The organism is Gilliamella sp. B3801 (assembly GCF_026536645.1).
Lineage (GTDB): Bacteria > Pseudomonadota > Gammaproteobacteria > Enterobacterales > Orbaceae > Gilliamella > Gilliamella apicola_I.
Map to the genome: position 1 here is coordinate 1 of NZ_JAFNNR010000010.1, position 57,671 is coordinate 57,671.

Sequence of the window (57,671 nt, forward strand, 5' to 3'; positions counted from 1 at the left end):
ATGCTGGGCTTTTTTGCTATCTATGGTTTAAGAAATTAAAATCAACGTAATTGAAGAGCAGAGAGGGATATAGTCTGGAAATGAGTTCATTGATCGCTTTTAATAAACCATTTAAGCGGTATCTCATGAATAATATCAAACAGCAGATTGGATCTACCTAATACTTATTACAAATATTAATAAGTTTGTTTGATGTTAATAACATGTCTATTATCTACATTAAGTCGTCGATTACAAAATTCTATTAAATATCTATTGTTATATCAGTGTAATGTCGTAGTTCAATTTTCATAGCATGAAAAATATTAATCTGTAGATTTAACCTGCCCAATGAGTGATAAATTTGTTTGATGCTAATAACATATCTGTTATTTAGACTAGATTGTTGATTATAAAATTCCATTAAAGATTAAATGGTTAACACTTAACTGGCGAATAGCCAAGCCAAGTGCTCTCAATAATAACAATGAGTCAAATTTATGCTCTTTATTGGAAAGATATTGAATCGAAGTTAATGTCTGTAGATTAAATATTTAAAAAAAGCGTTAGCTAAGGTACTTTATTATTGGTCATCCATTAATATGAAAAAGTGATCTTTGATTAACTTATGCTTTGATAACATTATGTGAGCAATTGAAAGAGCTTAAAGTTTGGAGAGTTTGATTGGACAGACAAAAAGAGAAAGCAATACTCCTATTAAGGAATATTGCTTGTTTGTAAATATTAGCCTAAAAGTAAGGCATCGTCAGTAACTTTTTCACCGCGTGTTTTTTCAAACATAGCTAATAAGTCATTTACCGTCATCTTATCACGTTGTTCACCAGAAACATCAAGTACGACTTGTCCCTGATGAAGCATTACGGTCCTGTTTCCGTATTCTAGAGCTTGTTTCATTGAATGTGTTACCATCATGGTCGTTAAGTGGTTTTTGCCCACTATTTCATTAGTCAGATCTAGAACGAATTGAGCTGTTTTAGGATCAAGTGCAGCGGTGTGTTCATCGAGTAACAAAATTTTAGATGGCTGTAAGGTCGACATCAATAAACTTATTGCTTGTCTTTGTCCTCCTGAAAGTAACCCCATCATATCGGATAAACGATTTTCGAGACCTAAATTTAAAGTCGCAAGCTTTTCCTTAAATATGGACTGAATTTTGCGATTAAGTGCAGGGCGTAATGTAAAACAACGTCCACGATTATAAGCAATAGCAAGATTTTCTTCGATGGTTAAATTTTCACAGGTTCCCACCATCGGATCTTGAAACACTCTGGCAACCATTCCTGCTCTTTTCCAGGCAGGAACTCGTGTTACGTCTTTGCCATTGATGATGACATGCCCTGAGTCACTAAGTAAATCTCCGCTAATAATATTAAGTAACGAACTTTTACCCGCACCATTACTACCAATAATCGTAACAAACTCACCTTCTTTTATATTTAAATTTAAGCCACGTAATACGTGATTTTCAATAGGTGTACCTTGGTTAAAAGTTAATTGCAATTGTTCAACGTTAAGCATGTTTATTTCCTCTTTTTTTCGAGTATTTTTTTAATTGCTTAGGTAGTACAAGAGCAAGTACAACCAATATTGCGGTAATAAGATTTAAGTCTTCTGTGCCTACGCCTATTTTGTGCAAAAACTCATTACTAAGTGCAACGGCTATGAATAAACGATAAAGAATAGCACCTAGAATAACTGCCAGCATAATTGCCCATATACGTTTTGTTGGGAAGATACTTTCACCAATAATAATAGAAGCAAGACCAATAACGATTGTCCCCACACCGATGGTAATATCAGCACTGCCTTGGGTTTGCACAAATAATGAACCTCCTAATGCGATTAAGCCATTGGAAATAGCCATGCCTAAAATGGTGATGCTGCCCGTTGGGACACCTTGAGATCTAGCCATTCTTTGATTTGTACCGGTAGCTCTCAATGCCAATCCCATTTGGGTGTTTAAAAATAAATGTAGCAATAACCAAACCACAACAACAAAGCCAAAAACCATAACGGATTGAACAATATATTGGTTACTGTAGTCTTCTGAAATAAAGGGTGAAAAAATAGTTTTCGCATCCAATAACGCAAGATTCGGTGATCCTGAATATTCAGTTGTTTCGTGAGTAATATAACGTCCAAGCCCTAATATCCTTAAATTGATTGAATACAAACCTATCATGACAATAATACTGGATAATAATTGCAAAATATTGAGCTTAACATAAAGCAATCCAGTCAAACTACCGGCGATACACCCCGCTAACATACCTAAAAGTGTGGCAATCCAAGGGTCAATACCAATATAAATACATAAACCACATACTGCGCCACCTAACGGGAAGCTAGCATCGGCTGTAAGATCTGGAAAATCGAGTAAACGGAAAGATATAAAAACACCTAAGCTCACAATGGCATAAATAAGTCCAATTCCCAGCGAGCCTATTAAAAATTCAAAAGACATGAAAAAAACCTATTAAAATTAACCGCTAAAATTAGCGGTATCGTGATAAAATTAAAAAACTATTCAACAATCTTCGTTGCTGATTTCAATACATCTTCAGATAATACGACGCCTTGTCGCTCAGCTGCTTTTTTATTGATTGTTAACTGTGTAATGCTACCTATTTGTGGCGGAATATCGCCAGGTTTTTCACCATTAAGAATGCGGATAACGATTTTACCAGCTTGGCGTCCTAAATCGTAATAACTCATTCCCAAGGCCGCGATGGCTCCACGTTCGGCTGAGTCAGGATCGGAGGCTAACAAAGGTATTTTACTTTCATTAGCGACTTTTGCTAAAGATTCGTAAGCCGAAACGACATTGTTATCGGTAGTGGTATAAATCAGATCAACTTTACCTTTTAAACTTCTTGCCGCTGTAGAAATATCTGAAGTACGTTGAGCAGGAGCTGCGATAATTTGCATACCACGTTTTTCTAGTGCTGATTGTAATTGTTTAAGTACAATAGTTGAATTGACTTCGCTAGGACTATAGACATAACCAATGTTTTTCGCATCTGGTTTGATTTTTAACATCATATCTATTTGCGCATCTAACGGTAGTGCATCAGAAACACCGGTTACATTGGTTTTTGACGCTTCCCAACTAGGGGTTAATCTTGCGGCAACGGGATCTGTTACAGCCGTGAAAATGATTGGAATACGTTTAGTTGTCGCTAATAAAGCTTGTGAGCTAGGTGTTGCAATTCCGACAATCACATCGGGTTTATTAGCAGCAAATTGTTTAGCGATTTGAACAGCATTAGCACTACTGCCTTGAGCGCTGGCATACTGTAATTTTAAGTTTTCACCGTTGATATAACCATTATCTTTTAATTCATCTTCCACCCCTCTTCGAACATTATCTAATGCAGGATGTTCAACAATGGCTGTAATAGCAACATACTTTTGTTCCTTTGCTGTATCAGCAAACGATGAAAAAGTAAGGGTTGATAAACAGAGTAGCATAATAAGTTTACAAATACGATTACGCATATAGGTACCTTTGTAATAATTTTTTTACAACTTAGATAAATATGTGTTTACTATAAATCATATTTAAATAATTTTCTAGGAATATCACTTTATTTAGCTGTAAATTTTTAATTACAATCTGTTATAACTAGTGATTGTAAAGCACTTTTAATCGACAAAAATTGGGTGTATTTTGCTTCTTTTATAGATAAAAAAACGAAAATAACCATTCGTTCGAGAGTAAGCGAGTTCTGTTGATAATAGGGGTATGCTCTGCTGATTGATTCAGCAAAGCATAAATGGGATTATGTTATTCACCAATGACTTTATAAGCGGACTGAATAACTTCAGGCGATAATGTTGCGCCTTGTTTTTTCGCGGCTTCAATATTGATAACCAGTCGTAATGCTTGTCCAATTTCTGGCGCAATACTGCCGGGTTTTTCTCCATTCAAAATGCGAACAACAAGTTTGCCTGATTGACGACCAACATCATAATAACTCATGCCATAAGCCGCAACGGCGCCTCTTTCAATTGCATCAGGAAAAGATGCTAATAAAGGAATTTTGTTTTCATTAGCAAATTTCACTAATGATTCATAAGCAGATACAACATTGTTATCGGTTGTCGTATAAATCAAGTCAACTTTGCCTTTTAACGAATTTGCCGCAGTGGAAATATCCGCAGTTCGTTGTGCGGGCACTGCAACCAATGAAATATTTTGTTCTGCAAGTTGTGCTTTCAAATTTTTCATTACCACAGTGGAATTGATTTCACTTGGACTGTAGATGTATCCTACCGATTTTACATTCGGGACAATTTTTTTCATAAAGTCGATTTGAGGCCCAATCTCTTGAAAATCAGATACACCCGTAATATTGGTATTGGTTGGTTCCCAATTTTTAACTAGCTTTGCGGCAATGGGATCGGTAATTCCTGCAAATACGAGTGGGATTTGTTTAGTTACTGCGGCTGTTGCTTGTGCACTTGGAGTTGCAATAGCGACGATAACATCGGGTTTATCGGCAATAAATTGTCTGGCAATTTGTGCTGCAGTCGCGCTACTGCCTTGGGCGCTTTTGTACTTAACCGTTAAATTTTCATTTAATAGATAACCACTGCTTGTTAATTCATCTTTTACACCATCTCGGATTTGATCTAGTGATGGATGTTCAACAATTGCAGTTATGGCAACACTTTTTACCGTATTGGCTATACACATAAAAGGGGTAATTAACATCAAACAACTGAATAAAAAAAAGCGTTTCATAAAAATAAACTCGCAAACTAGTACAATAGTATTATTCTAAACTGATTCAACCAAAATGTTAAGGTGTAATTGGACTTTTTTGTCATTCTTATTTTTTAAAAGGATGAGGCATTATCTGATTAATATAAAAATACGCTAAAATTTCAAACAAATTAAGAATATAATAATCAGATTATTGGTTTTTTAATCCTCCTTTTCATGAAAGAAAGCTAAAAATAGCTGCTAATATTGTTCAGTTACCTATTCAAGGTTAATTCTAAATTTATTCGAAGCTAAATTCTTATTGTGCAAATACAAAGGGATTGATACCACTTTTTGCAAAACCTTCTTCTTCGGTTTTGATATCAAGTATTAAAGAGGCAATATCATCAGCAACAACTTCAATATGCGGATCTTTATCCTGATCAAAGATTTTTAAATAGCTGTGGCAAGCATCACAACATTCTGTTTTAGTCGCTGATAATTCACTATCTAGCGAAAAATATTCAATATTTTTCATATTATCACAGCTGGTACATTTTACTCTTGGCACATACCATTCACTCTCACATAAACTACAATGTAAATAACGCAATCCATTATGACCACCCAATTGAATGACGCTGGCAACCGGCATGCTATTACATACGGGACATAGCCAATTTTTATCACTATTTTCGGATACTGCTTTACCTTTTATTTGGCTAGCTAGCTGGCTATAGTAAACAGAGAGTGCAGACCAAATAAATACGGCTTCATTGCCATCAACTGCGTGGAATTCGCCTTTAAGTAAATGCAAAGCTTTATTTTGTAATTGTTCAATACTGTTTTTATCCAGTTGTTCAATCACGATTGAAATTTCATCGGTTAAATTTGATGATGATTGTAATAACGCCTTTAAATAATCCTGCCAAGAGTAGGGTAATGAAAAGTTTTCTATACTCAGTGGCGGTAAATCATTATTTAATGGCTCGATAAGCTCTTTATTTAGTGGTTTTTGGCTAACTAAGTCTGCTTGCGTTTGCGCTAATTGAGCACAAAAACAGAGATAATCACTAAATGGACTATTTTTTGCTAATTCTTTTAGCCTATTAGCTCGATGCAAATAGAGCGTTGTTGGTGAAGGATAAAAAAGTAAGGGAATTTGTCTGATAACGGAATTGATATTTTGTTCTTCAAGCTGGACTTGTGGGATGATTTTTATACTCATTATTGGTTACCATTCATGATTATTTTATCCATAATCGATTTCGTGATTGAGATAATTCCGCTGAAAAGTATCAGCGGATAAGATAGATATATTTTAGAAACAACTATAAAGCTGTTTTTTGTTCGACTTTTGTTGTTTGCTTCATGTCTACAGGTTTATCTGCTTCCAGTTCCTTTTGATAGATTTTTTGCATTTCTTCTTCATACCATGAAGAGTGGTTTTTTCGAGCCCAAGCTCGAGATACATACCCTGTAATCATCCCTTTAATTGAACCTTTAACCCAGATAGCCATATAAGCATGACCAATGGCGAGTAAGATTAAGCAAATAGCTGCAAACGAGTGGAAAAAGATTGCAATACGAACAATTTCAATTGAAAAATAATCTGAAACATATCTTCGCCACATAATCATACCGGTTACGAATAACACAGTGATTAAACTCATGATACACCAAAATAAAAATTTCTGACCAACATTATATTTGCCAATAGGTATACCTTCTTCTTTGCCCATGATGACGTGTTTAAAATTCTTGATCCATAACAGATCATTTTTATTAGGGATATTATGATGAGCAAGCTTTACAAACATGAACATCAGCAGTATAAAGACGATGCATCCAATTAGGGGATGTAACGCTCTAACCAGTTGAGGGGTTCCAAGAAAAAGCCCAAATAGTTTAATGGACGGAAAAAATAACGATAAACCAGATAATGCCGTTAAGATGAAAAGACACACCATACACCAATGGCAAAAACGTACAATAAGTGGTGTTCTAAGAATCATTCCTTTTTTATTCATGATGTTCCTCCTTTTGTGGTATGTCGGCACTATTTTTACGACCAAAAATAGGTAATCCTAATCGTTTTCTTGCTTGTTTATCCGCTTGTTTTTCCTGTTCGATATCTTCTTCGTCTACTTCAATTGCACCGACGCCCATGTAATGGAAAAGTAATCCACCAAAAGTAGCAATAAAGGCGGCAGCTGAAAGTGGTTTCCAAGGGCCTTTCCAGAATCTAACCAGTTCACTGATATGGGGTTCATCTGGCAAACCGTGATACAGATCGGGTTGATCAGCGTGATGTAATACATACATAACATGTGTTCCATTGACCGCTTGAGGATTATAAAGCCCTGCATGTTCAAACCCCCGTTTTTTTAAATCGGCTATTCGGTGCTCAGCATGTCGAATCATATCTTGTTTAGTCCCGAAATGAATAGCACCAGTCGGGCAGGTTTTAACGCAAGCCGGCTCTTGTCCAACCGAAACACGATCAACACATAAGGTACATTTATAGGCTCGATTATCTTCGTTACTGATACGAGGAATGTTAAACGGACAACCTGCTACACAATAGCCACAACCAATACAATGTTCCGACTGAAAATCGACTATTCCGTTAGCATATTGAATGATAGCACCTTCAGAAGGGCAAGATTTTAAACAGCCAGGCTCAGAACAGTGCATACACCCATCTTTGCGAATTAGCCATTCAAATTTTCCGTTAATTTCAACTTCAGAATAGCGCATTACCGTCCATGCTTTAGGCTCCAAATCAGCAGGATTATCGTAAACACCGACCGTATTGCCTACTTCTGCTCGCAGGTCATTCCATTCGCTACAGGCGACTTGGCATGCTTTACAACCAATACAGGTGGTGACATCAATTAATTTGGCCACTTCCTGTTGATAATCACGTGCTCGCGGCGCAGGCGTTAAATCATTAGTTGCAGAACGACGAATAATATCTTGAGTTTGTAATGACATAATTAATCCTCCTGCCTATGCCACGGTGGTAACTTTTTCGATGTTAACTAAGAATGATTTATATTCTGGCGTTTGTGAATTTGCATCACCTAAATGAGGAGTTAATTCATTGACCAAAAATCCTTTCTTAGTTTGTCCAGTGAATCCCCAAACAATTGGGATTCCAATGGTTTCGATCTCTTTACCGTCTACCGTTAACGTAGGCAAGCGTTTAGTTACTACCGCTTTCGCTTTTATATAGCCTCGATACGAAGTCACTTTAACGGTGTCGCCTAATTTGATTCCTTTTTTATTGGCAAGATTTTCGCTTAGTTCGATAAATTGTTCTGGTTGCGTAATTGAGGCCAATCTTGCGTGTTGTGTCCAAAAGTGGAAATGCTCTGTAATACTGTATGTTGTTCCCACATAAGGAAATTCATCTGCTGAACCTAAACGCGCTAAATCTTCTTTAAATGCTCGAGCAACCGGATTATTGATTTGTTCTGGATGCAACGGATTATTGGTAATTGGCGTTTCAAATGGTTCGTAGTGCTCAGGGAAAGGCCCATCAACCAGACGATTTAAACAGAATAATCCACCTAAACCATCGTTATTCATAATAAAGGCACCAGCACCAGAACTTGGAGACAAGGTAGCGGTAAAGTCAGCAACATCATTGCCATCCCAATGAGAACCATTCCATTTTATTAATACTCGGTTTGGATCCCATGGATTGCCGTGTTCATCTGCCGATGCCCGATTATAGAGTACACGTCGATTCATTGGCCATGACCATGCCCAACCAGCATGGATACCTTTACCAGATGGATCTGTTGGATCACGTCTTGCCATTAAATTACCTTGTTCAGTCCACGAACCACAGAATATCCAGATACCTGAAGAGGTGGTACCATCATCTTTAAGCTGAGAAAAACCACTTAATAATTGACCTTTTTTCAGAATCACATTACCGTTGGTATCCGTAAGGTCAGCAAGAGCACGACCATTACACTCTTGGGCTAATTCTTCCGCTGCTGGCCCTTCTGGATCTTGGTAATCCCAAGAAAGATTATTAATTGGTTCATGATAAGCACCGCCTTCTTCAGCATAAAGTTCTTTGATTCTTAGAAAGATACGTGAAATGATTTCGGGGTCATATAGCGATTCATAAGGAGGCTTTGCTGCTGCCCAATGCCATTGCAATAAACGAGATGAATTGACAATCGTACCGTTTTCTTCAGCGAAACAGTTAGTCGGTAATCGAAAGACTTCGGTTTGAATTTTGCTTGAATCGACATCGTTTGACTCACCATGATTTTTCCAAAATTCGGCTGTTTCAGTGGGTAATGGGTCAATGCTCACCAAGAATTTGAGTTTAGATAAACCTTCACGAATACTATTTTTATCAGGTAAGGCAGCAAGAGGGTTGAATCCTTGACAAATAAAACCATTGGCTTGACCGTCACGCATCATTTTACTAAAGCGTAAGATATCGTAAGTTTTATCCCATTTAGGTAACCAATCAAATCCCCATTGATTGTCTTTAGTCGCTTTATCACCATACATCGCTTTCATAAAACTGATAAAGAATTTGGGATAGTTACCCCAGAAATTCACCTCATTGGCACCTAACGGTTTAGGGGTTTTTTCATCCAAATACTGTTCAAGCGAAACTTGCGAGTCTTTAGGTAAATCCAAATATGCAGGTAAACGATTGGATAAGAGTCCGACATCGGTTAAACCTTGAATATTTGAGTGTCCACGTAAGGCATTAATTCCCCCACCCATGACACCCACATTACCTAAAATAAGTTGAATCATGGCAGCAGTACGAATAATTTGGGTACCATAAGTATGTTGTGTCCAACCTAAGGCATATAAAAATGTTGCTGCTCGGTCATTGGTTTTCGTGCTGGCAAGAGATCGACAAACATGTAAAAATCCGTCTATCGGGCTTCCGGTAACTTTGTTTACCATTTCTGGTGTATATCGACTTACATGTTGTTTTAACAGATTCCAAACACAGCGTGGATGCGTGAGTGTTTTATCTCGAAGCGCATAACCTTTTTCATCTTTTTGATATGTCCAACTGGCTTGATCATATTGGCGATTATCAGCATTATAGCCACTAAATAGACCACTATTTTCATCAAAATTAAAGTCATCACTCACAATTAAGCTAGCGTTACTGTGTGTGACTAAATATTCAAAATTAACTTCGTTATGGGTAATGAGATAATTAATAATACCTAGTAAGAAGGCAATATCCGAACCTGCACGAATCGGAACATATTTATCGGCAACCGAAGCCGTGCGGTGAAAACGAGGATCAATAGCGATAAGTTCAGCGCCATTTGTGATTTTAGCTTCAATCGCCCACTTAAAACCAACCGGATGAGCTTCAGCGGCATTTCCACCCATAACGATGACGACATTGGCATTTTTAATGTCATTCCAGTTATTTGTCATCGCACCACGCCCATACGTTGCTGCAAGACTAGATACCGACGGGCCATGACAAACCCTTGCTTGAGTTTCAAGACTTAGCATACCTAATGAGCGAGCTATTTTGAACGCTAACCAACCCGTTTCATTACTCGCAGCTGAAGTGACCAACCAACCGGTTGATGTCCAGCGATTCACGGTTGTACCTTGTTCATTTTTCTCGATAAAGTTTTTATCTCGGTCTTCTTTCATCAATCGAGCAATACGATCAATCGCTTCATCCCAACTGATACGTTGCCATTGATCAGAGCCTGGAGCACGATATTCGGGATATTTAACACGTTGTTCACTTTTGATATAGTCTAGCACCCCAGCACCTTTTGGGCAGAGTGAGCCACGACTAACTGGATGATCAGGATCGCCTTCTACATGAAAAATAGAAGATTCGGCATTTTTAGCCCCATCTCCTCGACTATAAAGTAACATTCCACAGCCAACCGAACAGTAGGTACAGTTATTGCGGGTTTCTTTCGATTTTAATAATTTGAATTGGCGAGTTTGTGCGAGCGCCACATTGGGAGCAAGTCCAAGCGTGGCAACTGTTGTTCCTGCCATGCCACCAGCGCAGATCTTAAAGAACTGTCTACGGTTAAATAGCATATGAACTCCTTAAAAGCTGACATTACATTTTAATTTATAATATTGGTAGGTACTAATATCCCTATTGGATAATAATTCATAATAATCGTTTATTAATTGGAAATAAAGGAAAAAACAGATATCAATGGTTAAAATTTGACTTTGATCAAAAAATCAGAAGAAAAGATCCGATAATTTTTATTAAATTTTATCTAAAATTGTTAACAGCACTTTGCAATAATTGCGTAAAGCTCATCCTAACAAAACTTAAAATTATTATCAATATATGAGCTATCAGGTGAATCGATTGGCATTGTGGATTTTGCTATATCCAACAATATTGATAGAGCTTGCCACTGATAAAAGGGCAAACTCTATCGATACCAACTCGTGATTAAGGATTAATTTCCTCAATTGTTTGCAAGACTCGATGAGTAATGAGAGGTTTTAAGATATTATTCATGTTTTCAATTTTTTGAAAACTGGCACTATCTTGATCATCCAGATAACCTTGTTCTCGTAGTGATGCAACCAGTGTTGAAAAAACCCCTTTATCAAAAAATTCTGGCGCATTGATTCCATGTAATACCGATAATCTTTCCGCAATTAATCGACCTTCTTTTTCTAAATTAGCTCGACTAATTGAAGGGTCTTTTTGCAAAAGCGAAAAAGCAATCGCATAACGTTGTAAGGTATCTTTTGATGACGAAGCAATTAATTGTAACCCCGACATTTTTGCATAATTGAGCACTAATTTATCTGACGTACAACTAATTAAATTTAAGTCACAATAGGTGGCAATAATTTGGTTTACATATTCAACTAACTGCGCTTCATTATGATATAAAAACAGTTCAGATTTAATTAATGGGAAAAGCAATTTTACCTGCTCTAAAACCGCTTCTGAGGAGATGCGATTATTCTTCACAAGAATTCTGGCAACGATTGCAGGAATGATCAGCAAATGTTGAATATTATTACGATAATAAGTCATTAAAACCGCTTGTTCAGTGGTTAAACCGACAATTTCGCCAGCCTCATCGGTTGTGATAACAAATTTACCCATTTGTTTAGCATGTTCAAATAGTTCATCTGCGCTTTGAGCGGGAATCGTTATCAAATCAGAATAAGGAATATTTTTTAATAATGTAAGAAGATAATTAATATGTTCTATAAGTTTAACTTTAGTTAATGCCCGTTGATCCGCAGCTAATAAGATAGAGCAACATAAATTCATGGCGTTAATAGCTGCTGAGGCATTGATACGCTCCATGATCTGTTTTGCCAGCACATTGGTAGTGGGTGTCAACCAATTTGGGCGAGCGGTGCCAGTTGGTTCAATTGCATCACGCCATTCTGGTATTTGTTGATTTAAAAATTGGTTCAGTGGGATAGGTTGACCAAAATTAACATAGCCAAAACCTAATTTTTTTAATTTTAAAAAGGCTTTTAGCGTACGCCATAAACTCTCTTTTTCTTTTTTTGCTCCGCGTAATTCATTGGCATAAGTCGCCACTTCTAAAACGTGTTCATAACCAATATAAACCGGTACAACGGTGATAGGTCTTGCATCGCCACGCAATAACGTTTGGATGGTCATCATGAGCATGCCTGTTTTCGGATCGAGCAATCTACCGGTACGTGAACGCCCACCTTCGATAAAATATTCAACAGCATAGCCTCGAATAAATAACTCAGCTAAATATTCACGAAAAACGGAAGTATAAAGTTTATTTCCTCTAAACGAACGACGAATAAAGAAGGCACCTAGTCGTCTAAAAATCGGACCAGCAGGCCAGAAGTTCAAGTTGATACCAGCAGCAATATGAGGTGGTACTAATCCTTGTCGATAAAGAACATAAGATAATAAAAGATAATCCATGTGACTGCGATGACACGGTGCATAAACAATTTCATGTCCATTTTGCGCCAGTTCTCGAACTGGATCGGCATTGGTTACTTTTAAACCTTGGTAAAGTCTATTCCATGCCCAAGTTAAAACAATATCGGTAATTCTTAGCATTCGATAAGAAAAATTAGCGGCAATTTCGTTTAACATTGCCAGTGCATTTTTTTTCGCTTTATCAAGACTAATATTTTTGCTTTTGGCTTCTTCTTGAATTGCATCAGAAAGGCTAGGATTAGTTAATAATTTATTCAGCATTTGTTGCCGTACAGGCAGTTTAGGACCCACTGATGCCATTCTTTGTTTGGTAAAATGAATACGTGCAACACGAGCAAGCTTATGGGCTAAGACCGAAATATTTTGTTGATTATTGATTTCAATATCTTTTAATGACACGGTTCTTGAAAAACGGGTATAGCAATCTCGACCTGAAACAATGATTTTATATAATTTATAAGTTGCTCCCAGCACTTGTAGAGAAGGGCTTTTTTTGCCTTCTTTATCTGGACTGCGTCCGAACATCACCGAAACCGGTAACATTTGAATATCCAACTCGGGATTTTCTTGATGAGCAGAAATATATTCTCTTAAAATGTCAATTGCTTTTGTTTTTTGTTGATTAGAGGCAAAAATACCCGGGCCTTTATCAATAAAAATATATGAAGGAACCATATTACCATTAATATCGATGCCTTCTAGCGGATCAGGTAAGCCGAACTTGGAACATAAAGAACGAACAACCATAAGATCAATCTTAGAATTATAGGGCAAAACATATAATATGGGTTTATTAGTATCAAGACCTAATTCAGAAACCGGATCTGCTGGTATAGGTTTACTTTTAACAAATAATTTAATTGGGATTTGGATTAGTGAAAAAGAAACTTTAGTCCACCACGAAAACATAAAAATAAACCTCATCGTATTTCGCTAATTATAGGCTTAAATAATGAAATATACTTAATCAAGCTAATACAGAAATTAGTATTTAAATCATAATAGTGAATCTCTCTTATTGTTTAAATAAGAGAGAAAACACTAAGTATATACTTGTTATCATTTAAACGTTAGCTAATTTGCACAATCTTTCGTCGATATAGTTTGAGTTAAATAACTCTATTTATAACGATAGTTGAAAGCATTATAAAGGTTTATTGATATCAACTCCACGAATCTCTTTGTTTTTTATCCTCTCCAATCGTTGGATCAGGGTAATAACATCTCGTCCTTCACGCATGCCATCGATAAGTTTACGAGCTTGTTTACAATCACCAATTTTATGATAAACATAGTTATTTTTAGTTGCATGTTCAGAAAAAGCTTGGCTAAAGGTGTTTTCACTTAGCATTCCTAAACAGACAAAACCATAATCGAATTCTAATTTAAATTGGTGACCATCTTTATCTTTAACTAAAAAGTGATTTTCAGCGACTTCCAGTAAAGTTGTAGAAAGATGAACATCAACCTGATTATGTTTGAGCATGGTCATCATAGAAATACGACCAATATAATCCAAATCTTCAGCCATAGCAGGCTTCATTTCAACAATGGAAACCGCCTTGGCGTTGTTTTCAGAAAAATATTCAACGACATCCAGCCCGACAGCTCCCCCACCGATGACAACCACTTTTTTATTGGCAATATCGGTAAATTGATTGAAGTCTTCCATGATGTCAAAAATCGAAAATACTTGTCTGTTTGGCGCACTAAGCTGATCGTGTAATCCTTTAATAGGGGGTAATAAAGGTTTTGAACCGGTTGCACTAATCACTAAGTCGGGTTGTAATTTTTCGATTATTTCAGGCGTTGCTCGTGTATTAAGATTGATTGTGAGATTTTTTAAACTTTTGGCACGGTTGATAAGAAATTTAGGCAAATCGGCAATACGTTGTTTATATGGAAATCGAGAAATCATCATTGACAGACCACCCAAAAAAGGCTTTTCTTCATATAATGTAACATTACATCCGACTTCTGCTGCTGTGCATGCGGCTTCAAGTCCAGCCGTTCCACCTCCCACTACAACAACATTAAGCGGGGTTGAGATCTGATAGCGTTTATAGTCTTCATAACTGATAATATCCGGATTAACTGTACAGCGAATTGGTTTAGATCTCGCAATGCGATGATCTGCACAACCAATATTACATGAAATACATTTTCTTAATGTGTCGATTTCGTTATTTTGTACTTTTTCAACCCAATAAGGTTCGGCAATTAGCCCCCGCCCTAAAACGACAAAATCAGCAATCCCTTCTTCAATTGTTTTGGCGATGATTGATGGGTCTCGAAAGTTACCAGACGCAATGGTCGGTTTATTAAATTTATCTCGCACAGCTTTTGCCATGTAAGAACGCCAACCGTCTGGGAGATTCATCTGATCAATCTGAAATTGGATAGTATCATTTTGGGCGGCAGATACATCAAAAACATCCACACCCTCACTCAGGTGTTCTAAAATAGCTAAGGTATCGTCTAAAGTATTTCCTCCATCTACAAAATCGACCGCACTAATCCGTAAAAGGATTGGAAAGAAAGGGCCGACTTTGCTACGCATTTCATCAATAACCAGACGAATTAATCTTGCTCGGTTTTCGATACTGCCTCCAAATTCATCTGTACGGTTGTTATACAGCGGTGATAAAAATTGACTCAGCAAATAAGAGTGTCCGGCATGAATTTCAACAGCATCAAAACCGGCTCTTTGGGCTCTGTGAGCTGCTAGTCCATATTGTTTAACAATATCATGAAGCTCTTCAATCGTTGCTGGTCTGGGAATATTGCCACCTGTTTTAGACGGTATATTGGATGAAGAAATAGGTTGCAAGCCATTTAAGCGACCGGGGTAAGCGGATGCACCTGCATGATTAATTTGTACTGCGACCGATGCCCCATGCTTGTGCATACGTTCAGTAAATTTATACAATCCGGGAATGTATTGATCGTTGTCGATTCTCAGTTGTGTGGTACCGTTAGTACCATAAGGAAAATCAACGCATACGTTTTCAAGGATAATAAGCCCAGTTCCGCCTTTTGCTCGTTGTTCATAGTATTGAATATGGTCATCCACCATTTCGCCATGTAATGTGGCAAAGTTAGTCCCTATCGGTGGCATGACAATTCTGTTGCGTATAGTTGTTTTATTAATTACAAACGGTTCAAATATAGCTGAAAAATCGGGCATATTTGTCTCCTTTTTATTTAAATAATTTCTCTATCAAACATTGCAAAATAGTCTTCAAAACGTGTTAAAGTTAATAATAAATCCATTGCTAACTCATGCTGATATTTTATAGATTAAGTTTAATTTATTCATTTTATCTATAAATAGATAAAAACTAGAATGGCTCGCGTTATACTAAGCGCGAGCCATTACGAGAATTCGTTATCTATTTAATTAGAATTTTTTCGTTTTATACCATTTTCTATCGACTAATTTATTCTCTAAGAATTGTTTAAATTCCATAAAATGAGCAGTCGTATTATGAAACTCAATGGCAGCTTGGTTTGCCCATATTTCTGAGAAAATAAAAATATGTTGGTTATTGGTATCCAGACTGAGTTCATAACGAATGCAACCAGCTTCTTTTCTGCTTTCATTCCGCACTTTTAGGGCAGCTTGTTGATATTCCTTTACCCACTCTGGTTTTACCTCATGTATTGCAATAATATTTAGCTCACACATCGATATTCCTTATGGTTATTCTCTATTTTGATTGTGGTTTTCAAATCCTAAAAAGCCAATTAACCACCATGATCACGGTCGTGAGCTATAAGCCTAATTGACTGATATTTTTTATTTGTTCGATGCTTTCGAAGCCGCATGTTGTTGTTCTGCAAATTGGCGACGACCACCCGGACGAGGGACTAAATCTCCAAGCATTACTTCGTAACCACCATCAACCACAAGCTCAGTACCATTTGAATAATCAGAACGTTTACTTGCCAAATATAAAACAGCATTAGCAATATCAATGGTTTCACCAATACGACGGCTGGCAATCATACGGGTACGACCTTGTTCAACTTCTTTATCTTCATAGAATTTTTTTGATAAAGGTGTTTTGACAAAACATGGACAGACTGCATTACTGCGAATACCAAATTGTCCCCATTCAGCAGCAAATTGTTTAGACATCATCGAAACCCCAGCTTTGGTTGAACTGTAAGCACCACTGTAAGTTTCAGGCGTGTGCGACGCCACCGTTGAGATATGCACCATACGACCTGATTTTTGCTCAATCATTAAACGCCCAAAACGTTGAGACATAAGGAAATATCCTGTTAGGTTAATATTAACGGTAGTATTCCATTCATCAAGAGGAAGGTCTTCAATCGGACAAAAACGTAAAATTGCTGCAGTATTAACCAGTACATCACAACGTCCAAATTCTTGTTTTACTTTTGCGACCGCTGCATCTACTTGTGCTTCGTTAGTGGTATTACAGGCAAGACCGATTGCTTTTATACCGTATTCATTACTTAACGATTTAGCAAGTTGTTGACATTTTGTTTCATCTAAATCGATAAGTACAAGATTCGCTTTTTGTTTAGCAAATTCACGGCAAATTTCGGAGCCCATGCCACCAATTGCACCTGTGATGACACAAACATCATTTTCTAATCCTAACCAACTTTGGCTCATAAAAACTCCTATTGTTCAACTTGATAACTTTTATTTATACTTTCTTCGTATATCTTTCTGTTTGATTAAATCTTAATGTCAAAGTAAGTACCAAATTATTTAACCTACTGTTTACTTTGATACAACACATCTAAAATATAACGTAACTGTTTGACATCTAATTGCCCCGGTGCTGAGGCATTTTTAGCTGCTCCAAATGTCATTGCTGAACCAAATGTTGTTCCTGCCACTCGGCTAATTGCCCCCAGCCCTGCCATTGACATGGTAATGATGGGTCTGGTTGCATATTTTTCATTCATTTCTGTGGTTGCCGCTAATAAGGTAAGGACGTCATCTGTGGTCTGTGGCATAACCGCAATTTTGGGAATATCAGCACCTAAATCTTGCATTTTACGTAATCGAGAAATGATATCGTTTTTCGCAGGAGTTTTTTCAAAGTCATGGTTGGATGTGACAACCAATACATTATGTTGATGCGCTACATTAATAATTTCTTTTACGTATTGATCGCCGATAAAGACTTCAACATCGATCAGGTCGACCAGTCCACTCTTAGCTATTTCTTTTTTTAATTCAAGATAATCGGTTAGTGGCCACGGTTTTACTCCACCTTCATTAGCGGTACGAAAGGTAAATAAAATAGGTTTGCTCGGTAATAAGGTTGCAAATTTTTTAGCAACAGTTTTCACAGCATCAATATTATCAACTTGGGTGAAGTGATCTACTCGCCACTCCAAAACGTCAAAATCTATCGATTGTAAAAATGTGACTTCATCAAGTAGTTCGGTTTCAGTTTTCCCAACAATTGGGACAATAATTTTCGGCGCACCCGATCCTATAACTAGATTTTTGGTTGTAACTGTTTTCATTTTATATCCTGTTGGTAAAAGATTATGTTTATAATGTTTAATCTTATATTGTGTGATTCAAATCAGACAATAACATAAAATAATCTGCTAACTTATTTTTAATTGAATTATTAGGTAAAAAGATTACTTATCGACTAATCATTAAATCCCATTTTTTCTTTTACATACTCAATAGGTGCATCTTCACCCGTCCAAATTTTGATTTGCGCTGCACCTTGCCAAAGCATCATGCCAATCCCATTTAAGGTTTTACAACCTTGCTGTTCTGCGATTTCAAGCAATTTGGTCTTACGTGGGCTATAAATACAGTCTGTTACGACAAGATCCGGTCTTAACATCGTTGGATCGGTAATTAAACTTTGCCCTTCTAATGGTTTCATTCCAACACCTGTAGCGTTACAAAGTACTTCACTGGTGGCAATGGCTTGACGGAGTTGCTCTTTATCAGCAAGGTCGGTCACACTGACTTTACATGGTGTGTTTTCATTTAATTTTTTTGCAATTGCTTCAATTTTTGCATAGCAGTCATCTTTCTGATTGAAGATGGCGATCTCTTTCACACCATCAAGCGCAGCTTGTACTACAATGGCTGTTGCTGCACCGCCTGCACCAAGAATCGTCATTTTTTTACCTATGACATCAATGCCTGCTTCTTTCAACATGCGCATATAGCCAATGCCGTCGGTGTTATAACCGGTTAATATGCCGTTATCATTCGAAATTGTATTGCAAGCTCCACTCATTTCAACCGCTGGTGTTAACTTATCAAGATATTGGCAAACCAATTGTTTATTGGGCATCGATACCGCACTACCTCGCAAACCTAAGGCACGAAGACCTTTTATTGCATCGGGTAATTTTTCTTGATCAACTTCAAAAGCCAAATAAACATAAGGGATATTTAGTTTTGAATAAATAGTGTTTTGCATTTGCGGTGATAAACTGTGACGTATTGGATAAGCCATTAAACCAATCAATAAATAATGGCCGTCAATATTATTTCTCATTAAAAATTCTCCACTAAACGCCTTTTTTTCAATAAAGCGTTAACAATTAAGATTGTTCAGCAACACGTTTTAATAATGCACGTGTATCTTCAATATACATTTTAGCGCGTTCAATTGGGGATTTAGATAAAGCTAATTCGTCATTACAACATTCAATTGAAATCGGCATTTCAGGTAAAGCTTTCAACAAAGATACAAGGTCAATACCACCACGCCCCGGCGATAAACGATAGTTACGGGCTTGATAAAGTAGTCCTTCTGTGTCTTGAGGTTTTTCTTTAGTACCATCACACAGTTGCATATAACGCCAACAATCTTTAGGTACTTTTTTCAAATCGTCAAGGGTATTTGGACCTCGATCAAAATGCAGGGGATCAATTATCATACCTTGATTGTTTTGATTCGCTTTTTTTAGCAGTTCAACACCGGCATTGACGCCAGGGATGTTCGTCCATGGCATCGGTTCGATATTGATAGCAATGCCAAGGGGAGCGGCAATGTCACAAAGCTGGGCAAAATTATCGGCTAGTCGATTTTGATCGGGATCGTTACCCGCCAAAAGTACCTGACTGGCACCTAATCTTGCGCCTGTTTCCAGTACGGGTAAAAAGTTAATGACACGGGTATCGGGTTTTAAACGGAAGATTTCTATATCTAATACCTTAATTCCTGTCTCTTTTAAACGGCGTTCAATTTCTCGAACCAATGGCGTATCGCCGACGGTCGCATATACCGGTTCAGTTGGCGTAGCCGGTATAAGCCTCAAACCGACATGAGTATAACCCGCTTCTGCTGCAACGAGGACTTGGTTAGCAGGTGAAACATCTAAGACAGTTAACGCTGCCAATCCAATTGGACGGTTAGACATATCTTTCTCCTTAATTAAAAATTTAATTCATCTAAAGCATAAAATTAGTGTAATTTTTAAATAAGCCACATTATGATTCATTATTATATTTATATAAATATAATGATTTCTATTAAAAATATCTATTATTTAAAATAGCCATTTATTCTGTAATTAGCAAGGATAAAAAAAGGATTTTTATCAAAATGAGATCTTTATCAATAAAAAATTAATCAGACAGTTATAAAAAATATGGGGAGTTTACTGAGCAATGTGTTGATTTTGCTTTTTATTTTAATCTGTCACTTAAAATCCATTTAGACGTCAACTATTTTTAGAATAATCATGGTTAAAAGTCAGCATTTACTATCAATTGCACTTTCTATAGTCATCCACTAAAATAATTAACTTTGTTTATTTAAGAGAATATATCTATGAATACAGTTTTTGAGCTTTTATCGTCAATAAACGCTGTGGTTATTGCGGTAATTTGTATGTTAATTTTATCTCTTTGCCGTGTTCATGTGGTAATTAGCTTAATTATTGGTGCTTTTGTTGGTGGTTTATTTAGCCATTTAACGTTAAAACAAACAATTGATGCATTCAATACAGGTATTAGCAATGGTGCAAATATCGCTCTTTCTTATGCTATGCTTGGTGCTTTTGCGGTTGCAATTTCAAAATCGGGATTGCCTGAATTATTAGCGGATAAAGCGGTTAAACAGTTGACAACGAGCAGTGCTAAAAAACGCATAAAATGGTTATTAATTATTATTATTGCTTTGGTCAGTATTTCTTCACAAAATATCATACCTATCCATATTGCTTTTATTCCACTGTTAATCCCACCACTATTATATGTGATGTCTCGATTACAGTTAGATAGACGAATGATTGCCTGTATAATGACATTTGGACTCATTACACCTTATATGTTCTTACCGGTTGGTTTTGGTAATATCTTTTTAAATCAAATTTTATTAAAAAATATCACTGCATCTGGCATGGATGTTAGTCATGTGAATGTAATGCATGCTATGGCGATACCAGCGCTAGGGATGTTTGTTGGGCTACTTTGGGCAATTTTTGTCAGTTACCGTAAACCAAGAGAATATAAAATTATTCGTGAAGAGACGAATTTAGAAACGGTAAATAGTGTAAATAAGCGTTCACTTATTGTGTCTCTATTGGCAATTGTTCTCTCTTTTGCTATCCAACTTTACACAGGTTCAATGATTTTAGGGGCGCTAATTGGTTTTATTTGCTTTATTGTTTCGGGAACCATTAAATGGGGTGAAGCAGACGGCGTTTTTACTGATGGTATTAAAATGATGGCCATGATTGGTTTTGTTATGATTTCTGCCCAAGGCTTTGCCGAAGTGCTAAAACAAACAAATGATATTGAACCGTTAGTGATTAACAGTGCTGCTTTATTCGCGGGTAATAAAGTTATTGCTTCATTTATGATGATGTTAGTCGGATTGGTGATCACGTTAGGTATCGGTTCGTCATTCTCGACGGTGCCTATTATTGCAGCAATCTATGTCCCACTTTGTATTCAGCTTGGCTTTTCACCTATTGCAACAGTTTGTTTAATTGGTGCTTCTGGGGCGATTGGTGATGCTGGTTCTCCGCCTTCTGATACTATTTTAGCAACGTCGGCTGGGCTTAATAGTGATGGTCAGCATGATCATATTCGTGATAGTGTTATTCCAACATTCACCCATTTTAATATCCCTTTATTTATTGCGGGTTGGGTTGGATCGTTAATTCTGTAATAACATCAATTAAGGCTGTCATTGCTTATGAATAACAAGTTATATCAAAATATCCGTGCGGTTTGTGCTCAGGCTATTTTTAATGTGTTGGAAGAAGGGCAATCGCTCAGCTCTGCATTGATGACTTTAAATCCTAAAATTGCCGATAAAGATAAAGCGTTAGTTCAAGAAATCTGTTTCGGGGTAATGCGGGTATTACCTGAACTGAATTTCTATATTCATAGCTTGATGAACAAAGTGCTTACTGGTAAAAATAGAGTTTTACACTATTTATTGTTAGTGGGTGTTTACCAAGTTCTCTATACCCGTATTCCGGAGCATGCAGCAGTAGGAGAAACAGTTAACGCGGTTAAGGAATTAAAAAAAATCGCTCTCAAAGGATTAATTAATGGTGTGTTGCGGGAATTTTTGCGTCAACAAGCTGTTTTGACAAACAAATTTTCGCAAGACAGTAAACAAGATACAGCCCGAACTCTCCATCCGACGTGGTTACTAACTCGTCTTAAGCAAGCCTATCCACAGCAGTGGCAAGCAATTGTATCGGCGAATAATCAAAAACCTCCGATGTGGTTGCGAGTGAATCTTAATCACTATTCAGTGAGTGAGTACCAACAAATGCTTACCGAAGCAGGCATTGAATCACAAGCTTGTACAGCTATACCTTCTGCCATTAGGTTATTACAGCCCGTTAATGTGACCAAATTGCCCTATTTTTCTGAAGGTGCGGTGACCGTACAAGACTTGTCTGCACAATATGCGGCTTATCTACTTGCCCCGCAAAATGGCGAGCAAATTTTAGATATGTGTGCCGCCCCTGGTGGTAAAACTACACATATTTTAGAAGTCGCCCCAAATGCTCAAGTATTAGCGGTTGATGTTGATGCAAGTCGTGCTAAACGGATTAATGACAATTTAACGCGTTTAAAACAATGTGCTGAAGTGAAAGTTGGTGATGGATTAACGCCAGAAAAATGGTGCGCAGGGCGTCAATTTGACCGGATTTTACTTGATGCCCCATGTTCAGCTACGGGCGTTATTCGGCGTCATCCAGATATAAAATGGTTACGTCGTGATAGTGATATAGCCCAACTCACTGAGTTACAACATGCGATCTTAACGAATATTTGGCCTTATTTAAAAACAGGTGGTACTTTAGTCTATGCGACTTGTTCAATTCTTCCAGAAGAGAATAGATTGCAAATTGAGCGTTTTTTACACGAAAATAGTGATGCAAAATTGCAAGGCGAGGTAAAACAGCTTTTACCTACCGACAACGGCGGTGATGGGTTTTTTTATGCGGTTTTAACCAAACATAGCTAACAGAACGTTTAATGTGATGATGTCTGCCTCACGCTATATCATCACATTTTGTCATTAGCAGTAACTTTTTATCAATTCAGCTAATTCCTGTCCATGTTTTAAGGCTTTGGTTTTTATTTCTGTTTTATCATCAAATGGCGATACACCATATAATAATGCCGGTGGAAGATATTCCATTTGTATATACAGAGACGAAAATTTTACTGATTCAAGAAAGTGGTCAATTAAATTTTCACCGTATTCTTGGTAACTTTTTTGCCCTATTGTTAAACTCTGCAATAACTTTTTACCTTTTAATTTATCACCTTGTGAGCCATAAGCAAATTGGTAAGTCAACACTTCATCAAACCATAACTTTAATATAGCTGGCATATTAAACCAATACATAGGATATTGAAGAATAATAAGATCATGTCTCAATAATGCGGCTTGTTCTTGTTCTACATCGATTTGATAATTAGGGTAAAGTTGATGTATATTTCGGATTTCAAGATCGGTAACAGTTTGCTGTAATGTCTCAATAATTTTTTTGTTAGCAATGGATTGCGCCATATTGGGATGGCCTAAAATCATTAATGTCATAGTAATTTCCTTTCCTTTTATGTAAAAAATGCACGTTACTCAATTGTATAAACTATATACTAGTATAAAAATAATACTAGTATAAACTAAATTATAGGTTAATTATTGGTCGCTTGGACAATTTTTAGTAGATGTGGTAAATTCTCGGTTTATTTTGTGTTATAAAGATATTTGTAATGGCTTATACTCTCACCTATAGTGATCTCCCCGAAAATATTCAAAACTGGCAAGGTTTACCATTATCTTTGAATGGTTGTGAAGTGGTTCCGCTTGACTATAATGCAGGTAAAACAGGTTGGATCATCTATGGTAAAAAATTAAATAAAACGATACTGTCAAAATTCCAAAATCAGTTGGCGATGCCAATGGTGATAGTTTCTTCTTGGAAAATTAAAACTTACCAAATTGTCCGGATTGCTGGCGTTATGCCTAAAAAGGCAAAATCTATTTCCCTAGCATTAGGCATTGATGTATCACCTATTGATAATTTACCAACCTTACACTCACCGGGTTTGCTTGTTATGGATATGGATTCCACGGCGATTAAAATTGAATGCATCGATGAACTTGCCAAATTATATGGTGTTGGACATCAGGTAGCGGCTGTCACCGAGCAAGCTATGCGGGGCGAGTTAGACTTTGCGACCAGCTTACGTAAGCGAGTTGCAACCTTGAAAGGAGCTCCTCAAGAACTCTTACAGCAAGTAAAAAATGGATTACCTTTGACATCGGGACTGACTTATCTAGTTAAAGAATTACAAAAAAGAAATTGGTATGTCGCTATCGCATCAGGGGGATTTACCTATTTTGCCGACCATTTAAAACAAAAATTAAAATTGGTCGATGCTTATGCAAATGAGTTAGAAATCAAAAATGATAAATTAACCGGTAAAGTAACGGGTCAAATAGTCGATGCCAAATTTAAAGCTCGAACATTACAGAATTTAGCTGCATCGTTAGATATACCCATTGAACAAACGGTTGCTATTGGCGATGGTGCGAATGATTTAATGATGATTCGAATTGCAGGTCTTGGTGTGGCTTATCATGGTAAACCTAAAGTGGTTGAAAAGGCACGAATTAGCATTAATTATGCAGATTTAACTGGATTATGGTGTATCTTATCGACCAGTTTATTAAGTGAAGGTTAGGAGATTAAGTTGGCAAAAACCGTTAAACGTGCTTTTGTTTGTAATGATTGTGGTGCAGATTATCCTCGTTGGCAAGGTCAATGTAGTGCATGTCATGCTTGGAATACCATTACCGAAGTTAGGCTGGCAAGTGCATCATCACGCAATGATCGGTTAACCGGTTATGCAGGTAGTGGCGTTGGACAGGCAAAAATTCAAAAACTGTCTGAAATCAGTTTAGAAGCGTTGCCTAGATTCTCTACCGGCTTTTCCGAATTTGACCGAGTGTTAGGGGGCGGTGTTGTCCCTGGTAGTGCAATTCTCATTGGGGGTAATCCGGGTGCCGGTAAAAGTACCCTGTTATTACAAACCATGAGTAAGCTTTCAACGCAAATGAACACCCTTTATGTGACGGGCGAAGAGTCCTTACAGCAAGTGGCTATGCGTGCTCATCGCTTAGGACTACCAACCGATAATATTAATATGCTGTCAGAAACCAGTATTGAGCAGATCTGTTTGCTGGCTGAACAATCACAACCTAAACTCATGGTTATTGATTCCATTCAAGTTATGCATCTTGCCGACATTCAATCATCGCCGGGGAGTGTCGCTCAAGTGCGGGAAACCGCTGCTTATTTAACTCGTTTTGCTAAAACCAAAGGCATAGCCATTATTATGGTTGGACATGTTACTAAAGATGGGTCACTTGCCGGTCCTAAAGTCCTTGAACACTGCATCGATTGTTCAATTTTATTAGATGGTGATGCGGATTCCAGATTTAGGACGTTGCGTAGCCATAAAAACCGGTTTGGTGCAGTAAATGAATTAGGCGTTTTTGCGATGACCGAGCAAGGATTGAAAGAAGTCAGTAATCCATCAGCGATTTTTTTAAGTCGTGGGGATGAAATGCTACCCGGTAGCTCGGTGATGGTGTTATGGGAAGGGACACGTCCATTATTGGTTGAGATTCAAGCGCTGGTAGACCATTCAATGTATGGGAATCCAAGACGCGTAACAGTTGGGCTTGATCAGAATCGATTAGCCCTTTTACTGGCGGTCTTGCATCGGCATGGTGGATTACAAATGGCTGACCAAGACATTTTCGTTAATGTCGTCGGTGGTGTAAAAGTTACTGAAACCAGTGCCGATTTAGCATTGATTGCCGCCTTAGTATCAAGTTTTCGAAATCGTCCACTGCCACAAGATGTGGTTATTTTTGGCGAGATTGGCTTAGGTGGCGAGATTCGCCCTGTGCCAAGTGGTCAAGAGCGGATTTCTGAAGCGGCAAAACATGGCTTTAAAAAAGCGATAGTACCTATTGCCAATATGCCGAAAAAGAGACCTGAAAATATGCAAGTTTTTGGTGTCAAAAAAGTTTCTGAAGCTTTAGATATTTTGAATGATTTATAGCTAATTGGTTGATGCGTCTGTTATTTTGCCGATAAAAAATACCGGCAAAATAACAGTTAAACAAGCTATTTTAGATGATGTGTTAATAACAGATCTCATAACAAGGTTGATAAGCCGTTCCACCCGGTAATTTCATCCGATCTTGTTTAACAAAGCTACGTAATAAATCATCCAACTGTTTCATTATTTCCTTATCGCCTTGTAACTTATAAGGGCCTCGTTCAGCAATTTGTTTCATACCAAACTCCTTCACATTACCGGCAACAATTCCCGAAAATGCACGACGTAAATCAGCGGCTAATAATTCCACAGGCTGATCTTTGTGTAAATTCAATGAAGCCATATTCTCATGAATGGGTTCAAAAGGTTGTTGTAACGAACCATCAATTTTAAGGAGCCAGTTAAAACCGTAAGCATCACCTGTTTTTAAGCGTGAGGATTTAACATGTTTAACCCCTTTTTTCATAATACGTGCAACTTCTTCTGGAGAATCAATAATAATTTGATAAAGCTTGGTGGCTTCTTCGCCTAAGGTTTGACGAATAAAGTCATCGATGGCAGCAAAATAGCTTTCGCATTCTTTAGGGCCAGTTAAGATAAGTGGCAATGTCTGATCTTTATTTGCTGGGTTTAACATAATGCCTAAAATATAGAGCAGTTCCTCAGCAGTACCCGGACCACCAGGGAAGATAATAATACCGTGTGCCATACGGACAAAAGCTTCAAGCCGTTTTTCAATATCTGGCATGATGATAAGCTCATTGACCAAGGCATTAGGTGGTTCAGCGGCAATAATTGAAGGTTCAGTCATCCCAATAAAACGGCTATCTTTATAGCGTTGCTGAGCATGACCAACAGCGGCGCCTTTCATGGGAGCTTCCATAATACCGGGGCCACAGCCAGTGCAGATATTAAGCTCACGTAGTCCTAACTGCATACCGACTTGACGGGCATAATAATATTCGTTTTCATTAATTGAGTGACCACCCCAGCAAACCACAAGATTAGGCTCTTCGCCGACATGTAGCGCATTGGCATTACGTAAAATCGAAAAAACCAAATTAGTAATATAATAGGAATGATCTTTATCAAGGTTGACATTCGACACTAATTGCTTAACAGCACTGATTTGACTATTTAAAAAAAGAATATCGCGCAACACCGCAAAAAGGTTAGCTTGAATTGAACGGATAATGCGTTTATCCACAAAAGCACTTTCCGGCGCATCGATGAGCTCTAGCTTAACGCCTCGTTCTTTACTAATCACATTAATTTCGAACGATTGAAACCTATCTAATAGCTCTTTCGTATTATCGGTTTTACTACCCGCATTCAGTGTTGCCAATGAGCAATTTCGAAATAATTGATATAATTCACTATTTGCTGATCTCTTTAGAATATCCACTTCAGCTTGAGCGAGTAAATCCATAGATCCTAATGGACTTATATGGGTGGTAATCATCACAACCTCCATTTGACGGTTTTATCGACAAAGGAGTTATTATATACTCAAACAGATTGAATAAGTAAAGTTTATAAAATGAACTTTTTTCAATTTTATCGTAATTATCCTATTGAATAATTGAAATACAGCAAAAGGATTGATTTATCATAATTAAATTTATTTGATATTAATATACCTCTGACTTTATTTGAATGTGAATAAATCAATTAATATTGTTGTGCTAAATGATTAATTTAAAGCGAATAATCGTTGAGAAAGCAGTAATTGTTATTCTAAATAGTTGAGAATGGTGAAAACAGTGATGAATCAACTTAACCTTAGAATTTTATTCAGAATGTTCGAATTGATTAATTGATTATAGTCAAAAAATATTGTCTATGTTAGACTAAACCAAACTCTGAAGCTTTTTTACCTAAGTGTTGCCTTGGCCTGTTTCATATGGTGAATTAGCCGCGGTATAGCGCAGAAATGGCTATGCTTCCCGATTTGGATAAGGTGTTTTTTTTATATGCAATTAGTGGATAATTATCAGCGTCGATTTCAATATCTGCGTTTGTCGATTACCGAACTATGTAATTTTAAATGTCAGTATTGTTTACCCAATGGTTATCATCCAAATAAGCTTCACCATTTTTTATCGCTTAATGAAATTGATAATATTGTGTCAACATTTGCTGAGCTTGGTGTTCATAAAATTCGACTTACGGGCGGGGAGCCGACATTGCGTCGAGATTTTACCGAAATTTTGTCGGTTATTTCGGCTTATCCCAGTATTCGTGAGCTTGCAATCACGACCAATGGCACACGGTTATTAAAAAATATCAACCATTGGCATCAAGCCGGTCTAAATTCAATCAATATTAGTATAGATAGTTTTTCCCCTCATATATTTAAACTAATCACAGGTCAAGATAAGCTGAAAGAGCTGATAGCTGGCATTGAAAAAACGTTAGAAATTGGCATACCGAAAGTGAAGATTAATACTGTTTTAATGAAAGATCTCAATAGCCATTTATCTGATTATTTATCTTGGATTAAATACAGACCAGTTGAGTTGCGTTTTATCGAGCTTATGGAAACCAATGAAAGCCGTAATTTATTTCATCGTTATCACTTAGCTGGTCAATCAATTGAACGTCAATTAATTGAGCAAGGTTGGCAGTTACAACCGAAGCAAGCTCTATCAGGGCCGGCAAAAGTTTATGCACATGATGATTATCAAGGTAAAATTGGTCTTATCATGCCATATTCAAAAGATTTTTGTAAAAGTTGCAATCGATTGCGAGTGTCATCAATTGGGCAGTTACACTATTGTCTGTTTGGTGATTCGGCGATTGATTTACGTGATTTACTGGTCAGTGCAGACCAAAAAGCACAACTTAAATCACGCATTCTTGCCTCATTGGTAGTCAAACCAGAAAAACATCGATTACACGATAATCAAGTGGGTATGGTGCCTAATTTATCTTACATTGGTGGTTAATACTGCATTTTGTTTCGGGATAGTTGAAAGCTGCCAATGTGCTATTGCCCAATCTAACAATTGTTGTTGGGTTGCATCTTGCCAATCTTGTGGTATCTGTTGCCCTAAAAATTGCAGTGCTTGAATGGTTAATGAGGTTGGATTATCCAATTCGATTGGTTTAGCATGATTTTGTTTCGACAGTTTATTACCATTATGATCTAAGACGAGTGGTAAATGGCAATAGGTAGGAACGGTAAAGCCTAACTGTTGATAAAGTGATATCTGTTTTGCGGTAACCGGTAGCAAATCAGCACCACGAACTATTTCGGTAATGCCTTGCTGATGATCATCCAGAACGACGACCAAATTATAAGCAAATAGTCCATCTTTTCGGTGAATAATAAAATCTTCTTGCGCACTTGCTGGTTCAACTGTTTGTAATCCAAGAATGTTATCTTCAAATTCAAAGATTGGATGGGTTTGCTTTAACCGAATGGCTAAATGCTGCTGGTGGTTCGGGGTTAAATTTCGCTGACGGCAAAAGCCATCATAAATATGATTGGTAAGATGATGGATTCGTTGTCTCGAGCAGTCGCAATAATAGGCTTGCTGTTTGGATAGTAATGATTGCAATACCGATTGATAACGTTCACTACATGTTGATTGGTATAGAACATCATCATCCCAAAACAGATTGAATATTTCTAATGTTTTTAAAATGAGTGAGGAAGCGCCTTTGACTTCGCGTGGTGGATCGATATCTTCAATACGGACTAACCATTTACCTTGATAAGCTTTAGCTTGTAAATAGCTACCGAGAGCCGTCACCAACGAACCAAAATGTAATGGTCCGGATGGTGAGGGAGCAAAACGACCAATATAGCACATGGGCTTATCTGGTAGTGTAATGTTTGAGGAAAGTAATTAAAATTACATTCCCATTTGTTTTTCGCGAAGTTCCGCTAACGTTTTACAATCGATACATAGATCCGCCGTAGGTCTAGCTTCAAGGCGACGAATACCAATCTCAACGCCACAAGATTCACAAAAACCAAAATCATCAGTTTCAATTTTCTTTAATGTCTTTTCAATTTTTTTGATCAGTTTACGTTCTCTATCGCGTGCTCTTAACTCTAGACTGAACTCCTCTTCTTGAGTTGCTCGGTCAGCTGGATCTGGAAAATTTGCAGCTTCATCTTGCATGTGCGAGACTGTTTTGCCCATTTCGCCTTGTAATTGCGCAAGCCATGCTTCTAAGATAAGTTTGAAATGTTTCAATTGCTTAGGGTTCATATACTCCTCGCCTTTCGCCTCTTTATAAGGCTCAAGCCCAGCAATTGAAAGCAGGCTAAGAGAAGATGTATTAACTTTTTGTTCCTTTTTCACAGCAATCCCCTTAAGTACAGATTATTTGCAAGCGCTAAACTATAGCAATAAATTAGCCATTGGCAAAATTTTTTTATGATTTTTTTTACATAATTAGAGCAAATTAACATAACTATATGTATTAATGTATATAATTATGCTATCCACTGTTTCATGTCATTTTTAGGACACTTAGCAACAAGATCTGACAATTTGTCATTATCGGGAAAGACGAGTTCTGGCTCAATATCAAAGAGTGGATAAAGGACAAACTCTCGGTTTTTCATGTGGTAATGCGGTATGGTTAATCGTTCACTATTGATAATCAAATCATCATATAAAAGAATATCCAAATCTAAAGTTCTTGCCCCCCAACGATTATCTTTGCGAACTCGCCCTTGTGATTTTTCAATCGATTGTAAGGCATCTAATAATTCAATTGGTGAAAGGCTCGTTGTTAACTTAATCACAGCGTTGAGATAATCATTTTGATCTTGTGGCCCTAAAGGTTTACTGCGGTAAAAAGGTGAGACTTTAACCAGTTGAGTATGAGGCAATTGAGTTAAAGCGGCTATTGCTCGATTTGCTTGAGCAAAAGGATCGTCAAGGTTACTTCCTAACGCAATATAACAAGTTGACATAATTAGATAAGTGAAATTTTAGGTTAATCATTTGTCATCTATATTAGCATACTAATGATGAGTCAAAAATAGTTATATGAAGGGAAAAAGACGACTGCTTGATGCAATAGTATTAAGTTTAGTTATTAAAATATAACTAGATAATCTTTAACTTAACGCTGATTTTACGCTATTTTGGTCAAGTCTATTTATGATAGTTTGATGAGTGAATATATGATGAACTTAAACCAACAATTATGCTTGTTAATTAAAAATACCCCTGTTCTTAATGATTCCTGCGTTATTAATAATGCGATTAATGGCATCGTCGATTATTTTGCATGTTGTTTACAAGCTCGTCAGGATATGAATGTTCAAAGATTACTCGCTTGGATAAAAGAAGAAGGGGGGCATGAGCGGTCTTGGCTGATTGGTCAAAAAAAGTTAGCTACACCACGTCAAGCGGCATTATTCAATGGTTTTCAAGCCCACTGTTTAGATTATGATGATGTTCATTCAGATATACGAGGCCATCCTTCAGCGGTGATTTTATCGGCACTGTTTGCCAGTATTCGATTAGATCATATGCCATTCCAGATTGATGGACGGCGATTTTTAACGGCTTATGTTATTGGTATTGAAGTCATGGCGTTGCTGGGTAAAAGCGTCAATCCACAACATTATGAAAAAGGATGGCATGCCACTATTACGCTTGGTGGCATAGCAGCCACAGCCGCAATTTGTTATTTGTATGATGAACCTTTTTTAACGCAAGCATTAGCACTTGCAGCAACCCAAGCTTCGGGTATGCGCTTGTTAATGGGCACACCCATAAAATTTTTACATGCAGGACTGGCTGCGCAACATGCCATCCAAACTGTTGATTGGTTAAGAGCAGGACTACAAGCAGATCAAAATTTTTTAGATGAAAATTTAGGATTTCTCGCCATGTATGGACAAGGGAATACGGCGTTGAATTTAACCAGTTGGGCAAAGCCTTGGAAGATAATTGACCCTGGATTGTGGTTTAAAACTTATAGTTTTTGTTCCGCTGGAGCCTATATCGCGGATGCAGGACAATTACTTTCTCAACATCCGCAATTTCGTGTTGAGAATGTGGCTAACATTACCCTTTACTTTGCGCCACCTAAGAGTGATGCTGCATTAATTTATCAACAGCCAACGCTTGCTGAGCAAGGGCGCTTTTCAGCTGAATATATTTTGGCCTTAATTTTATTAGGTTTACCCACTGATTTTAAAGCATTTTCGGCAACGCCAATCGCTGACAATATTCAACAACTGATGCAAAAAATGCAACGCAGTTATCACATCACCCTTGCACCACATCCTCAAGCTTATAACGGTCGTTATGTGGTGGTTGAGATATTACTTAATAACGGTCAAAAAATCAGCCAGCGCATCGACCTTCCCAAAGGATCACCAAAGAATCCATACAGTCAAAATGAAATGACAGCAAAACTCGTAAACGCTATTGATGATCAACCAACTGCAATAGCGCTAAGACAGGATATCCAAGCATTTGCAAAAGGGTTAGATGTCAGCGATTTTATAAAGCGTTATATTGTTCAGTTATAGTAGAAAAGTCTGGATTCACTTAAAAGAATGAAAGTTGAAGCTTGTTAATAAGGTGTTTTTTTAATTTTGCGTGAATTCTAAATAGGGGGGAACGATGCAAAATCCCCCAATTTCTTGTCTTGATATAAGCATTTAGTGAGCGAACGTTTTTTCTTTATTAAATTTCGAAATTAATATCATCGGTTAGTTGACGCAAAAAACGTTGAGTTAACTCGTTTTGTGGATGATCGATAAGAGTTTTAGCATAGCCTTCTTCTACAATGACGCCATTTGCCATAAAAATGATTCGGTCAGCGACATATTTAGCAAATTCCATTTCGTGAGTAACAATGATCATCGTGATATTTTCTTTGGCAAGTTGTAACATGACTTGCAGTACTTCGTGTACACGCTCAGGATCGAGTGCCGATGTCGGTTCATCAAATAGTAGAACTTTAGGTCTAACCGCCAATGCTCTGGCAATAGCCACCCGTTGTTGTTGCCCACCGGATAAAGTTATGGGGTATTGGTCAGCATAAGGTAACATGCCAACCCGTTTTAGTAGCGTTAATGCTTGTTGTTTGGCTTCGTTTTTATTGATCTTTTTACCCAGAATCAAGGGATAAGTAATGTTCTCTAACGCCGTTTTGTTTTTAAATAAATTATAGTGTTGAAATACCATCGCTGATTGTTTGCGTAATTGGACTTCTTCTTTATGACGATAATGTTCACTATCCAGAATGACATCACCTATTCGAATTGTACCCGTATTGGGTTTTTCTAATAAATTCAAACAACGTAATAACGTGGATTTACCTGAGCCTGAAGGTCCAATAATGGCGACAACTTCACCTTGTTTTACATGAAGGTTTATCTCTTTTAATACTTGATGATGACCAAACCGTTTAGACAGATGTGATACAGAAATCATGAGCTTGCTCCTTAACGGTGATACGGCTTGCTTAATTTACGTTCTAACTGCTTTTGTAGCCATGAATAAGCAACAACCGTTAGCCAATAAACAATGCCGACCGCTAAATAGGTTTCAAAATAGAGAAAGGAGCTCGCCGTTAGCATTTTGCCTGCTGCTAGCAGTTCTTGTACGCCAACAAAAAAAGCGACAGACGAGTCTTTGAGTAATGAAATAAACATGTTACCGGTATTAGGCAAAGCATTGACCAATGCTTGTGGCAAAATAATGTTTCGGTAAACCTGAATCGTGCTTAGTCCCGAGGTTAGACCTGCCTCTTTTTGTCCTGGGTCGACTGACGCCAGACCAGCACGGAAAATTTCGGCTAGATAAGCAGAATATTTTAAGCTAAAGCAGACAATAGCGGCGGTTGTTGCTCCCATATGCTTTAATACAGGAAAGATCTGAGGTAAACCGTAATAAATAATAAAGAGTAATACGACTGAGGGAATCCCACGAAATAGCGAAATAAACAGCGAAAAAATTGCGTCAACAATGATGATTTTATTGTTACGTAACAATGCGATAGTCAAACCTAACACCATAGCAAATAAAATTGACACCACTGCAATAAAAAGTGTGACCGGTAGATACGGTAATATCTGAGGAAACACACTTAAAAAATAGTTTACATTAAAGTTCATGAGGTAATATCTTCACCAAAATATTTAATCGAAAGGCTTTTTAACGTGCCGTTGTTACGTAACTTGTCCAAAGCTTGATTAAACTTTTGACGTAATGCTTGACCTTTTTCATCTTTACTAAATGGAAAAGCAACTTGCTCAATCGTTATTGGCTCGCCTACTAATTTAAATGGAAGATTTTTACGTTTGATTTCAGCCAGTAAGATGGGTTTTGAATTAACATAACCTTCAACCCGTTGATATTCGGTATCATACATGGCTCCGTCACGGGTTTCGTAAGTTTTAATCGTCACTTCATTATTTGGAAAGGCTTTTTTCAAATTATTGATATGATTTGAACCTAACACGCCAGCAATGGTTTTACCTTTAAAATCAGATAACGTATTAATATCGTTATTTTCTTGATGGGTAACAATCTGACTACCGTAAAAACTATAAGGCTGAGAAAAATCATACTTAGCTTGGCGAGCAGGTGTGATTGCAACGGCATTGGCAATGGTATCTAAACGTCCAGAATCAAACTGTCCCATTAAGCCGCCAAAATCAGCGACCACCCATTCGATTTGATAACCCAGTTCATTGGCAATGGCTTCTGTCAGTTCAACATCAAATCCGATTAATTTATCGTGTTGTTTATATCCATTTGGATAACTTTGACCGGTTGAACCGACTCTTATGATCGGCTGCTTTGTGGTCGAATCTTGGCTATTTGTATCGCATCCGAATAATAATGTTAAACTGGCGAGTAGTATCGCAGAGAAAATAGTTCTGATTGTTTTCATTGTTTGTGATTCCTTTTTTTCCATTCAGTGTAGTTTTTATGATTAAAAATTTTTTCAAAATAGAGTGTGGTGTGATCAGGGGTTAAATCGGCTTGGCCAATAGGTTTATAACCTTTGTTGATGTAAAGTGTGGCTAACCATGGATGATTTGCGGCTGTTCCTAATGTCGCCGCAGGAAGTCTTAATTGTTTAATTAAGATTTGTTGTTCAACAAAATCCCATAACGCATGACCGTAGCCTTGACCTTTATATTGTGGGGCAGTGGCAAACCAACCTAAATGCGGTAATCCATAAGGCCCGGGATTATTGCCCCATGGAAAACGAATCGTTAATGTTGAAATTAATTTACCCTGTTTTTCATAGAGATAAACAGCATTTGATTCAATATGATCGGCAATTTGTTTTTGATTAACTGTCGCAGCAGCAAAATGGATACCAAGTTGTAGGGTTGCTTGATAAGCATTATGCAATAGCGTTTGATAAGCTGGGATATCATTTTGCGTCATTAGGCGGAACGTCATACTAAGACTCCACTTTGATCAGCATACCGGATTACTTGTTCCACTTTTTCAGGTGCTAAACCAATATAATTAACAGGTTCTAACCAACTATCGAGTTCATCTTCAGTAAACTCTTTATTCAAGATAGGATCAGCTAATAACACTGCTTTAAAGGTTTTATTTTGCTCAAAAGCTTGCATGGCGCTTTGATAAACCAAACGATGAGCGGTCTGTTTGCCTAATCGCTTGCCTATTTCAAACATCACTTTTTCAGACAGTAGTAAACCATTTTGTAAGGTTAAGTTAGTTAACATGCGTTCAGCATTGACTTTTAACCCTTGCAGTACAGCTAATGCCGTTTGTAGTTGTGAAGAAAGGTAGAGATTAATTTCAGGAAGTGCTATCCATTCCGCTCGCCAACTCATGGCGTCTCGCTCATGTTCAACTTTCATGGATTCATGAATTAAAGCGACACTTTTTAATAATGGTGCGGTTAAGCTAGCTAAACCTTCTAACGCGGCTGGATTTCGTTTATGAGGCATAGTGGTTGAACCAATTTTTCCGTCAGAAAAGGGCTCTTCAACTTCGTTAATTTCAGTGCGCATTAAGTTATAAAACTCATTACCCATTTTACCCAGCGTCCCACTGATTAATGCAATGACGGATGCATATTCGGAAAACCGATCACGTGCAGCTTGCCAACCAATGTTGGGTGTATTGAGGTCTAATAAAGTTAATGTTCTGGCTTCAACTTGTACCCCTAATTCGCCCATGGCGGCATAAGTACAAATTGCACCACTGATATTACCCACTAAAACCCGCTGTTTAATTTCACTTAACCGCTGTAAATGGCGAACAAATTCATCTAACCAAACGGCAAGTTTGAACCCAAAAGTAGTAGGAAGTGCCTGCATACCATGAGTGCGTCCAACCATAGGTAAATATTGATACTGTTTGGCTAACTTTTTTAATTCACATGCCACCAGTTTGGTATCACGTTCAATAATGGCAAATGATTGCTTAAGTTGTAAAACGGTTGCCGTATCGACAATATCTTGCGTGGTTGCACCATAATGAATAAATTGACCGGCATCGCCAACTTGATCTTGTAGCGCATTGATCGTTGACATTAAAGAGTGCTTGGCTTCTGCAGCTTGTTTGGCAATTTGTTCAATGGACAGTTTCGAAGCTTCGGCTTTAGCAACGATTGCATCAGCGGCATCGCAAGGAATGACACCTAGTTCACCTTGTGCTTTTGCTAGTGCGACTTCTACAGCAACTTGCTTTTCTAAGCGATTTTGTTCTGACCATATCGCTCGCATTTCACTGGTACTAAAATTATTACCTAAAATCAAATAATCAATAACATGTGACGCCACCGAAATATCCTCAAAGATTAATTAATGTTTTATTATTCAATTATTAAAGATTATTCAAACAGCGTCTAATATCCTCTTGGACTATGGATATAACTAAAAAGAATTAAGGTTGTTGGGTTTTGATCACGGGCGATTGAGGAAGTTAATTGTTGAATGTTTATTTCGTTTTGATGAATAGACTTAAATAGGGGAATTTTTTCAAAATTTCTTATTTTTTATTCGTATTATGCACGATACTTGATCTCTTTGATGTTATCATCGTAAGGCACAACGTGAGCCTGCTTAATAAAAAGGAATAAATAGTGATGAATAACAAATTATTTAAATTAGTCTGCTTAGGCTCTTTTTTAACCTCTTTTGCTTATGGCGTGATGTTAACGCTGCCGTTATTTTTAACCGACACTTTAAAGCTTTCGTTGGTGATGTCGAGTGAAATTATTTCAATGGGGATCATTGGGGTGGTGGCGTCGATTTTGTCGATTCCTTATGTGTTGAAATCTGTTTCTACTAATGTTATTGCTGCAATGGGGGCGTTAATTTATGCCTTTGCTATCGCATTGATTTTGTATACAGGTGGTGTTTTTCTTTATATTGCAGGTTTGTTGCTTGGTGCAGGGTGGGGGATTATTTATACGTTGGGGCCGATTATGGTGTCGTCAACCAGTAATACTGCCGAATTAAGTCGTCATTTTATGTTTATTTCGGCATTTAATATGTTAGGTGCCGGATTATCGCCAGTGATAGTCAAAACACTGCTCGATTATAATATTGCTATTGAATATATGTTTATGTTTGCTGTGTTGTTGAGTTTGTTAGCCGGTGGGATATTTTTTAATGTAACCTTATCCAATGAGCAAAATAGCAGTAAATTATCGATTTTGCCAGTAATGAAAACCATTGTTACTTCAAATGCGGTCATTCCGTTGATAATGGTTTTTTTAGGCGCCTGTATTTACATTTCAATGATGAACTTTCAATTTGTGTTTGCGAAAGAGAAGAATTTAAACTTTTCGATATTTTATATTTCTTATACTTTTTCATTATTATTTGCCCGATTCTATCTGGCTAAATTTATTTTAAAACTGTCACAGCAGTTAGCCATGATCGGCTTGTTATTCATTATGTTGATCGCTTTGTGTCTGTTTTTGGTTACGACAAATAATATTTTTTATATTGTACCGTCATCATTATTAGGCATAAGTTATGGTTTGGTTTATCCGTTAATTCAAACTCAAATGGTTAAAGATATCGATGCTGAAAAGCGAAGTATTTATTTAACTATTTTTAGTTTAAGCTACTTTATTGGCGTGTTTGGCTATCCGTATCTGTTTAGTTTAGGATTAGATTCAAGCGGTGTTTTAGGCTCGTTTTTAGTGCTGATTTCACTGTGTGTGTTAGATATTGTATTTGCCTGTTTATTATTTAAAAAATTTACCAGATAAGTCGTGATATCCTTAATATGCAGAGGGATTGATTATCAATCCCTCATGCTGTCTTTATCAAACTAACACAACAGTTAATCAACAATAATGCCTAAAAATTGACATCACAAAATAGGTTTATAACACTTCAACTATCGATTCACACAGGCGTGACATATTATCAAGGGTCATGCCAGCGACATTGATCCTTCCCGAGTTCACAATGTAAATACCGTAGTCGTTACGCAGTTTCAGTACTTGTTGTTCTGTTAATCCACTGAAAGAAAACATGCCGTTTTGTTTAGCGATGAAGCTAAAATCTTGATTTGCACCTTTATCTTGTAATGTTTTGACAAATAATTGGCGCATACGATGAATACGTTGACGCATACTTGTCAATTCATCGATCCACTCTTCTTTTAATTCCTTGTTATTTAAAATATAAGATACAATTTTGGCGCCGTGAGCGGGTGGATTAGAATAATTGGCACGAATAATGGTTTTAACTTGGCTAAAAGCCCGATCCGCAATCTCCGTATCCGCAGCGATTAAGGTAAAAGCACCAACTCGTTCATTATATAGCCCAAAGTTTTTAGAGTATGAGCTAGCAATTAATAATTCTGGGTGATGATCGGTGAATAGTCGTAATCCATACACATCTTCTTCTATACCTTGGCCCAATCCTTGATAAGCTAAATCAAACAACGGTAACCAACCATTTTTTAAGGCTAAATCTGAAATGGCTTGCCATTGTTCAGGAGTTGGATCGATACCGGTTGGATTGTGACAGCAACCGTGAAAAAGTACCGCCTCACCTGTTGCAATTTTACTTAAATCTTGCATCAATCCATCAAAGTCTAAGCTATGGGTTTGTGCATCATAATAACGGTATTCTCGCACTTCAAGACCAGCAGTTTGGAAGACACTTCGATGATTTGGCCATGAAGGATTACTGACCCAAATACGTTTTACTTTGGTTCGGCGAGCTAAAAAATCGGCCATGATTCGTAAAGCGCCTGTGCCTCCAGGTGCTTGTGCCGTTCTGGCTCGTTCATTTTCGTTACCAAATAATAAGATTTGTGTGGCGATATTAAATTCTTTGATTCCGTCAATGGATAAGTAACTTTTTGTGGTTTCGTTATTTAATAAAAATTGTTCGGCTTTTTTGACGCTTTCTAAAATAGGTGTTTGGGTGGTTTCATCTTTATAGACACCGACACTTAAATTAATCTTACTGGTGCGTTCATCTTTATTATAAAGATCGGCTAATCCAAGTATCGGGTCGGCCGGTGCTGCTGTTAAACTTTCAAACATAATTCACCTATTTCGTCTAATCACTTTCATCGCATTATATACATAATATTTTATAATACACAATTTCGATACAGACAATTTGTGAATAAATGTTTAGACGATAATCTTGTTAATTTTTATGAATTATTTTTTTACATTAAATTGAAAGATTATTAAAAAAAGATGTTAAATTTTCAGCTAATATCGTCAGTTCTCCACTAATGAGATCTTCTTTAACCACTTCGCCAGTTAAATTATTTATGGCGATAATTTCGGTACTTTCATCGGTAGAGGCAATAAAAATAGTTGGTATTCGTTTTAATCTTTTTTGTTGCGACAAATGGGCAATTAAGTTCTGCTCTAAATTTGAGAAATCGTCATCATTCCATGCTTGTAGTAATACTAAATGAGTATCAGCAAAGTTTGCGCTTATATTTCCGGCATATTGTGTGCCATAAAAAACATGAGCACTTTGACACAGATTGATGTTAACGACTTGTTCTACAATAGTTAGATCTCTTGCCGGCTCTAATAAAAAAGGTTGCCAATATACTGCAAGTTGCGCTGTTTTTAGTATACAAGGTGAAGGAATGGCATGTAATTCTTCACTTTTAGGGGCATAATCAAATTGATTCATCCAACGAGAAGTAAAATCAAGTAAGGCTGTTTTTTCGGGTGATTTCATAAATAAGTTAAATCTCTTTTTTGAATTTATTTTATATTTCGTCCATTATTATACAAATTAACTTACTTTAGGTACTACTAAGTAAGTGCCCATTTTTTGTTTTCTAAAAATGAGAAAAAAATGTAAAGCAATTTTTGCTTTTTAGTGTTGTTAATATAAATTTTTAATATATCTAATATGATTTTATTGAAATGATAAATATTATTTGTAAATAACTCAAAATATTAATCTAACTATCGATGAAATATGAAGTTTAATTTTCTTGCTATCCTTTGCCGAAACGTGAATAATAAGGGGGGATATTTTTATCCTTGTAATGCAGCAATGGCGTTAGACATTACAGTTTGTCAAAACAATATAGCGTAAGTAGAATCAAGATAATTAGATAATATGTTTATTTTAAACAATCATATAAAGATTTAGTTTATTTGCTAGAACCAATAAAATGAAGGTTTGCAAATTAACCATTGAAATAATATCAATAAATTATATGTTTAGGAATAATTCGGCGTGTCATTTGTACTTTTGAATTTAGCGGTTATCCCCCTAAAATATTATTTTAATGTAGTCAATGTGAAATCGGTGTCACATAAAATAATAACAAAAATAACACAAATAAAATAATGAACACTGTATAGAAATATCGAATTAAGTACTTTTTTTATCATTGTTAAAATAAGCATTTATCAATAATACGATTCTACCTACAATTAATTAAGATTAATGAAGAGTGTAGAATAATGAAAAGAATGCTAATCAATGCAACCCAGCAAGAAGAGCTGCGAGTTGCGCTTGTTGATGGCCAACGCTTATATGATTTAGATATCGAAAGTCTTGGGCATGAGCAGAAAAAGGCCAATATCTATAAAGGTAAAATTACTAAAATCAATCCAAGTTTAGAGGCGGCTTTTGTTTCATATGGTGGAGAGCGAGATGGTTTTTTACCATTAAAAGAGATTGCCGATAGTTATTTTCCATCCAATATGACCGGTCGTCGCACCATTAAACATCTTGAAGAAGGTCAAGAAGTTCTCATTCAAATTGAAAAAGAGATTCGAGGCAAAAAAGGTGCTGCGTTAACGACTTATATTAGTCTTGCCGGTAGTTATTTAGTTTTAATGCCCAATGATCCACGTGCTGGTGGTGTGTCTCGCCGAATTGAAGGTGAAGATCGTGCAGATTTAAAACGTATTATTGACGCTATTGAAAAGCCTAAAGGCATGGGCGTAATTGCCAGAACGGCGGGTGTTGGTAAAAGCCAAGAAGAGTTACAACAAGATTTAGATGCGTTAGTCAATTATTGGGCAGCGATTCAAAATGAAGCTAAGAATCATCCAGCACCAAGTTTAATCCACAAGGAAAGTGATATTATTACCCGAGCATTTCGTGATTATTTACGTGATGATGTGGGTGATATATTAATCGATAATCCGAAAGTCCTTGAGATCGCTAAAAAACGATTAGTTGATTTGGGGCGTGTTGAATACGTTAATCGACTAAAACTTTATGAGGGGGATGTACCTCTATTCAACCATTTTCAAATTGAAGGTCAAATTGAATCTGCGTTTCAACGTGAAGTGCGTTTACCTTCCGGCGGTTCTATTGTAATTGATGCGACCGAAGCATTAACAGCAATCGATATTAACTCCGCTAAATCGATACGGGGCAGTGACATTGAAGAAACGGCCTTTAACACTAATCTTGAGGCAGCTGAAGAAATTGCTCGTCAACTACGTTTACGTGACTTAGGTGGTCTAATTGTTATCGATTTTATCGATATGACACCAATTCGTAACCAACGTGAAGTTGAAAATCGCTTAAAAGAGGCGATGAAAACAGACCGAGCACGTATTCAAACAACACGAATTTCTCGATTTGGTCTACTTGAAATGTCACGCCAACGATTAAGTCCGTCTTTGCGTGAAGCGACTCATCACATTTGTCCACGTTGTCAAGGAACGGGAACGATTCGTGATAATAATTCATTATCGCTTTCTATTCTTCGATTAATTCAAGAAGAAGCGATGAAAGATAACACTGTCCAAATTGATGTTATCGTGCCAGTGCCAATTGCCAGCTATTTATTAAATGAAAAACGTCGCGCGATTAATAATATCGAAAGAATGCACCCTGATGTAAAAATTGTCATTGTGGGTGATGAAGAGATGGAAACGCCACTTTATAAAGTGATTCGTAAACGTGTTGGCGAAGAGACTGATGTACTGAGTTATAACTTACCGAAATTAATCCGAGAACTGGAAGAAGAGGAAGAAGACGCAGCGGCTGAAATCATCGTTGAACAAGCGGTATTATCGGGGCCAAAAGTCGAAGCGAACACGACATCGAAAGAAAAGAGCGAGCCTAAAGTTGAAAAATCTGGGGGCTTGTTTAGTGGATTATTTAGTAAGTTACGCAAATTATTTGTTGCTGAAAAAAGTGAACCTGAACCAGAAGTTAAACCAAAACCGACTAAAAGACGTGAAAATAATCGATCGAATAGTCGCCGTCAGCGTAATAGTCGTAATGGCAATGGTGCAAATGCTAATAGCAGCGCAGCAACAGAAGACGTGAAAGAGACAACTCGTAGTAACAGTCGTCGTACTAAGCAAAATAATAGTCATTCGGCGAATGCGGTAAACGCGACTAAAGCTGAAAAAACAGCGAATAGTAATGAAGTGGTCACACCGAAACAAAAAGAAGTGAAACCAAGACGTCAACAACGTTCATTGACAAAAAGCGTACGTGTGAAAAATAGTGAAGCACCGATTCAAGTCAATGAAGAGCGTGTTGTTATTCCATCGTTATTATTACCGGTGATAGTGCCTGAACAAGCTGAGACAGCGCCTGTTTTAGAGTCACAACCAAAACGTCAACGACGCACTTCCAGACATCTACGTATGAATGGACAACGTAATAAACGACGGGTACGAAGTGGCGATCTTAAAAAATCACCTATGCCGTTACAATTTGCTGCTGCATCTCTTGAATTGGCATTAGGTCGGGTTGCGATTGATTATAGTCAAATCACACAAGATGAACCAAGTAATGTGGTTCCTGTTATTCCTTCACTTTTATTACCTGTTATCGTTAAAAATGAAGTGACAGAAGCCCGTTCTGAACCGACAATTGACACAGCTGATTTGAATGATGGATCCATCAATTCTGCATCAACTCAAGATTATGATGCTGCAAAAGACAGTGAACAAGAAAGTCATGATAGCGATGTGAATACTGATGTGTCTCAAGCTACGGGTCACGCTTCGTCAGTAATGACTAAAGCCCCTGCACCAGAGTATGTAGATTCTGAAATTGGTTTCAAACTACGGGAAGAATCAGACTATCACTTTGAAGGGAAAGGAGAAGCGGGCGGTTTAAGCTCTCAAAACCATGCCTTTGCTAAAGCAAGTAAACCTTCCTATCCTTCAGAATAATAGTTTCAAAACTGATATTTATAAACAGAGTGGTCATCAGACCACTTCTGTTCCTACTTAGACAAATAAAAGCGATAAGATAAACATGATTATTTATATTTTGAAAAAAATAGTCACTTTTGTATTAATTATCTGCATTTTGGCTCAGATCAGCTTTTGCCTTGTCTATTTTTCGCCCCATTCTATGTTTAATCATCTTCATATTGTTGATGCTTACAGTTCTTTCTTTAGGCAATTATTGCAAGGACAATTCACATTAACTTCAGGGGAAAAGGTCTCGTTTCTTTATACTTTATCCGCGACGATTGAACTGTGTATTCTAGCCTTAGCGGTAGCACTAATTGTTGGTTTACCGTTGGGTATCTTTTTAGGTTTGAGTAATATTAATTGGCTAAATAGCACGATTCGGTTAGGGTGCTTATTACTATATTCATGTCCTATTGTGATGCTAATTGTGATTGTTATGTTTTGGGTCTCTCCAAATTGGTCTGTATCAATACATTTTGATACCTCTTCCACCGCTATTGGTACATCGTTATTAGAGATTTTACTGTCTGACAAACAGAATAAAATAGATTTATTGATTGAGCAGTTTCAATATTTAAAACTTCCGATAATCATTCTTGCGATACAGCCTAGCATTATCACTATTCAGCTTATTAGCCAAAATGTCAAAAATACCTCACGGCAGAACTACATAAAAATGGCTGCAATTCGAGAAAGGTCACCTTTAAAAATTTTACGTCGACATCTATTGCCCAATACCATTCCGGCAACTATTCCTCAATTGACTTATAATACGACTACATTGTTGTTTTCAACAATGATTGTCGGAATATTATTTAACCGTGTTGGATTAGGGCAATGGGTTATGGGTGCTTATCATCATCATAATTATTTTATTATCTCAATTGCTATTTTTGCTTGTGGAACGGTGATAAGCTTTTTAACACTATTGGGCGAAATTACCGCTGTGGCTATTTATCCATTACGTCATAAGGAACATCATGTCTAAGGTAACAAGGTTATTAAATAGCGTGGCATTGTGTTTTAATAAGCTACATAGTAATCTTTATTCAATTGTTGGCTTTTATGGCATTGTGGCAATTGTCTTTGTTGCTGTTTCAACAAAGTGGTTTTTTCATGCTCATTTAGATCCTATTTATGCAAGTTCCTTACCGCCAGCATGGTTTATAAATGGCGATATTAATCACATTTTAGGCACCAATGCTAAAGGACAAGATATTTTTGATTACTTATTAATTGGTTATCGCTCAACCTTATCGATGACGCTAAAAGCGGTATTTTATGTTGTTGTGATTGCAGGATTAATTAATTATTTAATGTTCTTTATTCCATTTCTACGATCTTTTATTTTATTGATTTTCCGATTTTTTATGGTCGTACCACCTTTATTGGGGGTTATCGTTGTCAGTATGTTATTTGAAGATGACATAACCAATATGTTGTTAATCATTGGGTTATCTTATTCACCACGATTTATATACAATATCCATCAACGAGTGATTAAGGAGTGGAATAAAACTTATATCACGGCTTATCGGCTTGATGGTTTATCCAAAATAACGATTTTAAATCACTATATTTTGCCTAATATTCTGCCGGTCTATTTAACTGAAATTGTATCGTTATTTAGTTCAATTATCTTAGCCATTACCAGCATCACCTTTTTAGGATTTGCTAACGATACCTCCAGACCCGATTTAGGGATGATGATGTTTAAAATGAAAGACATTATTGGTACCAATTATTTAGCCTTTTTATCCCCCGGAATTGCGGTTTCAGCTACCATTATCTTTGTTTATTTATTAAACTTTGGATTAAATGGTCGACGAGCAGGGCATTAATCATGGCATTGTTAGATATTCGTAATTTAACGATTGAGTTTATTACTCCTGACGGTCTGTTACGTGCTATCGACAGGGTTAACCTTAGATTATCAGAAGGTGAAATTCGAGGATTAGTAGGCGAATCTGGTTCTGGTAAAAGCTTAATTGCCAAAGCGATTTTAGGGATCACCAATCACAATTGGAAAATTTCGGCAGATCGCTTTCATTTTAATAATATTGATTTATTAAAACTTACGCCTAAACAACGCCGTAAAGTTATTAGTGCGAATATTTCCATGATATTCCAAGAACCACAATCATGTTTAGATCCATCAATGAAAATTGGGCAACAACTGATTGAGGCAATACCTAGACGCACCTTTAAAGGTCATTGGTGGCAACGGCTATTTTGGCGTAAAAATCGTGCGATTGAACTATTGCATCGGGTTGGAATCAAAGAGCATAAAGAAATATTAAAGTCTTATCCATTTGAACTGACAGAAGGTGAATGTCAAAAAGTCATGATAGCCATTGCATTGGCCAATCAACCTAAATTACTCATTGCCGATGAGCCGACTAATGCTATGGAAGCCACGACAGAAGCCCAAATTTTTAGGCTACTGGCTAGCATGAATCAAAATATGGGCACCACGATTTTACTTATTAGCCATGATTTACAAATGATTACAAGGTGGACAGATCGAATTAATGTATTGTATTGTGGACAGACGGTTGAAGTGGCGGATAGCGAAGATTTAATTAAATCGCCTTATCACCCTTATACACAGGCGCTCATTTACGCCATTCCAGATTTTGGTAAGGCAATGCCACATAAAAGCCCATTAAATACCTTACCGGGTGTTATTCCGTCACTTGAACATTTACCTATTGGCTGTCGATTGGGCCCACGTTGTCCTTATGCACAAAAAAAATGTATTCAAGCACCCGAATTAATCCAAATTAAAGATCACTTTGTTGCTTGTCATTTTCCTTTAAATACTGATGAGTAAAAGTATCAATACCAGGACTAAACCATGAACCCAATTTTAAAAGTGCGTAATTTGTCAAAGCAATTTAAAATTCCTAAAGGATTTTTGGGGCATCTATACATTGATGCTGTTAAACCGATATCTTTTTCGATCAATGAAGGAAAAACTCTAGCTATTATTGGGCAAAATGGATCGGGTAAATCAACATTAGCTAAAATGTTAGTTGGAATGGTCAAACCGGATAGTGGTGATATTTGGATTGATGGCACAAAAGTCGAATACGGCGATTATAGTTACCGTTGTCAACTTATTCGCATGATTTTTCAACATGTTGAAAGCTCTTTTGATCCAAGACTTCGCATTGGTCAATTGCTTGAAATTCCACTCAAACACAATACACATTACGATGCGTTTGAACGTGAAAAAATGATAAGCGACGTATTAAAGCAAGTTGGGTTACTGCCTGAACATGCTTCTTATTATCCAGCGGTGATGGCATCGGGGCAAAAACAACGGGTCGCCCTAGCGAGAGCATTAATTCTAAAACCTAAAGTTATTATTTTAGACGAAGCGTTAGCCGCATTAGATATCTCGATGCGTTCACAGATTGTTAATTTGATGTTGTCATTACAAGCCGAGCATAACATCTCTTATATTTATGTGACTCAAGATATAGGGATGATGAAGCATATTAGTGATCAAATCTTAGTGATGCACAAAGGCGAACTTGTTGAATACGGGAATACCGCCGAAGTGTTAGCCTCGCCACTTAGTGATATCACGCAAAAACTCGTTAATAGCTATTTTGGCGAAGCGTTAACCGCTGACTCATGGCGCACCGATACACGGGCTTTTTAACTGTTTCCTTACTGTTGTTAATTATCCAATCTAAAAAAGACCAATGCGAATTTAACGTTATTCGTATATAGTAGTATCATGATTTTCTTTGAGATATTGGATTTAGCTAATCAAAATAAAAACCTCGACAAATAATCTAAAACATCTTATATTTAGCTATACAGATTTCTAGACGTCTATTTTAAGTTTTAAAAGATTGTTGATTATTAGGAGTTTTTGCTATGCCTATTTGTATTCCTGATTCATTACCAGCCGTTGATGTACTTCGTAAAGAAAATATTTTTATCATGACATCTTCTCGTGCAAATACACAAGAAATTCGTCCGCTAAAACTGCTCTTTCTTAATCTTATGCCTAAAAAAATAGAGACAGAAAACCAATTTTTACGACTACTTTCTAACTCCTCATTACAAGTCGATATTCAACTATTACGTATTGATCAGCGTGAATCTAAAAATACGCCAGTAGAACATTTAAATAGTTTCTATTGTGATTTTGACGATATACGTGAACAAAATTTTGATGGGCTTATTATCACTGGCGCACCGTTAGGAAAAGTGGCCTTTACGGATGTAGTCTATTGGTCAAAATTAGTTGAAATTATCACATGGGCAAAAGAACATGTCACCTCAACCATGTTTGTGTGTTGGGCAGTACAAGCCGCATTGAATGTACTTTATGATTTACCAAAATTTACACGATCACATAAATTATCTGGGGTTTATCAGCATCAGATTTTACAACCTAATGCCATTTTAACCCGAGGATTCGATGACTCTTTTTTAGCGCCGCATTCACGGTATGCAGATTTTCCGATTGAAAAAATAAAAAATTATACCGATCTTTCAATACTGGCAGATTCAGATATCACTGGGCCTTATTTAATGGCAACAGCAGATAAACGGATGGCATTTGTTACCGGGCATCCTGAATATGACTCATTTACTTTAGCCAATGAATATTTTCGTGATCTTAAAGCTGGCATTCAGCCTACTATCCCAGAAAATTATTTTCCTCATAATAATCCAGACTTAACCCCTAAAGCTACATGGCGTAGTCACGCTTATTTATTGTTCAGCAATTGGCTTAACTATTATGTCTATCAATTAACACCATTTGATTTAACGACGCGTAATTTAACAATTGATGATTAAACCGAACATAAAGAAATTATACCCAGATTAAAAGAGCCAGAAATAAATTCATTATTCTGACTTTTATCGGTTATTGCTTGTGTAACACCATTTGATTAATGATTTATAATTAGAATTTGTTTATTGAGATTAAAAAAATAACGGGTAATTATTTCCAATAAATTGCGTATTTGTTTCCAAAAAAGAAAAAAAAAGCTTGTCGCCTGTCAAAAAATAATCTATCCTAAAAAAATGGTTTTATATAAAAATGCAAAATAAAACCATAAAATGCAAAATGTTAGCTTTAAATCGTCAGTTTAAGCTTATGCATTACGGATTTGGTATATAAGGGATAGAGAACAACAAGCTGTATGAAATGTTATAAATTGATTACTCAAAAAGAGTGGCTGGCACTACAAAAGAAAGCCCCCGAAAGTCTGTTAGCCCAGTATGGGTTTTATGAGTTTCCCAAAACACAGTTACAGGCATCCGGTTATAACACCGTTCGTTACGATTACAGCGCTGCACAAGATGAAGCTATTGCTCATTGCGTTCAACATCCTGAACAATGTCAACAGCTTTACCCTACACTGGAAAACTTGGGGTTATATTATGGCAATAATCACTATGGTCATGATAATGCCAAAGTCACGCAAGCCTTAACAGAAGCCCTGACAACCGGTCGGGCGTTGTTAATTGAAAAACCGCTTACGCTTGATTGTGGATTATTACCGCCTCAAACCAATTTTTTAAGACTACCGAGCAACAAAGCGCCACGTAAATTAACCCCTGCAGAAATACGGGAACGGGAGTTGTTTTTCTTTGATGATGATAACTGGATAGAATTCAGTGTCGAAAACTTACCGAATCAATCTTTTACGTTATTTAATAACAGTAATCAACGAATGATTTATCAGGGTCAACTTGATAGTCGAGGACACGCTTACGTCAATCTTGAGCCGGATATAAAATTAGTGGATGTCATCTTTGACCGCCAAACACAGCACCGAGCCTGGTATCAAGATGTCCCCTTACAGATATTGGGTGGTTTACGAGATGCAGGGCAAAGTACACTCGATTTATTATGGGATAGCACCTTAATTAATCCGGTATCTCCGCTATTTTTTGCTCGAGTGCATGCAGAAATTATCAGTGATAAACCGATTGGTCAGGCGCCCAATCCTATACAAATGCCTGAGGTATCAGCACCACAGACTATCTCTGGTGGGATAACACATGGTGTCAGTCAATTTATTGTCGGGTTTATACCGGCGGTAAGGGCAACCAAATTTATAAAACCCTTGAAAAATGTAGGCTCGTGGGTAAAAGGGATGATAGCAGGCAGTGTCACAGATTTTACGGTATTTAGTCCCCATGAAGAACGCCTGTCAAACTTAGTACAAGAATTTCCCGAACTGGCTAACCCAATAACCGAATATTTACAAGCCAAACCAGACGATAGTTTTGCAGAAGGACGATTAAAAAACAGTTTAGAAGGAATAATAGCCGGCGGCTTAGCCGAACCCTTAACCCGTTCACTACGCTTATTAAAATACGCCCGCATCAAAATAACCGGCACTGAAGTCAGAACCAAGGTACATTATAAAATTGAAACAGTTGAAGTAGAAGGGAATTGGTATAATACTGAAAAAGTAACTGATTTTGTCGTTTCATCATTTAAGGAATTAAGTATTGAAGAAATATCAAACATAAATAAATCATATGGAGGAAGTCATACATTAACAGGTGAAATAGAGACAATACTTGCTAATATGTCATATAGAGAAAATTTTTATGACAAAATTGCTGTAGCTATAAGGGATATTGCAGGGCGACATTTATTTAATGATGGTAACAAACGCACTGCACAAACAGTTGTTGAACAATTAGTAAATAAAAATAATATGAATTTGTCACCTGTACAAATTCGAAAAGTAATAGATGATGTAGCAACCGGAAAATTAAGAGAAATTGAAGATATATCAAGGGCTTTGAAATATGAAAAATAATTTTAAATTAGAGTGTTATTGGAAAAATATTGAAGCGATAGCAGAAGATGGTGCATCCGTTATTATTAAGTTAGATGGTCAACGGAGTAAAGATAATTTCTATTCTGTTGTTTTATCGGGAGGTAAGTTAAAAGATGGTTTTTTCAGAAAAGATGGTGCGGAACTTGATTTATTGCTTGAAGAGTTAATAGCATATTATGATTCTTTATCTAATTATTGAATAATTATGAAAATATTTTTAGATGATATTCGAAAGCCTCCAAATGGATGGATTCAAGTATATTGGCCTGATGAAATGATAAATTTATTAAAAACTGGTTTTGTAGAAGAAATTAGTTTAGATCATGATTTAGGGGATGATAAAAGAGGTACTGGTTATGATGTTCTTTTGTGGATAGAGAATGCTATAGTTATGAAAAACTTTGAACCTCCAAAAATAAAAATTCATTCGGCTAATATTTCAGCTCGAAGAAGAATGGAATTAGCTGTAACGAATATTAATAAATTGCGTAGATAATTTATTAATATTCGTAGGCTTAATAATAAAATGATAAATGAAGATTATAAGTTTTCATTAAATTTATTGAAAACATATATTAGTTATCATAATAATAGTATCTATCAATTAAAATTAGATAGTATAGAGAAGTTAATTGATATTAGGAAAGAAGGTATTTCTGATGATGACTTGAAATACGACTCCAATTTTTTATTTATTGGTCACGAAAAGCTACCAATTTGGACTCCTAACTCCAAAATTTTCTTCGCGCTCATGAATATTTTACGAATGTTTCCATAAAGGGAAAATACATGAACTCAATTAATATTATAAAACCATATAAATATCTTGATATGTGGGTCTTTGATGATGAAAAGGTAGGCTTGTTACAAGAGCCTTTTGTTTCTGGCGCAGATACTTTAATTGATAAAGCCACTGAATCAATCCCAAATGCTGAAAAAGGATTTATTTTAATCTTTTCTAAAGATTACTTCCCTGATACCGATCTTTGTTTAGAATGGCGAAGATCTGATAATGCTGGTAACTGGTATTACTCGAAAGAATTTGATATGGAAGACTGGCTTTGTCCTGCTTTGTTTAAGTATTTTCCTGAAGCCCCCAAAAACTTGTATATCAAAATTAAATCTATCTAGTTAGAAAATCTAATATTACAAATTATCATGAATGTTAATGTCACTAGTGCTTTATAAATCGGCAGAATATAAAAAACCACACAATATTGTATGTGATTATCTAAAGGAGTAGTTGTAATGCTCACTATTAATCTACTTTGAAAAGTGATCATTGACCATACTAAATTCAACCAAATTTTTAGTGGTTGAATTTAGAAGTATTATTAAAAGAAGTGAGCCGATACTTTGGTGGACATGATAAAAGTAAACAAGCCACATGCAGCAGCTGATGCTTTAGCGATAAGATTAAATGGTGTGTCAAGGGTAAGATTTGCTAATGATACAAGAGAGTTTGATGTGATTAGTGATTTATATATAGCTCAAACAACCCCCCCCTAAAGCAATTAAATGAAAGTGTAAGATCTAAAATGAAAGCAACATTTGAAGCAGCTAAAGAAACTAACCGTTCTGTATACTATCATTTTGAGGGTGAACCAGTAAAATCAGTAATAAATAAATTATATGAATATAGTAATCGTTATGATGTAAAAGTCATTATAGATACTAAACTTCTTAACTAAAAAATAAGGTAATAAAATGATCGAATATTATGGGTGGATATCATTAAGAAATTCTACATACGAAAACAATGAAAATGAGATGAATTCAATTCTAAATAAACTTACTTTATTCATATAAGAACATGAATTTGAAAATAGTACAGGATTTATTAAAATTCATAAGGTTAATGATTGTTGTCAGCTTTTGTTTAGTGGGAATACTAATCATTATTCTCAGGATGTAGCAGAAATTTTTGAGTTATATCAATATGTAGCAAAAATTTCTCAAGGCTCATATGGTTTATTGTATGTTAAAAACGATGAATCTTCGGATAAATTTAATGAATTTGAAGTATATGTCTTAGCTAGAGGGAAAATAAAAAAAGAAAAAGATCAGTTTTTGTCTCCATGTATTCCTAAAATAGAAGATGATTAAGGTTACATTAATCAAATAAAAAGTCGTTTAAAACGATTATGGATCGGTGCTTTAGTCAATTGGTCAGTGTACTTAATTCGAAAATAAAAGATAAAAGATCCTTATCTTGCATCATTTTAGGCATAGTTATATTATGGATAGAGTGCTTTATTATTTAAGGAATGAGTTATGTTAAAATCAATTGATCCAACTACCACTTCATCTTGGAAATCCCTTCAAGCAAGTTATCAAAAGCATCAAAATAAAACCATTGCGCAGATTTTAAAAGAAGAGCCAAAACGAGTTGAAAAACTCAGTATTCCGTTTGAGGATGAGTTTTTGGTTGATCTTTCTAAAAATCGTATTACGCAAGAGACTTTAGCAATATTTTATAAGCTTGCTGATGAATGTGATCTTAAAGGTGCAATTTCAGCTATGTATAGTGGTGAAAAAATTAATCGCACCGAAGATCGTGCTGTTTTACATGTTGCTTTACGTAATGTATCGAATACCCCTATTTATGTTGATGGCAAAAATGTGATGGATGATGTCAATGCGGTATTAGCAAAAATGGAATCATTCAGTAATAAAATTATTAGCGGTGAGTGGAAAGGGTATACCGGTAAAGCGATAACTGATGTGGTAAATATCGGAATTGGAGGTTCAGATCTTGGGCCTGTCATGATTACCGAAGCGTTGCGTCCTTATAAAAATCATTTAAACATGCATTTTGTTTCAAATGTTGACGGAACTCATATTGTTGAAGCATTAAAAGGCTTAAATCCTGAAACAACCTTGTTTTTAGTAGCATCAAAAACATTTACTACACAAGAAACCATGACTAATGCACAAACGGCACGTTCTTGGTTACTTGATGCAGCTAAAGATGATAAAGCTGTTGCTTTGCATTTTGTTGCGTTATCCACTAATGCCAAAGAAGTTGAAAAATTTGGTATTGATACGGCAAATATGTTTGAATTTTGGGATTGGGTAGGCGGTCGTTACTCTTCTTGGTCTGCGATTGGTTTATCGATTGTTTTATCCATTGGATTTGATAATTTTAAACAATTTTTGGCTGGTGGCCATGCCATGGATAAACACTTCCAAAATACACCAATTGATAAAAATATTCCTGCATTATTAGCCTTAATTGGGATTTGGTATAATAATTTTTATGGTGCTGAGACTGAAGCCATTTTACCTTATGACCAGTATATGCATCGATTTGCTGCCTATTTTCAACAAGGCAATATGGAATCAAACGGTAAAAGTGTCGATCGTAATGGTCATAAAACAACTTATACTACTGGCCCAATCATTTGGGGTGAACCAGGGACCAATGGTCAACATGCATTTTATCAATTAATTCATCAAGGTACTAAACTTATTCCGTGTGATTTTATTGCGCCAGCAATTAGCCATAATCCAGTTGGTGATCATCATCCTAAATTATTATCTAACTTTTTTGCTCAAACTGAGGCATTAGCATTTGGTAAAACCAAAGAACAAGTTGAACAAGAATTTATGGCTGCTGGAAAAACGCTTGATGAGGTTAAAGCAATTGTTCCGTTTAAAGTGTTTGAAGGAAATAAACCGACTAATTCAATTTTAGTTAAGAAAATTACTCCGTATAGCTTGGGTGCATTAGTTGCGATGTATGAGCATAAAATCTTTACTCAAGGTATTATTCTGAATATATTCAGTTTCGACCAATGGGGTGTTGAGTTAGGTAAGCAATTAGCTGGTCGAATTTTACCCGAATTAGCAAGTGATACGCCAGTAACTTCACATGACGATTCAACAAATAATTTGATTAATCAATATAAAAAGTGGCGTTAAACTGATTTAACTTTAGACAGTTAATGAATTGAGCAGAAAAACCTTCAGTAAAACTGAAGGTTTTTTTATGATTATTTTTTCACGCGCATAACAGGTGTTTTACCTGCTTCTACGGTACCAGAAAGTTTTGTCAGTTCGACAATACTATCCATATTAGAAATGACAACAGGTGTTAACACTGATTTTGCTTTACTTTCAAGTAGTGGTAAATCAAATTCGATAATGGTGTCACCAACTTTTACTTGTTGACCTTCTTCAGCGATACGGGTAAAACCTTCGCCTTTTAATTCAACAGTGTCAATGCCAAAGTGTACAAATAGCTCAATACCTTCATCTGATTCAATAGCAAACGCATGATTAGTTTCAAAAATTTTGCCAATTCTACCGTTTAGTGGTGCAACAATTTTATTACCAGCAGGTTTAATTGCAATACCATCACCAACGACTTTCTCTGCAAAAACGACATCTGGTACATCTTCGATTTTAACGATTTCGCCACTCAGAGGTGCAATAATTTCGATGCTATCATTGCTATCATCAGATTTGATGAATTGCTTCAATTTATCGAATAACCCCATTATTTTCTCCTAACAAATTTGCTTTTCAGCGTTATATTTTTCGATTAAATCCATAATTTCTTTAGAAGTTGCTTTTTCTAGCACATTGTCTGCAAGTTTTTTCGCTTCTTCAAAATGTGTATTACGAATTAATTTTTTGATTTTAGGAATTGATACTGCACTCATGCTAAATTCATCAAGTCCCATACCAAGTAATAAAATCGTTGCTCGTTCATCACCAGCAAGCTCACCACACATACCAGTCCATTTACCTTCTTTGTGCGAAGCATCAATGACTTTCTTAATCAGTGTTAAGACAGATGGTGAAAGTGGATTATAAAGATGTGAAATTAATTCGTTACCACGATCAACCGCTAATGTGTATTGTGTTAAATCATTGGTTCCAATACTGAAGAAATCAACTTCTTTCGCTAAATGATGAGCAATGACAGCAGCCGCAGGCGTTTCAATCATTACACCAACTTCGATATTTTTATCAAACGCTTTACCTTCGGCAGTTAGTTGTTCTTTGAGGATATTAATTTCAGATTTTAAGATACGAATTTCTTCAACCGATATGATCATCGGGAACATGATACGTAATTTACCAAATGCTGATGCGCGTAATATTGCGCGTAACTGTGCATGGAGTATTTCTTTACGATCTAAACAGATACGAATTGCTCGCCAACCTAAGAATGGGTTTTCTTCTTTTGGTAAATGCATGTAAGGTACATCTTTATCGCCACCAATATCCATTGTTCTGACAATAACAGATAAACCATTCGTTGATTCGGCTACTTCTTTGTAAGCTTTGAATTGTTCGTCTTCGTTAGGATAGGCATCACGATCCATAAATAAAAATTCAGTACGATAAAGACCAACACCTTCATAACCGTTGCGATCCGCACCAGCGATATCACGCACCGTACCAATATTCGCACAAATTTCAACTTGGTGACCATCAAGCGTGACGGCAGGTAAGTCTTTTAATTTTGCTAACTCTTCTTTGTCGGCAATATATTTTGCTTGAACTTGTTTGAGTTTTTCTTGGGTAGTATGATCAGGATTGATATAAATGGCGTTATTTATAGCATCAAGTATAACAAAATCACCTTGTTTAATTGTTTGTGTTGCATTTGATGTACCAACAATTGCCGGAATTTCTAATGAACGAGCCATAATTGAAGTATGGGATGTACGTCCACCTGCATCAGTAATAAAACCAAGTACCATATCTAGATTTAGTTGTGCAGTTTCAGATGGAGTAAGATCTGTTGCAACTAAAATACAAGGTTGACTAATAGCACTTAAATCGACAATTTCAATCCCTAATATATTTTTGAGTAAACGTTTGCCAATATCACGAATATCAGCAGCACGCTCTTTTAAGTATTCATCGTCTAAGTTTTCAAGCTCTTTAGCTTGAGTTTCAAATACTGATTGGACAGCGGCATCAGCGGTTGAATGCTTGCTTTGTATACGAGAAATAACTTCTTGCTCCAAATCCTCATCTTCTAAAAGCATAATATGCCCTTCAAAGATAGCAGCTTTATCTTCGCCTAATGTGGATTTTGCTCGTTCCATTATCGCATTTAATTGCTCGCTGGATTTTTGACGAGCATCTTTAAAACGCGCAATTTCAGCATCAATTTTGTTATCTGGAATTGCCCTATTATTAACAACAATAGGTTCTTCTTTTAATAATAGCGCTTTTGCAAAAGCGATACCGGGGGAAACAAGTATACCTGATACCATAACATTTAATCCTTATTCAATTTTAAATCTGTTCTTTATCGCATTTTGGAGCTAATTATTCCAATTCAGGAATTAATTTAACTAGATGATTTACCGCTTCTTTTTCATCTTCGCCTTCTGCTGAAATGGTGATGGTGGTACCTTGTGTTAGACCAAGTGTTTGTAGTTTGAATAGACTTTTAGCACTAGCACTTTTACCATTGGATGTGACGGTAATTTCAGCATTAAAGTTTTTTGCTTCTTTTACAAATTGTGCAGCAGGGCGGGTATGGAGACCATTTGGTGCGGTAATGGTTACATCTTGTTTATACATAATAATTCTACTCCTAAAAATATTTTCATTTACGCGACCAATATAAATAAAAACCGCCTTAATGGCTAGTAACATTTAATCGATCTTTGGAAATTTAGTTAATCTTATTCAAATCAAAATATAGTTGTTATATCCATATTTCTCAATAACGGTAAATTCGAGTGATTCTATCACTACATTTTTTAAATTCTACTTCTCCATGTATACCACGCTTTATATTTTCAAAAACAATTTCTTCACTTCCATCAAGTTGTGACTCTTTTATTTCTTTACTGCAAAATGTTTCAAATCGTTGAAGTTCTTCTTCACCATTACCTAATTGGTAATTATGAGGTAAATCGTGACTTGTTATGAATGTTTGGGTTTTGTTCTGCACGTCAAGGATGATAGTGCCTTTGTTAG

General features: G+C 36.5%; 51 protein-coding genes, 1 pseudogene and 1 riboswitch (1 of these 53 running past the window's edge). Of the genes and pseudogenes, 21 read left to right on the top strand and 31 right to left on the bottom strand.

The window, feature by feature from the left end:
• Window positions 1-723 precede the first annotated feature (723 nt).
• The 15 genes from J3U14_RS09245 to J3U14_RS09315 form a co-directional block, all read right to left on the bottom strand.
• The gene (locus tag J3U14_RS09245) at window positions 724-1,518 is read right to left on the bottom strand and encodes an ABC transporter ATP-binding protein (RefSeq protein ID WP_267349556.1); all 795 of its coding nucleotides are present in this window, start codon (window positions 1,516-1,518) and stop codon (window positions 724-726) included.
• Entirely contained in the window at window positions 1,511-2,464 is a 954-nt protein-coding gene (locus J3U14_RS09250) for an ABC transporter permease (RefSeq protein ID WP_267349558.1), read from the bottom strand. The genes J3U14_RS09245 and J3U14_RS09250 overlap by 8 nt, the downstream gene beginning before the upstream one ends.
• A gap of 59 nt (window positions 2,465-2,523) precedes the next feature.
• Window positions 2,524-3,498, bottom strand: coding sequence for an ABC transporter substrate-binding protein (locus J3U14_RS09255; protein ID WP_267349559.1), 975 nt, complete (start codon window positions 3,496-3,498; stop codon window positions 2,524-2,526).
• A 289-nt stretch (window positions 3,499-3,787) separates the two neighbouring features.
• Entirely contained in the window at window positions 3,788-4,747 is a 960-nt protein-coding gene (locus tag J3U14_RS09260; protein ID WP_267349561.1) for an ABC transporter substrate-binding protein, read from the bottom strand.
• 280 nt (window positions 4,748-5,027) lie between these two features.
• Entirely contained in the window at window positions 5,028-5,936 is a 909-nt protein-coding gene (fdhE, locus tag J3U14_RS09265; protein ID WP_267349563.1) for a formate dehydrogenase accessory protein FdhE, read from the bottom strand.
• Between the two features lie 103 nt (window positions 5,937-6,039).
• Entirely contained in the window at window positions 6,040-6,738 is a 699-nt protein-coding gene (locus J3U14_RS09270; protein ID WP_267349565.1) for a formate dehydrogenase subunit gamma, read from the bottom strand.
• On the bottom strand, window positions 6,731-7,705 hold the full coding sequence (gene fdxH / locus J3U14_RS09275) for a formate dehydrogenase subunit beta (protein WP_294825775.1): 975 nt from the start codon (window positions 7,703-7,705) through the stop codon (window positions 6,731-6,733). Before fdxH ends, J3U14_RS09270 begins: the two co-directional genes overlap by 8 nt.
• Before the next feature lie 15 nt (window positions 7,706-7,720).
• On the bottom strand, window positions 7,721-10,789 hold the full coding sequence (gene fdnG, locus J3U14_RS09280) for a formate dehydrogenase-N subunit alpha (protein ID WP_267349567.1): 3,069 nt from the start codon (window positions 10,787-10,789) through the stop codon (window positions 7,721-7,723).
• 373 nt (window positions 10,790-11,162) lie between these two features.
• The gene (gene plsB, locus J3U14_RS09285) at window positions 11,163-13,580 is read right to left on the bottom strand and encodes a glycerol-3-phosphate 1-O-acyltransferase PlsB (RefSeq protein ID WP_267349568.1); all 2,418 of its coding nucleotides are present in this window, start codon (window positions 13,578-13,580) and stop codon (window positions 11,163-11,165) included.
• Window positions 13,581-13,815: 235 nt separating this feature from the next.
• On the bottom strand, window positions 13,816-15,858 hold the full coding sequence (locus tag J3U14_RS09290) for an FAD-dependent oxidoreductase (RefSeq protein ID WP_267349570.1): 2,043 nt from the start codon (window positions 15,856-15,858) through the stop codon (window positions 13,816-13,818).
• A 213-nt stretch (window positions 15,859-16,071) separates the two neighbouring features.
• Window positions 16,072-16,359 (bottom strand): putative quinol monooxygenase, encoded by a 288-nt coding sequence (locus tag J3U14_RS09295; RefSeq protein WP_267349572.1) that lies wholly within the window; start codon window positions 16,357-16,359, stop codon window positions 16,072-16,074.
• A 111-nt stretch (window positions 16,360-16,470) separates the two neighbouring features.
• Complete coding sequence (locus tag J3U14_RS09300; RefSeq protein ID WP_220216033.1) at window positions 16,471-17,319, bottom strand: SDR family NAD(P)-dependent oxidoreductase; 849 nt, start codon at window positions 17,317-17,319, stop codon at window positions 16,471-16,473.
• 104 nt (window positions 17,320-17,423) lie between these two features.
• A complete protein-coding gene (gene aroD / locus J3U14_RS09305) occupies window positions 17,424-18,188 on the bottom strand; it encodes a type I 3-dehydroquinate dehydratase (protein ID WP_267349576.1) in 765 nt (254 codons plus the stop codon).
• Window positions 18,189-18,322: 134 nt separating this feature from the next.
• On the bottom strand, window positions 18,323-19,195 hold the full coding sequence (locus J3U14_RS09310) for a shikimate dehydrogenase (protein WP_220216031.1): 873 nt from the start codon (window positions 19,193-19,195) through the stop codon (window positions 18,323-18,325).
• 46 nt (window positions 19,196-19,241) lie between these two features.
• Window positions 19,242-20,063, bottom strand: a complete 822-nt coding sequence (locus J3U14_RS09315) for a sugar phosphate isomerase/epimerase family protein (protein WP_220216030.1) — start codon at window positions 20,061-20,063, stop codon at window positions 19,242-19,244.
• A 413-nt stretch (window positions 20,064-20,476) separates the two neighbouring features.
• Between J3U14_RS09315 and J3U14_RS09320 the strand changes: the two genes are divergently transcribed.
• Window positions 20,477-21,820, top strand: a complete 1,344-nt coding sequence (locus J3U14_RS09320) for a Na+/H+ antiporter family protein (RefSeq protein WP_220216029.1) — start codon at window positions 20,477-20,479, stop codon at window positions 21,818-21,820.
• A gap of 27 nt (window positions 21,821-21,847) precedes the next feature.
• Entirely contained in the window at window positions 21,848-23,140 is a 1,293-nt protein-coding gene (rsmB, locus tag J3U14_RS09325; protein ID WP_267349580.1) for a 16S rRNA (cytosine(967)-C(5))-methyltransferase RsmB, read from the top strand.
• Window positions 23,141-23,194: 54 nt separating this feature from the next.
• Here rsmB and J3U14_RS09330 read toward each other — a convergent pair whose 3' ends face one another.
• The gene (locus J3U14_RS09330; RefSeq protein WP_267349582.1) at window positions 23,195-23,722 is read right to left on the bottom strand and encodes an NAD(P)H-dependent oxidoreductase; all 528 of its coding nucleotides are present in this window, start codon (window positions 23,720-23,722) and stop codon (window positions 23,195-23,197) included.
• A 176-nt stretch (window positions 23,723-23,898) separates the two neighbouring features.
• Between J3U14_RS09330 and serB the strand changes: the two genes are divergently transcribed.
• Both serB and radA read left to right on the top strand, forming a co-directional pair.
• The gene (serB, locus tag J3U14_RS09335; protein WP_267349584.1) at window positions 23,899-24,873 is read left to right on the top strand and encodes a phosphoserine phosphatase; all 975 of its coding nucleotides are present in this window, start codon (window positions 23,899-23,901) and stop codon (window positions 24,871-24,873) included.
• A 9-nt stretch (window positions 24,874-24,882) separates the two neighbouring features.
• Window positions 24,883-26,262 carry a DNA repair protein RadA gene (gene radA, locus J3U14_RS09340; RefSeq protein WP_267349586.1) on the top strand — a complete coding sequence of 460 codons (1,380 nt, stop codon included), beginning with the start codon at window positions 24,883-24,885 and terminating at the stop codon, window positions 26,260-26,262.
• An 82-nt stretch (window positions 26,263-26,344) separates the two neighbouring features.
• On the opposite strand, the gene ppnN is transcribed toward radA, so the two are convergent.
• Window positions 26,345-27,721: a nucleotide 5'-monophosphate nucleosidase PpnN gene (gene ppnN, locus J3U14_RS09345; protein WP_267349617.1), complete on the bottom strand. Its 1,377-nt coding sequence runs from the start codon at window positions 27,719-27,721 to the stop codon at window positions 26,345-26,347.
• Window positions 27,722-28,110: 389 nt separating this feature from the next.
• Window positions 28,111-28,241: riboswitch (molybdenum cofactor riboswitch) on the top strand.
• Here ppnN and moaA point away from each other — a divergent pair.
• Window positions 28,236-29,210 carry a GTP 3',8-cyclase MoaA gene (gene moaA / locus J3U14_RS09350; protein ID WP_267349588.1) on the top strand — a complete coding sequence of 325 codons (975 nt, stop codon included), beginning with the start codon at window positions 28,236-28,238 and terminating at the stop codon, window positions 29,208-29,210. (Overlaps the previous riboswitch by 6 nt.)
• On the opposite strand, the gene gluQRS is transcribed toward moaA, so the two are convergent.
• The 3 genes from gluQRS to folK all read right to left on the bottom strand — a co-directional run bounded on the left by gluQRS (window position 29,190) and on the right by folK (window position 31,198).
• On the bottom strand, window positions 29,190-30,080 hold the full coding sequence (gene gluQRS / locus J3U14_RS09355; RefSeq protein WP_220216023.1) for a tRNA glutamyl-Q(34) synthetase GluQRS: 891 nt from the start codon (window positions 30,078-30,080) through the stop codon (window positions 29,190-29,192). The two genes, moaA and gluQRS, sit on opposite strands and share 21 nt — an antisense overlap.
• Window positions 30,081-30,122: 42 nt before the next feature.
• Window positions 30,123-30,578 carry an RNA polymerase-binding protein DksA gene (dksA, locus tag J3U14_RS09360; RefSeq protein WP_065559802.1) on the bottom strand — a complete coding sequence of 152 codons (456 nt, stop codon included), beginning with the start codon at window positions 30,576-30,578 and terminating at the stop codon, window positions 30,123-30,125.
• Window positions 30,579-30,712: 134 nt separating this feature from the next.
• Window positions 30,713-31,198: a 2-amino-4-hydroxy-6-hydroxymethyldihydropteridine diphosphokinase gene (gene folK, locus J3U14_RS09365; RefSeq protein ID WP_267349591.1), complete on the bottom strand. Its 486-nt coding sequence runs from the start codon at window positions 31,196-31,198 to the stop codon at window positions 30,713-30,715.
• A gap of 213 nt (window positions 31,199-31,411) precedes the next feature.
• Between folK and J3U14_RS09370 the strand changes: the two genes are divergently transcribed.
• A complete protein-coding gene (locus J3U14_RS09370; RefSeq protein WP_267349593.1) occupies window positions 31,412-32,773 on the top strand; it encodes an MmgE/PrpD family protein in 1,362 nt (453 codons plus the stop codon).
• 157 nt (window positions 32,774-32,930) lie between these two features.
• On the opposite strand, the gene J3U14_RS09375 is transcribed toward J3U14_RS09370, so the two are convergent.
• The 5 genes from J3U14_RS09375 to purB are packed head-to-tail and all read right to left on the bottom strand — an operon-like array spanning window position 32,931 to window position 37,027.
• Window positions 32,931-33,683 carry an amino acid ABC transporter ATP-binding protein gene (locus tag J3U14_RS09375; RefSeq protein ID WP_267349595.1) on the bottom strand — a complete coding sequence of 251 codons (753 nt, stop codon included), beginning with the start codon at window positions 33,681-33,683 and terminating at the stop codon, window positions 32,931-32,933.
• An 11-nt stretch (window positions 33,684-33,694) separates the two neighbouring features.
• On the bottom strand, window positions 33,695-34,366 hold the full coding sequence (locus J3U14_RS09380) for an amino acid ABC transporter permease (RefSeq protein WP_267349596.1): 672 nt from the start codon (window positions 34,364-34,366) through the stop codon (window positions 33,695-33,697).
• Window positions 34,363-35,148, bottom strand: a complete 786-nt coding sequence (locus tag J3U14_RS09385; RefSeq protein ID WP_267349598.1) for an amino acid ABC transporter substrate-binding protein — start codon at window positions 35,146-35,148, stop codon at window positions 34,363-34,365. Before J3U14_RS09385 ends, J3U14_RS09380 begins: the two co-directional genes overlap by 4 nt.
• Window positions 35,145-35,669 carry a GNAT family N-acetyltransferase gene (locus tag J3U14_RS09390; protein WP_267349600.1) on the bottom strand — a complete coding sequence of 175 codons (525 nt, stop codon included), beginning with the start codon at window positions 35,667-35,669 and terminating at the stop codon, window positions 35,145-35,147. The genes J3U14_RS09385 and J3U14_RS09390 overlap by 4 nt, the downstream gene beginning before the upstream one ends.
• Complete coding sequence (gene purB, locus J3U14_RS09395) at window positions 35,666-37,027, bottom strand: adenylosuccinate lyase (protein ID WP_267349602.1); 1,362 nt, start codon at window positions 37,025-37,027, stop codon at window positions 35,666-35,668. Before purB ends, J3U14_RS09390 begins: the two co-directional genes overlap by 4 nt.
• A 305-nt stretch (window positions 37,028-37,332) precedes the next feature.
• On the opposite strand from purB, the gene J3U14_RS09400 reads away from it, so the two are divergent.
• Window positions 37,333-38,469, top strand: coding sequence for an MFS transporter (locus tag J3U14_RS09400; protein WP_267349604.1), 1,137 nt, complete (start codon window positions 37,333-37,335; stop codon window positions 38,467-38,469).
• Window positions 38,470-38,586: 117 nt separating this feature from the next.
• Here the strand turns inward: J3U14_RS09400 and J3U14_RS09405 are convergent, their stop codons facing one another.
• Both J3U14_RS09405 and syd read right to left on the bottom strand, forming a co-directional pair.
• Window positions 38,587-39,762, bottom strand: a complete 1,176-nt coding sequence (locus tag J3U14_RS09405) for an aromatic amino acid transaminase (protein WP_267349606.1) — start codon at window positions 39,760-39,762, stop codon at window positions 38,587-38,589.
• A gap of 136 nt (window positions 39,763-39,898) precedes the next feature.
• Entirely contained in the window at window positions 39,899-40,426 is a 528-nt protein-coding gene (gene syd / locus J3U14_RS09410) for a SecY-interacting protein (protein ID WP_267349608.1), read from the bottom strand.
• Between the two features lie 740 nt (window positions 40,427-41,166).
• Between syd and rne the strand changes: the two genes are divergently transcribed.
• The 14 genes and pseudogenes from rne to pgi all read left to right on the top strand — a co-directional run bounded on the left by rne (window position 41,167) and on the right by pgi (window position 54,641).
• Window positions 41,167-43,857 carry a ribonuclease E gene (gene rne, locus J3U14_RS09415; RefSeq protein ID WP_267349610.1) on the top strand — a complete coding sequence of 897 codons (2,691 nt, stop codon included), beginning with the start codon at window positions 41,167-41,169 and terminating at the stop codon, window positions 43,855-43,857.
• Window positions 43,858-43,942: 85 nt separating this feature from the next.
• Window positions 43,943-44,872, top strand: coding sequence for an ABC transporter permease subunit (locus J3U14_RS09420; RefSeq protein ID WP_267349612.1), 930 nt, complete (start codon window positions 43,943-43,945; stop codon window positions 44,870-44,872).
• Window positions 44,865-45,725: an ABC transporter permease subunit gene (locus J3U14_RS09425; RefSeq protein ID WP_267349613.1), complete on the top strand. Its 861-nt coding sequence runs from the start codon at window positions 44,865-44,867 to the stop codon at window positions 45,723-45,725. Before J3U14_RS09420 ends, J3U14_RS09425 begins: the two co-directional genes overlap by 8 nt.
• Window positions 45,726-45,727: 2 nt before the next feature.
• Window positions 45,728-46,717, top strand: a complete 990-nt coding sequence (gene sapD / locus J3U14_RS09430; RefSeq protein WP_065559789.1) for a putrescine export ABC transporter ATP-binding protein SapD — start codon at window positions 45,728-45,730, stop codon at window positions 46,715-46,717.
• A 24-nt stretch (window positions 46,718-46,741) separates the two neighbouring features.
• Window positions 46,742-47,554 (top strand): ATP-binding cassette domain-containing protein, encoded by an 813-nt coding sequence (locus tag J3U14_RS09435; RefSeq protein ID WP_220216008.1) that lies wholly within the window; start codon window positions 46,742-46,744, stop codon window positions 47,552-47,554.
• Window positions 47,555-47,775: 221 nt separating this feature from the next.
• Window positions 47,776-48,708, top strand: coding sequence for a homoserine O-acetyltransferase MetA (gene metA, locus J3U14_RS09440; RefSeq protein WP_220216007.1), 933 nt, complete (start codon window positions 47,776-47,778; stop codon window positions 48,706-48,708).
• Window positions 48,709-49,058: 350 nt separating this feature from the next.
• Window positions 49,059-50,696 (top strand): hypothetical protein, encoded by a 1,638-nt coding sequence (locus J3U14_RS09445; protein ID WP_267369642.1) that lies wholly within the window; start codon window positions 49,059-49,061, stop codon window positions 50,694-50,696.
• Complete coding sequence (locus tag J3U14_RS09450) at window positions 50,686-50,916, top strand: hypothetical protein (protein ID WP_267352117.1); 231 nt, start codon at window positions 50,686-50,688, stop codon at window positions 50,914-50,916. Before J3U14_RS09445 ends, J3U14_RS09450 begins: the two co-directional genes overlap by 11 nt.
• A 6-nt stretch (window positions 50,917-50,922) precedes the next feature.
• Window positions 50,923-51,213, top strand: a complete 291-nt coding sequence (locus J3U14_RS09455; RefSeq protein WP_267352119.1) for a cyclic-phosphate processing receiver domain-containing protein — start codon at window positions 50,923-50,925, stop codon at window positions 51,211-51,213.
• 293 nt (window positions 51,214-51,506) lie between these two features.
• Window positions 51,507-51,848 (top strand): DUF6717 family protein, encoded by a 342-nt coding sequence (locus tag J3U14_RS09460; RefSeq protein ID WP_267352121.1) that lies wholly within the window; start codon window positions 51,507-51,509, stop codon window positions 51,846-51,848.
• A 234-nt stretch (window positions 51,849-52,082) separates the two neighbouring features.
• On the top strand, window positions 52,083-52,226 hold the full coding sequence (locus J3U14_RS11740) for a restriction endonuclease fold toxin (protein WP_416380166.1): 144 nt from the start codon (window positions 52,083-52,085) through the stop codon (window positions 52,224-52,226).
• Window positions 52,227-52,255: 29 nt separating this feature from the next.
• The gene (locus tag J3U14_RS09465; RefSeq protein WP_416380167.1) at window positions 52,256-52,408 is read left to right on the top strand and encodes a hypothetical protein; all 153 of its coding nucleotides are present in this window, start codon (window positions 52,256-52,258) and stop codon (window positions 52,406-52,408) included.
• A 136-nt stretch (window positions 52,409-52,544) separates the two neighbouring features.
• Window positions 52,545-52,823, top strand: a pseudogene (locus J3U14_RS09470) (Imm7 family immunity protein); the annotation flags it as partial.
• Window positions 52,824-52,991: 168 nt separating this feature from the next.
• A complete protein-coding gene (gene pgi / locus J3U14_RS09475; RefSeq protein WP_267352122.1) occupies window positions 52,992-54,641 on the top strand; it encodes a glucose-6-phosphate isomerase in 1,650 nt (549 codons plus the stop codon).
• A gap of 71 nt (window positions 54,642-54,712) precedes the next feature.
• Here pgi and crr read toward each other — a convergent pair whose 3' ends face one another.
• The 4 genes from crr to J3U14_RS09495 form a co-directional block, all read right to left on the bottom strand.
• Window positions 54,713-55,219, bottom strand: a complete 507-nt coding sequence (gene crr / locus J3U14_RS09480; protein WP_267352124.1) for a PTS glucose transporter subunit IIA — start codon at window positions 55,217-55,219, stop codon at window positions 54,713-54,715.
• Window positions 55,220-55,228: 9 nt separating this feature from the next.
• Complete coding sequence (gene ptsI, locus J3U14_RS09485) at window positions 55,229-56,956, bottom strand: phosphoenolpyruvate-protein phosphotransferase PtsI (protein ID WP_065559774.1); 1,728 nt, start codon at window positions 56,954-56,956, stop codon at window positions 55,229-55,231.
• A 55-nt stretch (window positions 56,957-57,011) separates the two neighbouring features.
• Window positions 57,012-57,269, bottom strand: coding sequence for a phosphocarrier protein Hpr (gene ptsH / locus J3U14_RS09490; protein ID WP_065559773.1), 258 nt, complete (start codon window positions 57,267-57,269; stop codon window positions 57,012-57,014).
• A gap of 142 nt (window positions 57,270-57,411) precedes the next feature.
• A protein-coding gene (locus J3U14_RS09495) for a hypothetical protein (protein ID WP_267352127.1) crosses the window boundary here: on the bottom strand, window positions 57,412-57,671 show its 3' portion. It continues 85 nt past the right edge of the window; 260 of the gene's 345 nt are visible here — the last part of the coding sequence; its start codon lies off the right edge, out of view; the stop codon is at window positions 57,412-57,414.

Excerpts from the sequence above, each read along its gene's own strand:
- J3U14_RS09245 (WP_267349556.1), bottom strand. The coding sequence starts at position 1,518 with ATGCTTAACGTTGAACAATTGCAATTAACTTTTAACCAAGGTACACCT.
- J3U14_RS09250 (WP_267349558.1), bottom strand. The coding sequence starts at position 2,464 with ATGTCTTTTGAATTTTTAATAGGCTCGCTGGGAATTGGACTTATTTAT.
- J3U14_RS09255 (WP_267349559.1), bottom strand. The coding sequence starts at position 3,498 with ATGCGTAATCGTATTTGTAAACTTATTATGCTACTCTGTTTATCAACC.
- J3U14_RS09260 (WP_267349561.1), bottom strand. The coding sequence starts at position 4,747 with ATGAAACGCTTTTTTTTATTCAGTTGTTTGATGTTAATTACCCCTTTT.
- fdhE (WP_267349563.1), bottom strand. The coding sequence starts at position 5,936 with ATGAGTATAAAAATCATCCCACAAGTCCAGCTTGAAGAACAAAATATC.
- J3U14_RS09270 (WP_267349565.1), bottom strand. The coding sequence starts at position 6,738 with ATGAATAAAAAAGGAATGATTCTTAGAACACCACTTATTGTACGTTTT.
- fdxH (WP_294825775.1), bottom strand. The coding sequence starts at position 7,705 with ATGTCATTACAAACTCAAGATATTATTCGTCGTTCTGCAACTAATGAT.
- fdnG (WP_267349567.1), bottom strand. The coding sequence starts at position 10,789 with ATGCTATTTAACCGTAGACAGTTCTTTAAGATCTGCGCTGGTGGCATG.
- plsB (WP_267349568.1), bottom strand. The coding sequence starts at position 13,580 with ATGTTTTCGTGGTGGACTAAAGTTTCTTTTTCACTAATCCAAATCCCA.
- J3U14_RS09290 (WP_267349570.1), bottom strand. The coding sequence starts at position 15,858 with ATGCCCGATTTTTCAGCTATATTTGAACCGTTTGTAATTAATAAAACA.
- J3U14_RS09295 (WP_267349572.1), bottom strand. The coding sequence starts at position 16,359 with ATGTGTGAGCTAAATATTATTGCAATACATGAGGTAAAACCAGAGTGG.
- J3U14_RS09300 (WP_220216033.1), bottom strand. The coding sequence starts at position 17,319 with ATGAGCCAAAGTTGGTTAGGATTAGAAAATGATGTTTGTGTCATCACA.
- aroD (WP_267349576.1), bottom strand. The coding sequence starts at position 18,188 with ATGAAAACAGTTACAACCAAAAATCTAGTTATAGGATCGGGTGCGCCG.
- J3U14_RS09310 (WP_220216031.1), bottom strand. The coding sequence starts at position 19,195 with ATGAGAAATAATATTGACGGCCATTATTTATTGATTGGTTTAATGGCT.
- J3U14_RS09315 (WP_220216030.1), bottom strand. The coding sequence starts at position 20,063 with ATGTCTAACCGTCCAATTGGATTGGCAGCGTTAACTGTCTTAGATGTT.
- J3U14_RS09320 (WP_220216029.1), top strand. The coding sequence starts at position 20,477 with ATGAATACAGTTTTTGAGCTTTTATCGTCAATAAACGCTGTGGTTATT.
- rsmB (WP_267349580.1), top strand. The coding sequence starts at position 21,848 with ATGAATAACAAGTTATATCAAAATATCCGTGCGGTTTGTGCTCAGGCT.
- J3U14_RS09330 (WP_267349582.1), bottom strand. The coding sequence starts at position 23,722 with ATGACATTAATGATTTTAGGCCATCCCAATATGGCGCAATCCATTGCT.
- serB (WP_267349584.1), top strand. The coding sequence starts at position 23,899 with ATGGCTTATACTCTCACCTATAGTGATCTCCCCGAAAATATTCAAAAC.
- moaA (WP_267349588.1), top strand. The coding sequence starts at position 28,236 with ATGCAATTAGTGGATAATTATCAGCGTCGATTTCAATATCTGCGTTTG.
- gluQRS (WP_220216023.1), bottom strand. The coding sequence starts at position 30,080 with ATGTGCTATATTGGTCGTTTTGCTCCCTCACCATCCGGACCATTACAT.
- folK (WP_267349591.1), bottom strand. The coding sequence starts at position 31,198 with ATGTCAACTTGTTATATTGCGTTAGGAAGTAACCTTGACGATCCTTTT.
- J3U14_RS09370 (WP_267349593.1), top strand. The coding sequence starts at position 31,412 with ATGATGAACTTAAACCAACAATTATGCTTGTTAATTAAAAATACCCCT.
- J3U14_RS09375 (WP_267349595.1), bottom strand. The coding sequence starts at position 33,683 with ATGATTTCTGTATCACATCTGTCTAAACGGTTTGGTCATCATCAAGTA.
- J3U14_RS09380 (WP_267349596.1), bottom strand. The coding sequence starts at position 34,366 with ATGAACTTTAATGTAAACTATTTTTTAAGTGTGTTTCCTCAGATATTA.
- J3U14_RS09385 (WP_267349598.1), bottom strand. The coding sequence starts at position 35,148 with ATGAAAACAATCAGAACTATTTTCTCTGCGATACTACTCGCCAGTTTA.
- J3U14_RS09390 (WP_267349600.1), bottom strand. The coding sequence starts at position 35,669 with ATGACGTTCCGCCTAATGACGCAAAATGATATCCCAGCTTATCAAACG.
- J3U14_RS09400 (WP_267349604.1), top strand. The coding sequence starts at position 37,333 with ATGAATAACAAATTATTTAAATTAGTCTGCTTAGGCTCTTTTTTAACC.
- J3U14_RS09405 (WP_267349606.1), bottom strand. The coding sequence starts at position 39,762 with ATGTTTGAAAGTTTAACAGCAGCACCGGCCGACCCGATACTTGGATTA.
- syd (WP_267349608.1), bottom strand. The coding sequence starts at position 40,426 with ATGAAATCACCCGAAAAAACAGCCTTACTTGATTTTACTTCTCGTTGG.
- rne (WP_267349610.1), top strand. The coding sequence starts at position 41,167 with ATGAAAAGAATGCTAATCAATGCAACCCAGCAAGAAGAGCTGCGAGTT.
- J3U14_RS09420 (WP_267349612.1), top strand. The coding sequence starts at position 43,943 with ATGATTATTTATATTTTGAAAAAAATAGTCACTTTTGTATTAATTATC.
- J3U14_RS09425 (WP_267349613.1), top strand. The coding sequence starts at position 44,865 with ATGTCTAAGGTAACAAGGTTATTAAATAGCGTGGCATTGTGTTTTAAT.
- sapD (WP_065559789.1), top strand. The coding sequence starts at position 45,728 with ATGGCATTGTTAGATATTCGTAATTTAACGATTGAGTTTATTACTCCT.
- J3U14_RS09435 (WP_220216008.1), top strand. The coding sequence starts at position 46,742 with ATGAACCCAATTTTAAAAGTGCGTAATTTGTCAAAGCAATTTAAAATT.
- metA (WP_220216007.1), top strand. The coding sequence starts at position 47,776 with ATGCCTATTTGTATTCCTGATTCATTACCAGCCGTTGATGTACTTCGT.
- J3U14_RS09445 (WP_267369642.1), top strand. The coding sequence starts at position 49,059 with ATGAAATGTTATAAATTGATTACTCAAAAAGAGTGGCTGGCACTACAA.
- J3U14_RS09450 (WP_267352117.1), top strand. The coding sequence starts at position 50,686 with ATGAAAAATAATTTTAAATTAGAGTGTTATTGGAAAAATATTGAAGCG.
- J3U14_RS09455 (WP_267352119.1), top strand. The coding sequence starts at position 50,923 with ATGAAAATATTTTTAGATGATATTCGAAAGCCTCCAAATGGATGGATT.
- J3U14_RS09460 (WP_267352121.1), top strand. The coding sequence starts at position 51,507 with ATGAACTCAATTAATATTATAAAACCATATAAATATCTTGATATGTGG.
- J3U14_RS11740 (WP_416380166.1), top strand. The coding sequence starts at position 52,083 with ATGATAAAAGTAAACAAGCCACATGCAGCAGCTGATGCTTTAGCGATA.
- J3U14_RS09465 (WP_416380167.1), top strand. The coding sequence starts at position 52,256 with ATGAAAGCAACATTTGAAGCAGCTAAAGAAACTAACCGTTCTGTATAC.
- pgi (WP_267352122.1), top strand. The coding sequence starts at position 52,992 with ATGTTAAAATCAATTGATCCAACTACCACTTCATCTTGGAAATCCCTT.
- crr (WP_267352124.1), bottom strand. The coding sequence starts at position 55,219 with ATGGGGTTATTCGATAAATTGAAGCAATTCATCAAATCTGATGATAGC.
- ptsI (WP_065559774.1), bottom strand. The coding sequence starts at position 56,956 with ATGGTATCAGGTATACTTGTTTCCCCCGGTATCGCTTTTGCAAAAGCG.
- ptsH (WP_065559773.1), bottom strand. The coding sequence starts at position 57,269 with ATGTATAAACAAGATGTAACCATTACCGCACCAAATGGTCTCCATACC.